This is a genomic window from Micromonospora sp. NPDC002389 (assembly GCF_040296095.1).
GTDB lineage: Bacteria > Actinomycetota > Actinomycetes > Mycobacteriales > Micromonosporaceae > Micromonospora.
Window position 1 is genome coordinate 57,672 of sequence record NZ_JBEOWP010000016.1, and the last position, 57,355, is coordinate 115,026.

49 protein-coding genes and 2 pseudogenes (2 of these 51 only partly in view) are annotated in these 57,355 nt (G+C 71.8%); 29 read left to right on the plus strand and 22 right to left on the minus strand.

Annotation, left to right across the window (positions count from 1 at the left end; genetic code table 11):
• Positions 1–419 carry the 3' portion of an acyltransferase family protein gene (locus ABT008_RS25315; RefSeq protein ID WP_350699063.1) on the plus strand. 787 nt of this gene lie to the left of the window's left edge, so only the last 419 of its 1,206 coding nucleotides appear in the window; its start codon lies beyond the left edge, outside the window; it ends in the stop codon at positions 417–419.
• Between the two features lie 82 nt (positions 420–501).
• On the opposite strand, the gene ABT008_RS25320 is transcribed toward ABT008_RS25315, so the two are convergent.
• Positions 502–1,467, minus strand: coding sequence for an NAD-dependent epimerase/dehydratase family protein (locus ABT008_RS25320; protein WP_350699064.1), 966 nt, complete (start codon positions 1,465–1,467; stop codon positions 502–504).
• 110 nt (positions 1,468–1,577) lie between these two features.
• Here ABT008_RS25320 and ABT008_RS25325 point away from each other — a divergent pair, with 110 nt between their 5' ends.
• Together ABT008_RS25325 and ABT008_RS25330 are read left to right on the plus strand one after the other, a co-directional pair.
• Positions 1,578–2,270 (plus strand): TetR/AcrR family transcriptional regulator, encoded by a 693-nt coding sequence (locus ABT008_RS25325; RefSeq protein ID WP_350699066.1) that lies wholly within the window; start codon positions 1,578–1,580, stop codon positions 2,268–2,270.
• 104 nt (positions 2,271–2,374) lie between these two features.
• Complete coding sequence (locus tag ABT008_RS25330) at positions 2,375–3,997, plus strand: hypothetical protein (RefSeq protein ID WP_350699067.1); 1,623 nt, start codon at positions 2,375–2,377, stop codon at positions 3,995–3,997.
• 95 nt (positions 3,998–4,092) lie between these two features.
• On the opposite strand, the gene ABT008_RS25335 is transcribed toward ABT008_RS25330, so the two are convergent.
• Entirely contained in the window at positions 4,093–5,259 is a 1,167-nt protein-coding gene (locus ABT008_RS25335; RefSeq protein ID WP_350699069.1) for a M14 family zinc carboxypeptidase, read from the minus strand.
• A gap of 362 nt (positions 5,260–5,621) precedes the next feature.
• Here ABT008_RS25335 and ABT008_RS25340 point away from each other — a divergent pair, with 362 nt between their 5' ends.
• Positions 5,622–6,251 carry a nucleotidyltransferase family protein gene (locus ABT008_RS25340; RefSeq protein ID WP_350699071.1) on the plus strand — a complete coding sequence of 210 codons (630 nt, stop codon included), beginning with the start codon at positions 5,622–5,624 and terminating at the stop codon, positions 6,249–6,251.
• A 20-nt stretch (positions 6,252–6,271) separates the two neighbouring features.
• On the opposite strand, the gene map is transcribed toward ABT008_RS25340, so the two are convergent.
• A complete protein-coding gene (gene map, locus ABT008_RS25345; RefSeq protein WP_350699073.1) occupies positions 6,272–7,039 on the minus strand; it encodes a type I methionyl aminopeptidase in 768 nt (255 codons plus the stop codon).
• An 81-nt stretch (positions 7,040–7,120) separates the two neighbouring features.
• Between map and ABT008_RS25350 the strand changes: the two genes are divergently transcribed.
• Together ABT008_RS25350 and ABT008_RS25355 are read left to right on the plus strand one after the other, a co-directional pair.
• Complete coding sequence (locus tag ABT008_RS25350) at positions 7,121–7,393, plus strand: helix-turn-helix domain-containing protein (protein ID WP_350699075.1); 273 nt, start codon at positions 7,121–7,123, stop codon at positions 7,391–7,393.
• A gap of 96 nt (positions 7,394–7,489) precedes the next feature.
• On the plus strand, positions 7,490–8,122 hold the full coding sequence (locus ABT008_RS25355; protein ID WP_350699077.1) for a TOPRIM nucleotidyl transferase/hydrolase domain-containing protein: 633 nt from the start codon (positions 7,490–7,492) through the stop codon (positions 8,120–8,122).
• On the opposite strand, the gene ABT008_RS25360 is transcribed toward ABT008_RS25355, so the two are convergent.
• Positions 8,074–8,598: a hypothetical protein gene (locus ABT008_RS25360; RefSeq protein WP_350699079.1), complete on the minus strand. Its 525-nt coding sequence runs from the start codon at positions 8,596–8,598 to the stop codon at positions 8,074–8,076. The genes ABT008_RS25355 and ABT008_RS25360 overlap by 49 nt on opposite strands.
• Before the next feature lie 225 nt (positions 8,599–8,823).
• Here ABT008_RS25360 and ABT008_RS25365 point away from each other — a divergent pair, with 225 nt between their 5' ends.
• The 6 genes from ABT008_RS25365 to ABT008_RS25390 all read left to right on the plus strand — a co-directional run bounded on the left by ABT008_RS25365 (position 8,824) and on the right by ABT008_RS25390 (position 14,281).
• Complete coding sequence (locus tag ABT008_RS25365) at positions 8,824–10,788, plus strand: purple acid phosphatase family protein (protein ID WP_350699081.1); 1,965 nt, start codon at positions 8,824–8,826, stop codon at positions 10,786–10,788.
• A gap of 110 nt (positions 10,789–10,898) precedes the next feature.
• Complete coding sequence (locus tag ABT008_RS25370) at positions 10,899–11,531, plus strand: hypothetical protein (RefSeq protein WP_350699083.1); 633 nt, start codon at positions 10,899–10,901, stop codon at positions 11,529–11,531.
• Positions 11,532–11,595: 64 nt separating this feature from the next.
• Positions 11,596–12,249, plus strand: a complete 654-nt coding sequence (locus ABT008_RS25375) for a hypothetical protein (protein WP_350699084.1) — start codon at positions 11,596–11,598, stop codon at positions 12,247–12,249.
• Entirely contained in the window at positions 12,246–13,070 is an 825-nt protein-coding gene (locus ABT008_RS25380) for a hypothetical protein (RefSeq protein WP_350699086.1), read from the plus strand. Before ABT008_RS25375 ends, ABT008_RS25380 begins: the two co-directional genes overlap by 4 nt.
• A 54-nt stretch (positions 13,071–13,124) precedes the next feature.
• Complete coding sequence (locus tag ABT008_RS25385) at positions 13,125–13,649, plus strand: RBBP9/YdeN family alpha/beta hydrolase (RefSeq protein WP_350699087.1); 525 nt, start codon at positions 13,125–13,127, stop codon at positions 13,647–13,649.
• Between the two features lie 50 nt (positions 13,650–13,699).
• Positions 13,700–14,281 (plus strand): hypothetical protein, encoded by a 582-nt coding sequence (locus ABT008_RS25390; protein WP_350699089.1) that lies wholly within the window; start codon positions 13,700–13,702, stop codon positions 14,279–14,281.
• Here the strand turns inward: ABT008_RS25390 and ABT008_RS25395 are convergent, their stop codons facing one another.
• Positions 14,282–15,214 (minus strand): SDR family NAD(P)-dependent oxidoreductase, encoded by a 933-nt coding sequence (locus ABT008_RS25395; protein WP_350699091.1) that lies wholly within the window; start codon positions 15,212–15,214, stop codon positions 14,282–14,284.
• 110 nt (positions 15,215–15,324) lie between these two features.
• Between ABT008_RS25395 and ABT008_RS25400 the strand changes: the two genes are divergently transcribed.
• Positions 15,325–15,894, plus strand: a complete 570-nt coding sequence (locus tag ABT008_RS25400; protein ID WP_350699093.1) for a TetR/AcrR family transcriptional regulator — start codon at positions 15,325–15,327, stop codon at positions 15,892–15,894.
• On the opposite strand, the gene ABT008_RS25405 is transcribed toward ABT008_RS25400, so the two are convergent.
• From ABT008_RS25405 to ABT008_RS25415, 3 genes are all read right to left on the minus strand, one after another.
• Complete coding sequence (locus ABT008_RS25405; RefSeq protein WP_350699095.1) at positions 15,883–16,617, minus strand: alpha/beta fold hydrolase; 735 nt, start codon at positions 16,615–16,617, stop codon at positions 15,883–15,885. The two genes, ABT008_RS25400 and ABT008_RS25405, sit on opposite strands and share 12 nt — an antisense overlap.
• A gap of 9 nt (positions 16,618–16,626) precedes the next feature.
• Entirely contained in the window at positions 16,627–16,947 is a 321-nt protein-coding gene (locus tag ABT008_RS25410) for a hypothetical protein (RefSeq protein ID WP_350699097.1), read from the minus strand.
• Between the two features lie 202 nt (positions 16,948–17,149).
• Positions 17,150–17,320 carry a hypothetical protein gene (locus tag ABT008_RS25415; RefSeq protein WP_350699099.1) on the minus strand — a complete coding sequence of 57 codons (171 nt, stop codon included), beginning with the start codon at positions 17,318–17,320 and terminating at the stop codon, positions 17,150–17,152.
• Between the two features lie 111 nt (positions 17,321–17,431).
• Here ABT008_RS25415 and ABT008_RS25420 point away from each other — a divergent pair, with 111 nt between their 5' ends.
• The 4 genes from ABT008_RS25420 (at position 17,432) to ABT008_RS25435 (ending at position 21,073) form a co-directional block, all read left to right on the plus strand.
• Positions 17,432–17,650: a winged helix-turn-helix domain-containing protein gene (locus ABT008_RS25420; RefSeq protein ID WP_350699101.1), complete on the plus strand. Its 219-nt coding sequence runs from the start codon at positions 17,432–17,434 to the stop codon at positions 17,648–17,650.
• Positions 17,651–17,690: 40 nt separating this feature from the next.
• On the plus strand, positions 17,691–17,897 hold the full coding sequence (locus ABT008_RS25425) for a DUF397 domain-containing protein (protein WP_350699103.1): 207 nt from the start codon (positions 17,691–17,693) through the stop codon (positions 17,895–17,897).
• A 66-nt stretch (positions 17,898–17,963) separates the two neighbouring features.
• A complete protein-coding gene (locus ABT008_RS25430; protein WP_350699105.1) occupies positions 17,964–19,622 on the plus strand; it encodes an NAD(P)/FAD-dependent oxidoreductase in 1,659 nt (552 codons plus the stop codon).
• Entirely contained in the window at positions 19,619–21,073 is a 1,455-nt protein-coding gene (locus ABT008_RS25435; RefSeq protein ID WP_350699107.1) for an ATP-binding protein, read from the plus strand. Before ABT008_RS25430 ends, ABT008_RS25435 begins: the two co-directional genes overlap by 4 nt.
• Before the next feature lie 36 nt (positions 21,074–21,109).
• Here the strand turns inward: ABT008_RS25435 and ABT008_RS25440 are convergent, their stop codons facing one another.
• From ABT008_RS25440 to ABT008_RS25465, 6 genes are all read right to left on the minus strand, one after another.
• Positions 21,110–22,153 (minus strand): WxL protein peptidoglycan domain-containing protein, encoded by a 1,044-nt coding sequence (locus ABT008_RS25440; RefSeq protein WP_350699109.1) that lies wholly within the window; start codon positions 22,151–22,153, stop codon positions 21,110–21,112.
• A 68-nt stretch (positions 22,154–22,221) separates the two neighbouring features.
• Positions 22,222–22,854 carry a hypothetical protein gene (locus ABT008_RS25445; protein ID WP_350699110.1) on the minus strand — a complete coding sequence of 211 codons (633 nt, stop codon included), beginning with the start codon at positions 22,852–22,854 and terminating at the stop codon, positions 22,222–22,224.
• An 83-nt stretch (positions 22,855–22,937) separates the two neighbouring features.
• Positions 22,938–27,119: an ExeM/NucH family extracellular endonuclease gene (locus tag ABT008_RS25450; protein ID WP_350699112.1), complete on the minus strand. Its 4,182-nt coding sequence runs from the start codon at positions 27,117–27,119 to the stop codon at positions 22,938–22,940.
• 189 nt (positions 27,120–27,308) lie between these two features.
• Complete coding sequence (locus ABT008_RS25455) at positions 27,309–28,001, minus strand: hypothetical protein (RefSeq protein WP_350699114.1); 693 nt, start codon at positions 27,999–28,001, stop codon at positions 27,309–27,311.
• Positions 27,998–29,485: a type VII secretion protein EccE gene (eccE, locus tag ABT008_RS25460; RefSeq protein WP_350699116.1), complete on the minus strand. Its 1,488-nt coding sequence runs from the start codon at positions 29,483–29,485 to the stop codon at positions 27,998–28,000. The genes ABT008_RS25455 and eccE overlap by 4 nt, the downstream gene beginning before the upstream one ends.
• A 31-nt stretch (positions 29,486–29,516) precedes the next feature.
• Positions 29,517–31,196 (minus strand): right-handed parallel beta-helix repeat-containing protein, encoded by a 1,680-nt coding sequence (locus ABT008_RS25465; protein WP_350699118.1) that lies wholly within the window; start codon positions 31,194–31,196, stop codon positions 29,517–29,519.
• A gap of 212 nt (positions 31,197–31,408) precedes the next feature.
• Here ABT008_RS25465 and ABT008_RS25470 point away from each other — a divergent pair, with 212 nt between their 5' ends.
• The 3 genes from ABT008_RS25470 (at position 31,409) to ABT008_RS25480 (ending at position 33,578) form a co-directional block, all read left to right on the plus strand.
• Positions 31,409–31,792: a YwqJ-related putative deaminase gene (locus tag ABT008_RS25470; protein WP_350699120.1), complete on the plus strand. Its 384-nt coding sequence runs from the start codon at positions 31,409–31,411 to the stop codon at positions 31,790–31,792.
• Positions 31,789–32,274 (plus strand): SUKH-3 domain-containing protein, encoded by a 486-nt coding sequence (locus tag ABT008_RS25475; protein ID WP_350699122.1) that lies wholly within the window; start codon positions 31,789–31,791, stop codon positions 32,272–32,274. Before ABT008_RS25470 ends, ABT008_RS25475 begins: the two co-directional genes overlap by 4 nt.
• An 86-nt stretch (positions 32,275–32,360) precedes the next feature.
• Complete coding sequence (locus tag ABT008_RS25480) at positions 32,361–33,578, plus strand: SseB family protein (protein WP_350699157.1); 1,218 nt, start codon at positions 32,361–32,363, stop codon at positions 33,576–33,578.
• Here the strand turns inward: ABT008_RS25480 and ABT008_RS25485 are convergent, their stop codons facing one another.
• From ABT008_RS25485 to eccCa, 5 genes are all read right to left on the minus strand, one after another.
• Positions 33,579–34,187 (minus strand): hypothetical protein, encoded by a 609-nt coding sequence (locus ABT008_RS25485; protein WP_350699124.1) that lies wholly within the window; start codon positions 34,185–34,187, stop codon positions 33,579–33,581. It lies immediately after the preceding gene.
• Between the two features lie 24 nt (positions 34,188–34,211).
• Positions 34,212–35,474 carry a type VII secretion-associated serine protease mycosin gene (mycP, locus tag ABT008_RS25490; protein WP_350699126.1) on the minus strand — a complete coding sequence of 421 codons (1,263 nt, stop codon included), beginning with the start codon at positions 35,472–35,474 and terminating at the stop codon, positions 34,212–34,214.
• 112 nt (positions 35,475–35,586) lie between these two features.
• Entirely contained in the window at positions 35,587–37,338 is a 1,752-nt protein-coding gene (locus tag ABT008_RS25495; RefSeq protein WP_350699128.1) for a WXG100 family type VII secretion target, read from the minus strand.
• A 34-nt stretch (positions 37,339–37,372) separates the two neighbouring features.
• Positions 37,373–37,996, minus strand: a complete 624-nt coding sequence (locus ABT008_RS25500) for a hypothetical protein (protein WP_350699130.1) — start codon at positions 37,994–37,996, stop codon at positions 37,373–37,375.
• Positions 37,997–38,174: 178 nt separating this feature from the next.
• On the minus strand, positions 38,175–42,137 hold the full coding sequence (gene eccCa / locus ABT008_RS25505; RefSeq protein ID WP_350699132.1) for a type VII secretion protein EccCa: 3,963 nt from the start codon (positions 42,135–42,137) through the stop codon (positions 38,175–38,177).
• Between the two features lie 170 nt (positions 42,138–42,307).
• On the opposite strand from eccCa, the gene eccD reads away from it, so the two are divergent.
• Positions 42,308–43,696, plus strand: coding sequence for a type VII secretion integral membrane protein EccD (gene eccD / locus ABT008_RS25510; protein WP_350699134.1), 1,389 nt, complete (start codon positions 42,308–42,310; stop codon positions 43,694–43,696).
• A 3-nt stretch (positions 43,697–43,699) separates the two neighbouring features.
• Here eccD and ABT008_RS25515 read toward each other — a convergent pair whose 3' ends face one another.
• Together ABT008_RS25515 and ABT008_RS25520 are read right to left on the minus strand one after the other, a co-directional pair.
• Positions 43,700–44,446, minus strand: coding sequence for an SUKH-3 domain-containing protein (locus ABT008_RS25515; protein ID WP_350699135.1), 747 nt, complete (start codon positions 44,444–44,446; stop codon positions 43,700–43,702).
• On the minus strand, positions 44,443–45,228 hold the full coding sequence (locus ABT008_RS25520) for an SUKH-3 domain-containing protein (RefSeq protein WP_350699137.1): 786 nt from the start codon (positions 45,226–45,228) through the stop codon (positions 44,443–44,445). The genes ABT008_RS25515 and ABT008_RS25520 overlap by 4 nt, the downstream gene beginning before the upstream one ends.
• A 144-nt stretch (positions 45,229–45,372) precedes the next feature.
• On the opposite strand from ABT008_RS25520, the gene eccB reads away from it, so the two are divergent.
• From eccB to ABT008_RS25535, 3 genes are all read left to right on the plus strand, one after another.
• Positions 45,373–46,800 (plus strand): type VII secretion protein EccB, encoded by a 1,428-nt coding sequence (gene eccB / locus ABT008_RS25525; protein WP_350699138.1) that lies wholly within the window; start codon positions 45,373–45,375, stop codon positions 46,798–46,800.
• Positions 46,801–46,958: 158 nt separating this feature from the next.
• Positions 46,959–47,288 (plus strand): WXG100 family type VII secretion target, encoded by a 330-nt coding sequence (locus tag ABT008_RS25530; RefSeq protein ID WP_131057127.1) that lies wholly within the window; start codon positions 46,959–46,961, stop codon positions 47,286–47,288.
• A 14-nt stretch (positions 47,289–47,302) separates the two neighbouring features.
• Complete coding sequence (locus ABT008_RS25535; protein WP_350699140.1) at positions 47,303–47,593, plus strand: WXG100 family type VII secretion target; 291 nt, start codon at positions 47,303–47,305, stop codon at positions 47,591–47,593.
• Between the two features lie 80 nt (positions 47,594–47,673).
• Here the strand turns inward: ABT008_RS25535 and mycP (ABT008_RS25540) are convergent, their stop codons facing one another.
• On the minus strand, positions 47,674–48,972 hold the full coding sequence (mycP, locus tag ABT008_RS25540; RefSeq protein WP_350699142.1) for a type VII secretion-associated serine protease mycosin: 1,299 nt from the start codon (positions 48,970–48,972) through the stop codon (positions 47,674–47,676).
• A gap of 189 nt (positions 48,973–49,161) precedes the next feature.
• On the opposite strand from mycP (ABT008_RS25540), the gene ABT008_RS25545 reads away from it, so the two are divergent.
• The 5 genes and pseudogenes from ABT008_RS25545 to ABT008_RS30525 form a co-directional block, all read left to right on the plus strand.
• Positions 49,162–49,554, plus strand: a complete 393-nt coding sequence (locus tag ABT008_RS25545; RefSeq protein WP_350699159.1) for a YbaB/EbfC family nucleoid-associated protein — start codon at positions 49,162–49,164, stop codon at positions 49,552–49,554.
• Positions 49,551–49,892, plus strand: a complete 342-nt coding sequence (locus tag ABT008_RS25550; RefSeq protein ID WP_350699144.1) for a hypothetical protein — start codon at positions 49,551–49,553, stop codon at positions 49,890–49,892. Before ABT008_RS25545 ends, ABT008_RS25550 begins: the two co-directional genes overlap by 4 nt.
• A 45-nt stretch (positions 49,893–49,937) precedes the next feature.
• Positions 49,938–54,620: pseudogene (locus ABT008_RS30515) on the plus strand (toxin glutamine deamidase domain-containing protein); the annotation flags it as partial.
• Positions 54,621–54,750: 130 nt separating this feature from the next.
• On the plus strand, positions 54,751–55,014 hold the full coding sequence (locus ABT008_RS30520) for an SUKH-4 family immunity protein (RefSeq protein WP_502890506.1): 264 nt from the start codon (positions 54,751–54,753) through the stop codon (positions 55,012–55,014).
• 215 nt (positions 55,015–55,229) lie between these two features.
• Positions 55,230–57,355: pseudogene (locus ABT008_RS30525) on the plus strand (C2 family cysteine protease) (its annotated part continues 7,024 nt past the right edge of the window); the annotation flags it as partial.

Below are 57,355 nucleotides of genomic sequence, written 5' to 3' on the forward strand. Positions count from 1 at the left end.
TGTACGCACACCGCATCCCGGTCAACGGTGTGTGGGCGATGGTGGCCGGTGTCGTGCTGACCGGCTCGCTGCTCAAGGGCGGCTTCTTCGCCGTCGGCCTGCCGGCCTTCGGCTACCTGGTGCTGTACGCCGCGGTGGCGCTGCCGAAGCAACTGTCCCGGATCAGCCGCCGGCACGACTACACCTACGGCCTCTACATCTACGGCTTCCCGGTGCAGCAGGTCCTCGCCCTGGTCGGTGGTGCCGAGTTCGGGATGTTCGGCTACATCGTGCTGAGCCTGCTCGGCACCATGCTCTTCGCCGTACCCTCCTGGCACCTGGTGGAACGTCCCGCCCTGCGACTCAAGACCGAGAGCGTACGGGCGCGTAGCCGGGTCGACCGCGACGCGGAGACCCGGCAGACCGTGCCGGTCTCCTGAACCTCGGTAGGGCGTCGGCCACGTAGGCGGCAACGAGAAACGGTGGTCCTCGGACCACCGTTTCTCGCGTGCGGTGTCGTCATCAGGCGGCGGCCGAGGAGGGTGCAGCGGCGTCGGCGCTCGTGCCCGATGCGTTGCGCAGCAGCGCGATCGCCTCGCGCAGCGCCTCGTCGATCGGCTGGGGACGCAGGCCGAACGCGGTGGTGGCGGCCGAGGAGTCCATCACGAACGGTCGCGCGAACTGGTATGCCGTGGTCTGGAACTCACGGAGCATCGGAACGAACAGGCCGGCGGCCCGGAAGACCGGTGCGGGAGCGCTGGTGAGCTTCGGCGCGGGCACGCCGGCCAGCTCGGTGAAGCGGGTGGCGAGCTGCCGGATCGTCATCGGCGCCGCACTCGGCACGTGCCAGGGGCGGTTCCAGGCCCGCTCGTCGGTGGCGGCGGTGACCAGCATGGCCGCCACGTCGTTGATCGAGGTCCAGGTGTGCGGCACGTCGAGCGGGGCGGGGACGACGGCACGACGTCCGGCGAGCAGCGGCTGACCGAGGAAGAAGGTCAGGATCGACTGCGCCTGGAGGTAGTCGCTGGCGCGTACCTCGGTGACGGCGCGGAGGCGACCGGCGCGCTGGGCGGCGAGGGCGTCGCGCCACATGTCGGCGCGCATCCGCAGCTTGGGGTGCGTGGCGGCGAGCGGGGTCTGCTCGGTCATCGGCCCGCTGACCTCGCCGTACCCGTAGAGGCAGCCGGCGATCACGAGTGGCGCGTCGGACCGCTCGGCGGCGGTGAGCAGCGCGGTGGCCATCGGTGGCCAGTCGGTGAGCCAGCGGTGGTAGGCGGGATTGAGGCAGTTGTAGACGGCGGTCGCGCCCTGCGCGAGCTCGCTGAGCCGGTCGGCGTCGGTGGCGTCGGCGGCGATCCGCTCGACGCGGGCGTGGATCGGGCCCCGCCCGGACCGGCTGACGATCCGGACCTGCTCCCCACGCGTGGCGAGCAGTCGCGCGGTGGTCGAGCCGACCATGCCGGCGCCGACGATCAGGTGAACGGCCATCGAAGTCTCCCCTCGGTTGAGAGCAGTGCTCTCTGTTGAGACCAATGCTCATTCATGGGGGCGCCCTTCGTCAAGAGCAGTGCTCTCGAATGTGTGCGACACTCTCCGGTATGCCTGCCGCCGCCATCCGGGCCAGGGCCCGAGCCGAGATGATCAACGAGATCAAGACGATCGCCCGCCGCCACCTCGCCGCAGAGGGGGCGAACCTGTCGCTGCGTGCCGTCGCCCGGGACATGGGGATGGTCTCCTCGGCGATCTACCGCTACTTCCCGAGCCGGGACGAGCTGCTCACCGCGCTGATCCTGGACGGCTACCAGGTCCTCGGTGACGCGGCCGAGGCGGCCGACGCCGAGGTCACCGACCGCACCGACCTGCGCGGCCGGTGGCTCGCCGTGTGTCGCGCGGTACGCCGCTGGGCGCTGGCCCACCCGGCCGAGTACGCCCTGCTGTTCGGCAGCCCGGTCCCCGGATACGCCGCACCGCAGGAGACCACCGTGGCGGCGTCCCGGACCCCGACCACCCTGATCCGGATCCTGCTCGACGGCTTCACCACCGGCGTCCTGGCCGATCCTGGGCCGGACGAGCTGCCCGGTCCGGTGCACGCCGACCTCGCCACCGTGCGGGATCACCTCTTCGCCGGACTGCCCGAGACCCTGCTGGCCCGGGGCTCCATCGGCTGGATCCACTGCTTCGGTGCCGTCAGCTTCGAACTCTTCGGCCAGCTCGACGGCCTGATCACCGCACGGGACGAGTACTTCGACCACCAGATGCGCCGGATGGCCGACCTGATCGGCCTGCCCTGACGCGACTGTGGACGGGACGGTACGGGCGGCGGATGTCATCTAGCATCAGCTTTCCCGCCGTTGTCGTACTGCGGGATCGGCTTCCACTCACGGGAGTTCCTGGATTGTTCTCATCTCGCATCGGGGCCGCCTCCGGCCCCGGATCGTCCTCGCGTGCCCGCGTCCTGGCCCGGGCCGCCGTCGCGTCGGCACTGGTGCCGGCGCTGCTGCTGGGTGCCGGCGCGCCTGCGGTCGCGGCGACCAACACGCTGACCGTCACCACGCTGGACCGCAACGGCAAAAAGGTCACCGTCACCACGACCGTGGTCAACCTCGCCACCAACGAGCGCCGTTCGGTCAAGTCCAACAAGGCCAAGAAGCTGCCGAAGGGCACCTACGCGGTGCTCGCCGCGATCAGCACCGGGGACACCTCGACCCTCGGTGCCCGCACGGTCAAGGTCTCCGGGGCCAGCAAGACCACGGTGGACGCCCGCAAGGGCAAGCGGGTCTCGCTCGGCCTCAGCCCGGCGATCGACACGGCCGGGCGGGAGATCCTGACCAACGGGCAGATCTGCACCCGCTCCGCGTCCGCGACCTACTCGGTCGACGGGTGGGACCCCGGCGGCGGGCTGTACGTCGTCCCGAACTCCTCGAAACGGCTGGCCTTCGCCGCGATGCGGTCCTGGGTCGACCACACCGGAGTGTCCCCTCACTACGCGGTCATGTACACCACGACCAGTGTTCCGAGCACCCCGACGCGGACCTTCAAGCAGTCCTCGCTCGCGACGGTGGACGTGGAGACCCGACGCGGCCCGTCGGCGGCGAACTACAGCAGCCTGGGGGTGCAGCCGATCGACCGTTCCTGCGGCAGCGACATGTACGCCGGCCTGGTCAGCACCGATCAGCCGTACCGGACGAAGGTCCGCCTCTCGGCCGGCAAGTGGGACGTCGGGGTACACGCCTACACCGAAGCCAAGGACGGATCGGCACCGGTCGTCGGGCACTACTTCGCCCCCCGTACGGTCAGCGCGGGCAAGTCGTACACGCTGCGGTTCTTCCGGTCCGCCTGGGGGCCGTCGACCTGGCTGCCGCAGCTCACCAACGGCTGGTTGTCGTACTCGCTGAACGACATGTTCGCCGACCCCGGCTTCCCCCGCCGCAGCGTCGAGGGCGGCGACAAGGCGACCGCGACCCTGAAGTTCGGTGGCAAGACGGTCAAGACCAAGAAGGACAGGGGCTGGGAGCCGTACTTCACCAGCCTTGAGTACAAGGTCAAGAAGAGTGGTTGGTACACGCTCACCAACGACGCGAGCCGCTACTACCCGGAGATCACCTTCCCGGCCGGGATGCTCTCGCCGAAGACCAGCGTCACGTACCGGTTCAAGGCGAAGCCGAACAGCTCGGTGACCGCGCCCGTCTACGCGCTGACCATGCTGCCCAACGGCCTCGACCTGCACAACCGGGCCAAGGCCGGCGGCAGCACGAACGTCCAGTTGAAGCTGAGCCGCCCCAAGGCCGGCCCGGACGCCAAGCTGGGCAAGAACCCGAAGGTCAAGACGGTCACCGCCAAGGCGTCCTTCGACGGCGGCAAGACCTGGCGCTCGGTACCGGTCAAGAAGATCAACGGCGTCTGGACCGCCCAGGTCGGCAACCCGACGTCCGGCGCGGTCTCGTTGCGGGCGCGGGTCACGGACACCGTCGGCGGCTACACCGACGTGACGATCATCCGGGCGTACGCGATCGGCTGATCCGGCCACCGTCACGACGACGACGGGCCCCCTTCCCGCCCGGGGAAGGGGGCCCGCTCGGTGACCGGATGCGCCCGGTCACCTGGTGGTGCTGCCTACCAGTACTTCGGCAGCTCGTAGAAGTCGTCGCCGTTCAGGTTGTCGACCGACCGGTCCGCCATCCGCTCGGCGATGCCGACGATGCCGGCCTCGACGGCCTTGGTCAGCTGACCCTTCTGCTTCTGACCCCAGGCGTGGGACTGGCCGCGTACCTCGAACAGGACGCTCGCGCTGCCGTTGAGGGCGAACGCCGACCGGGCCTGCCCGGCGTAGTCACGGTCGAAGCTGTAGCCGTCCGAGACCTGGTAGTGGACGTACTGGCTGACCCCACCGAAGAACGGCGAGCCGGTGCCGGAGCCGTTGCCCGCGTGCTGCATCATGCCGAGCGCGGCGGCCAGCGTGTGCCGGCGGGAGGCGTCCTGGTCGAGCAGCGGCCAGTCGGCGTACCTCGGGTTGCCGGCGGCCTCCGAGCCGAGCGGCGGGAAGTCCAGCGCCACCGTGACGTACTGGTCGGTCCCGATGTTCTCGTTGCACGGGCCCATGTGGTGCAGGTCCACGTAGGCGTGGACCTTGCCGAACTCGTCGCGCAGGTTGACGTAGAGGTCACGCAGTGCCCGGGACTCGTTGGTCAGGTACATGCCGGGCAGCGTCTCGTTGGACGGCCGCGTCGCGGGCGAGGGCTCGGCGGTCAGGTCCGCGCTGAAGTCCCGGTTGACGTCGAAGCCTCGCGCGCCGTTGCTGTAGTAGTACGGCGCGTTGGTGCCGGCCAACTGCGGGAACTTCTCGACCACCTCGTTCCACGGGAAGTCGTTCTGCCGACGGTTCAGCTCCGCACCGTCGGGGTTGAACTTCGGAACGGCGACGATGGTCAGGTTGTCCCGGATCAACTTGGCCTGCGGGCTCCCGCTGGAGCCGAGGGTCTTGAGCATCTGCAGCAGCGCCTCGGTGCCGGTCTTCTCGTTGCCGTGGATCTCGCTCGTGATCAGCAGTACGCGGTCACCGGTGCCGACGCGGGCGGTGTAGATGTCCCGACCCCGGTGGGACTGGCCGATGACGTCCACGGCGACCCGGCCGTTGCTGGTCGCCTCGATCTGGGCGAGCTGCTTGCCGAGCTGTGCGTAGTCGGTCCACCCGGAGGCGGATCGGTTGCCGGGCAGATTGCCGCAGTTCGCGTTCACGTTCTCCGCCGACGAGGACGGCGCGAACAGGGTTACGGCACACATTGTTGCGACAGTTGTCGACACCAAAAGGCGACGGTGCATCAGACCTCCTACATCTGTATGAATTCGGCTGCGCGGTGCGTCGATCCGAGCGTTTTCCGGCCGGCTTCCACCTCGATTTCGCTGTCCTCTGCGGCCACGTATCGCCTGCTGGCAGGCGTTCGGTGGCGTGAATCCGTCGATCGGCTGAGGCAAAACTAAAGGCGTTGGTTAATGTGCATCGGTGTCGACCAGCGTGTTTGAGGAAACTTTGAGGTTCGCGGTGGCCGATCGATCTGCGGCGGTTGTCGCCGGCACTATTCAAAATCGGTCCACCGCGCAATGGTGGCGCTGAGATCCCGGCTGCCCGGTGTTAACGTCCAGGGGTGGATTCGACACGTGCCGGGTCCGGCCCGCCGGTCGCCGGGCTGGTGCTCGCGGCCGGTGCGGGCCGCCGGTACGGGCGACCCAAGGCGCTGGTGGAGGTGCACGGCCGGCTGCTCGTGGAACGTGCGGCGGCCACCCTGGCGGCCGGTGGCTGCGACTCGGTGACCGTGGTGCTCGGTGCCGACGCGGAGCTGGTCGCCGCCCGCGCCGATCTGGCCGGAGCGGCGGTGGTGGTCAATCTGGAGTGGGCCGGCGGGATGGGATCGTCCCTGCGTACCGGTCTCGCCGCGCTGACGCCGACCCCGGCGGTGGCCGCGCTGGTGCTCCTGGTCGACATGCCGGGCATCACCCCCGAGGCGGTACGCCGGCTCGTCGGTCTCGCCGCGCCGCAGGTGCTCGCGATGGCGGGCTACCACACCGGGCGCGGTCACCCGGTCCTGCTCGGCCGGGCGCACTGGGCGGGTGTCGCCGCGTCGGCCGTCGGTGACGTGGGTGCCCGTCCCTATCTGCGCGAACGTGCCGAGCAGATCCGGGTCGTACCGGTCGCCGACGTGGCCGACGGCGGTGACATCGACACCGAGGCCGACCGGGCCAGGTTTCTCGCCGCCGGGGAGGCGGCGAGCGCCTGACGTGTCTGTGGGGGCCGGTCTCAGCGAGCGGTGAGGATCATCGGCCCGTCCTCGGTGACCGCGATGGTGTGCTCCCAGTGCGCGGCCCGGCTGCCGTCGGCGGACCGGAGCGTCCAGCCGTCCCGGTCCACCCGGTATCTGTCGTTCCCACCGGCGATGAACATCGGTTCGAGTGCGAGGACCAGCCCCGGCCTGAGCCGCAGGCCCCGGCCGGGCTTGCCCTCGTTGGGCACGAACGGGTCCTCGTGCATGGCGCGGCCGATCCCGTGGCCGCCGTGGTTCTCCATCAGGCCGAATCCCTGCGACCGCCCGACGGTGCTGATCGCGTGGGCGATGTCGCCCATCCGGGCGCCGGGCGTGGCGGCGGCGATGCCGGCGTGCAGGGCGCGGCGGGTCTCGTCGACGAGCCTCTGGTCGTCCGGGTCGGCGGTGCCGACGATGAAGGTCACCGCCGAGTCGCCGTGCAGCCCGTCGATGTACGCGCCGCAGTCGACGCTCAGCACGTCCCCCTCGGCGAGCCGGTACGACGTGGGGATGCCGTGCACCACCGCGTCGTTGACCGAGGTGCAGATGACCGCCGGGTAGGGGCTGGGGGCCGACCGGGGGTGGTAGTGCAGGAACGAGGGCTTCGCGCCGGCCTCGCTGATCACCGTGGCGGCGATCTCGTCCAACTCCCGCAGGGACGTGCCGACCGTGGCCGCCGTCTGGGTCGCGGCGAGCGCCGTCGCCACCACCCGCCCGGCCTCGCGCATCACGGCGATCTCGCCCGGCGTCTTCAACTCGACCATCTCTACCTCTTCGTCGTTCGTGCCGGCGGGGCGGTGTGCTCCCCGGCCCTGGTATTTTAATACCAGGATTACTATAGGCCCATGGTGCGTACCCCGATGACCGAGGACGAGCGGGCGCGCGGCCTGGCGTTGGGGCGCCTGCTCCAGCAGGCGCGTGGCGGTCGGAGTGCCGCCGCCGTCGCCCTCCAGGCCGGCATCTCGCTGGACACGCTGCGCAAGATCGAGCGCGGGGCCATCGCCTCGCCCGCCTACTTCACCGTCGCCGCCCTGGCCCGGGTGCTCGGGCTCTCGCTGGACGACCTGGCGACCCGGCTCGCCGAGCCGACCCCGTCCACCGGGCGACTCGCCTCCTGACCGGAGAACGGGCGGCCACCGCTCGGCCCACGCGGTAACTCGCTGGGCCGCCCGGGGGCAGGTCGGCATGATGGTGCGGACGGTCAGGAGGTGCGGGTGCAGATCCCGATCGACGCCCTGGGTGACGCCCGCGCCGTGCTCCTGGTCGAGGGTGCCAGCGACCAGGCGGCGGTGCAGGCGCTCGCCCTCCGGCGCGGCCGGGACCTGGCCGCCGAGGGCGTACGGGTGCTGCCGATGGGTGGCATCACCAACATCGGGCACCACCTGGTCCTACTCGGCCCGCAGGGGCGCGGCCTACCGCTGGCCGGGCTCTACGACGTGGCCGAGGAGGGATTCGTCCGGCGCGGACTCGACCGGGCCGGGATCGCCACCGCCGCCTCCACCGCCCGGATCGCCGAACTCGGGTTCCACGTCTGCGTACGGGATCTGGAGGACGAGTTGATCCGGGCCGTCGGCACCGACGGGGTGCAGGAGTTCCTGGACGCGGTCGGGGACCTGCGGTCCTTCCGGCTGTTCCAGCGACAGCCGGCGCAGCAGGGACGGGAGTTGACCGCCCAACTGCACCGGTTCGTCGGCACCCGGTCCGGCCGCAAGGAGGCGTACGCCCGGCTCATGGTGCAGGCGCTCGACCTGGACCGGATGCCACGCCCGCTGGACGCGGTGCTCGACTCGGTCTCCGCTCACCACCTGGGCAGCATCGAGCCGGGCAACCTGCCGCCGGGCCGGTAGGCCACGCACATCACGTCTCGATCACCGGCCGCCCAGGTCTCCTCGGTCGGCAGGACCGGATAGAAGCGCAGGTCCCGGTCCTGCCCGTCGGGCCAGGTGCGGGTGAACAGGTCCCGGCAGGCACCCCAGGCGAATTCGCCCAACGCGGCCGGCGCCCAGTCCGCGTCGTCGTCGGCGTGCACGAACCCGTACGTCTGGTTGTCCGCTGTCAGCGCGCACGGCCGGTAGCGGACGACCGCCCCGCCGGCCTCCGGCAGGTGCACCGGGTCGTCGAAGCACTCGCCGCCCTCGATGTCGAGGACGCCCGGCGTCTGCGCGCTGATGAAGTGTTCGTCCTTGACCACCACGGCGGCCGGTGCGGAACTGCCGACCAGGGCCCCGAGCAGGACCGCAGTGCAGAGCAGGGCACCGCCGGCACGCAGCCGACGGCCGGTGCGGTCGGGGTGGGGTGGCGGGGCGGTGTGCTGATCGGTCATAACGCCGCCGAGCGTACGAAGAAGACCTGAACGCAGGCGGTACGTCGGTGTCGGGCGGATGACCGGCAGGCCAACAGTTGCTGGTCAGGGCGGGATCGCGGGCGACTGTTCACTCGCTCGAAAGGATCTTGTTGCCGTCCGGTCGGGCACGACTGCGCGAATGACGACGGCGCGTGCCGGCAGGTGATCGACCACCGGTGCCGCCGTCCGCCTCCTCATTGAAGGGTGACCAGAGTCTTGACCGACCAGAAGGCTCCCTGGCGCATCGGTGCGCGCCGGACCAAGATCGTGGCGATCGGTGCCGCAGCCCTGATCGTCGGCGGTGTGGCGATCAGCCCCGCCGCCTTCGGCGACGCCCCGCCGGCCAAGCATCCCGCCGCCGAGATCCATAAGCCCTCCCCCGTACCGGACCGCATCATCCTGACCCCGACCACCACACCGTCCACCTCACAGCGCGTCACCTGGCGGGCCGAGGCACCGGCAGAGTGGGCTCGCGCCGAGATCCTCGAAGCGCCCCGGGCACTGGGCGACGTCGTACCGCCCACCGGCGCGGTGACCCGCCTCTCCGCGCTGTCCAGCACGGCGGTCAACACCTCGCTCGGGTACGCCTCGACCTACCACACGGTCGAGTTCACCGGCCTTACGCCGAACACCCGGTACACCTACCGGGTCGGCGACGGCAGCAACTGGAGCGAGTGGATCGACTTCACCACCGCCGCCGCCGACTTCGCGCCGTTCTCGTTCATCTACTACGGCGACGCCCAGAACTACATCGACTCGGCCGTGCCCCGGGTCTTCCGGCAGGCGTTCGCCGACCGGCCGAAGGCCAAGGCGATCGTCAACGCCGGTGACCTCATCGACCACGCCAACAGCGAGGAGCAGTGGGGCCAGTGGTACAAGGCCAGCGGCTTCATCGACGGCCAGATCAACAACATCTCGGTCCCGGGTAACCACGAGTACAGCGGCGGCCTGTCGCAGTTCTGGCGGCCGCAGTTCCCGTACCCGGACAACGGGCCGGGCAACCCGGAACTCAAGCAGACCGTCTACTCCCTCGACTACCAGGGCGTGCGCTTCATCGCCCTGGACTCCAACCACCAGAGCAACGCCACCCTGATGGCCGCGCAGACCGCCTGGCTGGAGGGGGTCCTCAAGGACAACCCGAACAAGTGGACGGTGGTGACCTTCCACCACCCCGTCTACTCGACCACCGGCAGCCGCAACAACGCCCAGGTCCGTAACCAGTGGGGCCCGCTGTTCGAGAAGTACGGCGTCGACCTGGTGCTCCAGGGCCACGACCACTCGTACGGCCGGGGCAACGTGGCCACCAACCGTCGCTCGGCCGCCGTGCACGACGGCACGGTCTACGCGGTGTCCGTCTCCGGCGGCAAGATGTACCAGCTCAACAACGGGCAGAACTGGACCGGCAACGGTGCCGAGGTGACCAGCACCAGCCAGAACACCCAGCTCTACCAGCTCATCGACGTCGAGCAGGGCACGCTGCGCTACGAGTCCCGCTACGCCAACGGGCAGCACCACGACGGGTTCCTGATCCGCAAGAACGACGAGGGCGAGCGGACCGTCAACGAGCTGCGTACCCCGCAGAACACGGCCGGTCAGCAGGTCACGGTCGACAAGACCACGGTCGACGTGAAGGGCACGGTCGCCGTCTCCGCGTACGGCTACGACCCGGCCGAGAAGGTCGCCGTCCACCTGCGCGAGGCCGGTAGCACCGGTGACACCGGTCGGGACGAGGACCGCATCGCCACCGTGACCGCCGACGAACTGGGCCGGATCAGCTACACGTTGACCGTGCCGGCCAGTACCAACGCGGGCAGCGCGTACGAGGTGTTCCTCACCAGCAAGAACCAGAAGATCACCAGCCCGGCCATCACGGTGACCGGCTGGAAGGTCGACGTGCAGGCCCGCGCCCACTGCGTCGGCACCACCGCGCACGTCTCGGTCACCGCCCGCAACACCGACGCCGGTCCGCTGGACGTCGAGCTGGTGACGCCGTACGGCTCGCGGAAGGTCTCCGACGTCGCTCCCGGCAAGTCCGCCAGCCAGGCGTTCACCAGCCGGGCCAGGTCCGTGCCGGCGGGTACCGCCACGGTCAAGGTCACCGGAACGGTCGACGGCGACCCGGTGACGATGCGGGTCGAGGTGCCGTTCGACGCGGCGAGCTGCGACTAGCCCACCTGCGGTGGCGGCGTCCTCCCCGGCGCCGCCACCGTCTCCCGCCCGGACGAAACCGTCCGGCGAAGCCCTCAGTTCCGCAACAGCGAAGATCGACGGAGTAACGGATGAACACATGGAATCGTGAGCGGCTGCTCGCGGCGGTCGCCGCCGGTGCGCTGCTGGCCGGGTCGGTGGCGCTGGCGTCACCGGCGCTGGCCGAGCCCGGCACCGGCGGCGACGTGTCGGTGACGGTCGACATCGAGGAGATCACGGAGCCGGGAGTGCTCGCGATGTCGATCGCGGGCGACTCGGTGGCGTTGACCGAGGACGGGTCGACGCTGCTGGTCCGTCAGTTCGTCGGCGGTCTGCCGACGGTGACGGTCACCGACACCCGTGCCGCCGACGAGGTGCCGTCGGGTGCCGCGTGGGCGGTGCTGGGCAGCGCCACCGACTTCACGGGTGCGGCTGGTCAGGAGCCGATCGGTGCCGGGCACCTGGGCTGGAAGCCGCGTCTGGTCGACGGCGGCGACAGCGGTCTGGTCAGCGAGGGCGAAGAGGTCGTCACCGTGCTGGACGAGCCGACGCAGCCGGGCAACAACGTGGGTCTGGTCGACCAGGAGCTGCTGGTCTCCACGTTCGACTCCGGTGCCGTCGCCGGTGGGGCGTACTCGGTCGACGCGGACCTGTTCCTGCGTACCCCGGCCGACGTGGCCGCCGGTGCGTACACGTCGACGTTGACCCTGTCCCTGTTCGAATGACCGCCGTGGGTCGTGGGGGCCGCGCGGTCGGACCCCCACGGCCCGGCGCGTTCCGGAGAGAACCATGAATCACCGCAGCATCGCGGGTGCGCTGCTCGCCGGCACGGCGGCCCTGGCCGTCACCACCGGTGGCGGCGTGCCCGCCGCCGCCCATCCCTTCGGGCCGCCCACGACGGCCCAGGTCGCCGTGGACGGTTCCCGGGTCGACCTGTCCTGGCAGCCCGCCGAGGACGACTGGGTCGCGCTCGGCCAGTCGCTCGGCGCGTTCGAGGACCCCACCACCGGCCCGGTCGCCACCCAGGTGACCGGCGAGCAGAAGCTCCGCGACTCCACCGCCGTCCAGGACTACCTGCGCGAGCGGATCACCGTCAGCCAGCAGGGTCGACCCTGCCATGGGCAACTCCAGCCGCTGGACGCCCTGCTCGCCCAGGGCGCCCGGTTGCGCTTCGACTGTCCGGCCCCGGTCACCGCGCTCGACATCACGGTGACCGCGCTGACCGACCTCAACCAGGCGTACCGCACGGTGCTGCGCGCCGAGTCGGCGACACCGGCCGAGGCGCTGTTCACCGCCACCGACGGCACCCACCGGGTGGACTTCACCCGCTCGGGCGGCCGATCCGCCCCGGCCGCCGCGCTGGCCGTCGGCGTGGTCGCCGCCGGTGGGCTCGGTGCGCTGCTCGTTGCCCTGACCCGACGACGTAACCGGAGTACGGCATGAACGACCTCAACGGGCTCGACGAGCGCCTGATCGCCCTGTTCGACAACGCGGCCCTGTTCTGGGTCGCACTCGTCGTGGCGGTCGGTGTCGGCGCCGCGCACGCGGTGGCACCCGGGCACGGCAAGAGCATCACCGCCGCGTACCTGGTCGGTACGCACGGCCGCTACCGGGACGCGCTCCGGCTCGGCGTCATCGTCGCGGTGATGCACACCTTCTCCGTCCTGGTGCTGGCGCTGGTCTGGACGGGATTGAGCGGCGTGGCCGACCTCGGCACCAGGACGATCACCGCCGTGCTCCAGGTGGTGGCCGGGATCGTGGTGATCGGTGTCGGCGCGTACCTGATCCGACGTCATCTCACCAAGCGGGGCCACCACCACCATCACCACCACGGCGGCGACGGCCACCACCATCACCACCACGGCGACGACGGCCACCACCATCACCACCACGGCGACGACGGCCACCACCATCACCACGACGTCCCGGTCGACCCGTGGTCCCGGCGCGGGCTGATCGCGCTCGGGCTCTCCGGTGGGCTGCTGCCCTCGCCGTCGGCGTTCCTGATCCTGGTCAGCGGTCTGCTGACCGGCCGCTCCCTGGGCGCGGTGGTGATCGTGCTCGGGTTCGGCGTCGGGATGGCGCTGACGCTGACCGGCGTCGGCGTGCTCACCATCCGGGGGCAGGCGCTGCTCGCCGGGCGAGCCGGCCGAGGTGCGCTGGTGGCCGGTCTGGCGGCCTGGATGCCGGCGATCGCCGGTGCGGCGGTCTGCCTCGGGGGATGCCTCTACGTGGCCGCGGCCGTCTCGGCTCTAGCCGCCTGACCGTCCGTCGAAAAAGGACTGACGGGGCGGGTACGTGCGATTACCGTCGGCCGGGTGACCCGACACCTGCTCGTGCCCGGACGAGGAACGCCGCGCCCCGAGCACTGGATGAACTGGCTCGCCGGCCGGCACCCGGACTACCGATGGGCACCCGAGCCGCCCGGCCCGCCGCTCGTCCTGCGGGACCGGGTGGCGGCGCTGCACGAGGCCGTACACGCCTCGACCGAGCCGGCCGTGCTCGTCGCGCACAGCGCCGGATGCGTCAGCACCGTCGTGTGGGCGGCCGCGCACACCGGTCCGGTCGTCGGCGCCCTGCTGGTCACCCCGCCGGTCATCGACGGGTACGAGCCGGACGAGCCGGGGGACCTGCCCTGGATCGTGCCCCGCACCCCGTTGCCGTTCCCGACGGTCCTGGTCGCCAGCCGGACCGACCCGTACACCACCTTCGCCCAGTTCACCGAGTACGCCGAGGACTGGGGAGCGGAGCTGGTGGACGCGGGCGAGGTCGGACACCTCGACAGCGCGGCCGGGTTCGGCCCCTGGCCCGAGGGGGAGCGGCTGATCGCCCGCCTCAGCTGAGCGGGGCTGCGCATCCATCGCGCCCGGTCGATAATGCGATGGTGGTGAGAGTGGGATGGGTACTGGTCGCCGTCCTCCTGTCTGTGGTGGCCTGCGACGGCACGCCCGCGCCGAACCCGTCGGGCTCCCCGCCCGGGCAGTCCGGCAGTGCGGCGACGGCGACGGACTTCGCCGCTCCGCCGCTCCGGCTACCCACCGTGGCACCCGGGGACGCCTGCCCGGTCACCGAGCCGCAGCCCTGGCCCCACCCCGGCCAGGCGAGCCGGGTGCTCGGCCCCGGGCCGCTCTATCCGGTCGCCGACTACTTCCGGGACGGGGTGCTGGAGTTGCGGGCCATGGACCGGCAACAGGACGGCACGTACACGAAGAAGGTCCGGTGGATCGGCTCCGGCTATGCCGGGCCGGTGATGGTGCGGGCGGCCCGGATCGACGGGCCCGGCCCGGCCGGTGCGGAGTTCGCCTACCTCGGGGAGCCGCGCGACGGCGGGCACCACGCCCTGCTGGTCCGTCCGGAGAACGACCTGCCCGCGACCACCACTGTCGGCGGGCCGGGGTGCTACGCGTACCAGGTCGACGGCACCACGTTCAGCGTCACGGTGGTGTTCCGCGCCGCCCTGGAGACGACTGGCTGATCAGTTCGGCGCGGTGGCGACCTCCGACACGTCGAGGTAGCGCACGCCGGTCGCCTCCTCGGAGACCTGCCAGAGCCGTACGGCCAGGGCCCGGTCGTCGGCGGGTGCGACGACCTGGCGGCTGTGCACCCGGTTGCCCCACCGCAACAGCGGCGGGCCGTGGAAGACGCCGGTCTCGGCGGTCGAGGCGGTGGCGGCGTAGAGCAGCGGGACGGTGCCGCTCTCGGAGCTGCGGGCGAGCAGCAGACCGCCGATCCGGGTCACCGCCCATTCCCCGGCGTTGTCGTACCGGCGATTCAGCGGGGTGCGGGCCATGCCGGGGTGGGCGAGGAGGCTGCGGACCGGGCTGCCGGCACGGCGCAGTCGGCGGTCCAGTTCGACGCCGAACAGGGCGTTGGCCTGCTTCGACCGGATGTACGGGACGGGCTCGGTGGCCGCCGGATCACCGGCCAGGTTGTCCAGGTCGGGTGCGCCGCGCAGCAGTCGATAGAAGCCGGAGCCGACGGTGACCACCCTCGGGTCCCGATCGGGTCGGAAGAGGTCCAGCAGCAGGCCGGTCAGGGCGAAGTGGCCGAGGTGGTTGGTGGCGAACACGCTCTCGTACCCCTGGGCGGACCGCTCGTGTCCCGACTTGGCGATCCCGGCGTTGTTGAGCAGCAGGTCGACCTGTCGGCCCTCGGCACGTAACTCGGCGGCGAACTCGCGGACCGAGTCGAGGTCGGCCAGGTCGAGTCGGCGTACCACCAGGTCACCGGCGATGCCGGCGCGGGCCTGCTCGGCCTTGACCGGGTCGCGTACGGCCATGACGACCGTCGCGCCCCGGGCGGCGAGCTGCCCGGCGGCGACCAGGCCGAGACCACTGCTGGCCCCGGTGACGACTGCCGTACGGCCGCGCTGGTCGGGGATGTCGTCGAACGTCCAGGAAACGGGCATGAGGCACCTCCGGTCGGCCGCAGCGGATGAACTATCCGCTGCGGTGGTGTCGACCGTAGCACGGAGCGGATAAGTAATCCGCTGGTGTGCGGATGGATTATCCTCGTGCTGTGTCCACCGACCCGCCGACGAACGCCGAGCCCCTGCGTGCGGACTCGGCCCGGGTGCGCGCCCGGATGCTGCGCGCAGCCCGGGAACGGCTGGCCGCCGGTGACGTCGAGTTGCCGATGAACGCCATCGCCAAGGCGGCCGGGGTCGGTGTCGGCACCGTCTATCGGCACTTCCCCAGTCGGCAGGCCCTGCTGGAGGCGCTGGCCGCCGACCGGTTCACCCAACTCGTCGACGCGGCCGAACAGGCCGCCGCCGGGCCGGACGTCACCGCCGAGATGGCCCGGCTGCTCCGGGTCGCACTCGATCATCAGCTCGGTGACCCGGCGCTCGCCGCCGTCCTGGCCGAGCCCGAGGCCGCCCGCCCGGAGACCAGGGAACTGGGCCGGGCGCTGACCGCAGCGGTGGACCGGCTGCTGCACCGCGCCCGCGCCGTCGGTGCCATCCGCCCGGAGATCACCGCCGACGACCTGCGGGCGCTGTTCTGCGGCCTCCAGCACGCGGTCACGGTGAGCGGCGACACCGACCGGGACCGGTACGTCGAGATCCTGCTCCGGGGACTACGCGCCTGACGGGACGGCGGCGCGGGCCGTCGGCGGGTCGGCGAGGAAGGACTCGACGGCGGCGACGAAGACATCGGGTGCCTGCGCGTGGACGTGGTGGCCGGTCGGGACGGTCACCAGACGCCCGGCGGGGAAGCTGTCGGCCATCCGGGCCATCGGCTCCTGGGGCAGATAGCTGCTCGGCCCACCGGCCACCACCAGCGTGGGCACCGAGAGGCTGGCCAACGCCGACCAGCGGGCCGGGTCGGGAGCGTTCAACTCCGCCAGCACCGAGGGGCGTACCTCCCGGTCGTAGTACGGCGCGCTGTCCGGCAGGTCGGTGGGAACGATGATCCCGAGTGGCACCGGCGGCGGGCACTCCTCAAGCACCAGGGCGGTCACCCGCTCCGGATCCCGCTCGGCGGCCAGCAGTGCCACGGCGGCACCCAGCGAATGCCCGACCAGGACCACCCGTTCCAGGGCCAGCCGGTCGAGCAGTGCTAGCAGGCCGTCGCGCAGCACCGTGAGGGAATACGGTCCGACCCGGTCGCTGCGACCCATCCCCCGCAGATCCGGCAGGTGGACGGTGCGGTGCCGTGCGAACGTCGGTGCCAGCGCGTCCCAGGTGGTTCCGTCGCCCCCGCCGCCGTGCACCAGCACCATCGGCGGCGCGGCCTCCGTGCCCGGCCCGCCCTCGATGCTGCGGTACGCCAGCCGACCCCACCCCATGTTCACCGACCGGTACGCCAGCATGGCGGAAGCCTACGGCGGCGTCCCCGGGTCCGCTGTCCCTGCGGAGGCCGTGCCGCAGCGCTTGGAGGAAACCCTCTTCCGCCCCGATCGCCGGACCGCCACGGGTGCCGGTGCGGTCCGCAGTCCGGCTGGTTGGACGAAGATGGCCCGGCGGTCGACCGCATCTCCTCGCCCGTTGAGCTGGTAGCCCTCCAACCAGATCCACCCGTCGTACGTGGTCCAGTCCAGGACCCGGATCACGCGGAACAGGATCGGCTGTCGGAACTGCACGCTGGCCTCACGCCCCACGCGGAGCAGATCACCGGGGCAGGGTGTGGTCAGGTCAGCCATCCGAGGAACCTCCGGCGGAGGCTTTCCGTGGGCACCCAGCTCAGATCCTCGGCGGCTGACAGCATGTACGAACCCAGGTAAAGGGTCAGGCAGGTGCGTGCTGCGCCGTACTCGTCGACCAGCTCCGTTCGGCTGATAGCGCACGGCCAGGGTGCATCGCAGCGGAGACAGACCCAGGTCGGCCGAACCGGTAGGTGCTCCGTCATCGCACACCCCAGTGGCCCCGGTTGATCGGCACCCGGTGCCGGGCTCGACACGGCAGGCTCGATCCGCAGCGGCACACCATTCGCCACTTCCGCCACGACCACACCGGCCGATGCCGCTGCGCCAGCGTCAGCGCGGTGAGCAGCACGTACTTCTCGTAACTGACCATCGGACACCCCTTCGCCAACCTACGTTACTGGGTGCGCTGGGTGTACCGACGATACCCCGTGTCGCCTGATGAATCTCCCTGCGTGTTCTCTTGACGCAGGGAGGGCAACGCATGGCTGTGCCGCTGTATCAACAGATCGCCGACGACATCACGCGGCAGATCGAGTCCGGCGTGCTGAAGCCGGGGGACAAGCTGCCCAGCACGAAGAAGCTCTGCGATCAGTACGAGGTCAGCGAGACGGTCATCCGGTTCACGATGATCCAGCTCAAGGCGCGCGGCCTGGTGTACGGCCAGCCCGGCCGAGGCGTGTACGTAACCCGGCGAGATTGATCTGCGGATAGCAGGCGAGATTGAGTAGAGGGTGACCATGATGACCCCGGACCTCACTAACGCGGTGTGGCGGAAGTCCACACGGAGCGACAACAACGGCGGCGCGTGCGTCGAGGTGGCGGACAACCTCCCGGCCGTGGTCGCTGTCCGCGACAGCAAGGACCGGCAGGGCCCGGTGCTGTCCTTCACGACCAGGCAGTGGATCGGCTTCGTCCAGGGCGTCAAGGACGGGACGCTCGACGCCTGAGCGTCCACCGTCAGCGGTCGTTTCGCGGGCAACCGGGGCGGCACATTGGCGTGCTTTCATTGGCCCATGGCGAACCCGGTGATTCTCTCCGTCGACGACGACCCGGCGGTCTCGCGGGCCGTCGCCCGGGACCTGCGGCGTCGCTACGGCGACCGGTACCGGGTGGTGCGTGCCAGTTCCGGCCCCGAGGCGCTGGAGGCGCTGCGGGAGATCAAACTGCGCGGTGAGCAGGTGGCCCTGCTGCTGGCCGACTACCGGATGCCGGAGATGACCGGGATCGAGTTCCTGGAAGCCGCGATGGACCTGTTCCCGGCGGCCCGCCGGGTGCTGCTGACCGCGTACGCGGACACCGGCGCGGCGATCGACGCGATCAACCTGGTCGACCTCGACCACTACCTGCTCAAGCCCTGGCACCCGCCGGAGGAGAAGCTCTATCCGGTGGTCGACTCGCTCCTGGACGCCTGGTCGGCCAGCCCGATCGCGGCGGCCACCGAGATCCGGGTGGTCGGGCACCGGTGGTCCGCCGAGTCCTTCGCGATCCGTGACTTCCTCGCCCGCAACCTGGTGCCGTACCGCTGGCTGCTGGTCGACGACCCCGAGGGGGCGCGGCTGCTCGCGGCGGCGGGGGTGACCGAGGCGGACGTCCCGCTGGTGGTCACCGGCGACGGCAAGACGCTGGTGGCTCCGGCGGAGGCGGAGTTGGCCGGGCTGATCGGCCTGAACGTCACCCCGACGGCGGACTTCTACGACCTGATCGTGGTCGGTGGCGGCCCGGCCGGGCTGGGTGCGGCGGTGTACGGCGCCTCCGAGGGGCTGCGGACGGTGTTGGTGGAGCGGCTGGCCACCGGTGGGCAGGCCGGGCAGAGCAGCCGGATCGAGAACTACCTCGGCTTCCCCGACGGCGTCTCCGGCGCGCAGCTCACCGACCGGGCCCGCCGGCAGGCGCTGAAGTTCGGCGCCGAGCTGCTCAGCACCCGCGAGGTGGTCGGCCTGGACGAGGCCGGCTCGGCCCGGGTACTGCGGTTCAGCGACGGCCAGAGCCTGGCCGCGCACTCGGTGGTGCTGGCCACCGGAGTGTCGTACCGGATGCTGGCGGCACCCGGCCTGGACGACTTCACCGGCCGGGGGGTCTTCTACGGCTCGGCCGCCAGCGAGGCGCCGAGCTGCGTCGGCGCGGACGTCTACATCGTCGGCGGGGCCAACTCCGCGGGCCAGGCGGCGGTCTACTTCTCCCGGTACGCGCAGCGGGTGCACCTGCTGATCCGGGGTGCCGACCTGACCGCCTCGATGTCGCAGTACCTGATCGAGCAACTCGGCCGCATCGAGCAGGTGATCGTGCACCCGCACACCGAGGTGGCCGCCGCCGCCGGAGACGAACACCTGCAACGACTGACGCTGCGCGACACCCGCACCGGCGAGCAGCGGGACGTGGACACCTCCTGGCTGTTCGTGTTCATCGGCGCGGAACCGCGTACCGGTTGGCTGGACGGCACGGTGGTCCGCGACCAGCGGGGCTTCGTGGTCACCGGGCCGGACCTGGTCACCGGCGGACGCCGGCCGCCCGGCTGGTCGCTGCCGCGCGACCCGTACCACCTGGAGGCGAGCCTGCCGGGCGTCTTCGCCGCCGGTGACGTCCGCGCCGCGTCGGTGAAGCGGGTGGCCTCGGCGGTCGGCGAGGGCGCGATGGCGGTATCCCTGGTGCACCGTTACCTGGAGGCGCAATGACCACCGACGGACCGACAGCCGGAGCGGAGCCGCAGCGGTTGACCGAGGACGAGCTGCGGACGCTGTTCCTGTTCGAGTCGCTGGACGCCGAGCAGTTGGCGTTCCTGGCCAGTCAGGGGCGGGTCGAGCGGCGGGCCGGCGGTGAGCTGGTCTATGGGGAGAGCGACCCGGCGGAGTGCTTCTTCGTCCTGCTCGACGGCACGGTACGCCTCTGCCGCACCGTGCACGGCGACGAGGTGGAGATCAGCCGCACCTCGCAGCGCGGCGCGTACGGCGGTGCCACCCAGGCGTACGTGGGCGACGCCCGGCAGTATCGCAACAGCATGTGGGCGCTGACCGACGCGGAGTTCTTCGTGCTCCCGGCGGAGCAGTTCGCGCACGCGGTGCGGTCCTGGTTCCCGATGGCGATGCACCTGTTGGATGGCATGTTCATCGGCATGCGGGACACCCAGACGCTGGTCGGCGAGCGGGAACGGCTGCTCGCCCTGGGCTCGCTGTCGGCCGGGCTGACCCACGAGCTGAACAATCCGGCGAGCGCGGCGGTGCGCGCCACCTCAAGCCTGCGCGAGCGGATCGCCGCGATGCGGCACAAACTGGCGTTGATCGCCGACGGTCGGATCGACGGCCGACGGCTGCACGCCCTCGTCGGCCTCCAGGAGGAGGCGGTCGAACGGGTGGCGAAGGCCGCGCCGCTCTCCGCCCTGGCCGCCAGCGACGCCGAGGACGCGCTGACCGACTGGTTCGACGAGCAGGGCTTCACCTCCGGCTGGCAGCTGGCGGAGACGCTGGTCAGTGCCGGGCTGGACGTCGACTGGCTGGAGCGGGTCCGGGTGGCGGTCGGGCCGGAGGACGTCGAGGCGGCGGTGCGCTGGCTGACCTACGCCGTGGAGACCGAGCTGCTGATGGCGGAGATCGCCGACGCGGCCATCCGGATCTCCACGCTGGTCGGGGCCGCCAAGCAGTACTCGCAGCTCGACCGGGCGCCGTACCAGGTGGTGGACGTGCACGAACTGCTCGACGCCACGCTGGTGATGTTCAAGGCGAAGGTCCCGACCGGGGTGCGGGTGGTCCGGGAGTACGACCGGAGCCTGCCGGCCATTCCCGCGTACGCGGCCGAGCTGAACCAGGTGTGGAGCAACCTGATCGACAACGCCCTCGGCGCGATGCGCGACAGCGGCACCCTGACCGTCCGCACCGGCCTGGTCAACGACCAGTTGGCCGTCGACATCGTGGACACCGGACCGGGTATCGCGGCGGAGATCCGGCCGCGCATCTTCGAGCCGTTCTTCACCACGAAGCCGGTCGGCGAGGGCACCGGGCTGGGGCTGGACATCTCGTACCGGATCGTGGTCAACAAGCACCACGGCGACATCCGGGTGACGAGCACGCCGGGGAACACGCAGTTCCGGGTACTTCTGCCGACCGACCTGGAGGCATCGCCGACCGGCTGACCCGGCGTCGCGCCGAGGCGGACGCCGGGTGGCCGGTCAGCCGACGGTGGCCTTGCGGCCCTCGGCCCGGCCCTCTTCGCGGGCGCTGGCGAGCATCTGCGCGAGTCGCTGTCGGCGGCGCCGACGGACGATGACCACGACGACCACGAGCGCGACGACCACCAGCAGGAGCACGAGCTGCGCCCAGGGGACGCTCCACGTGGTGACGCTGGTCGAGGCGGGACGGATCACCGCGTCGGTCGCGTCGCCGCCGAGCACGGCGGGGGTGAGGTCGACGGTGGTCCGCATCCGGCCCAACCCCCACACGCCGTCGACGCGGGCCTCGAACGTCTTCTGGCCGCCCGGCAGGATCTCGTCGACCTCGGTCGGGGTCTGCCGCCCGGTCAGGCCGAACAGTTCGCGGACGGTCACGTCGCCGCCGCCGGTCACCGCGACGTTGCCGTTGTTGGTGGCGGTGTAGCTGACCTGGACCGTGCCGCCGGAGAACGGGTTCCACGAGGGCGTGTAGGTGGCGGTGAGCCCGCCGACCGCCAGGCTGGCGGTGATCGTGCCGCTGGCGCGCATCATCACCCGGAAGCCGACCCGGCTCTCCACGGCGACCGTGCCGCCGGTGCTGGTGACGGTCGCCGCGATGCCCGCCGGGTGGTCGCCCGGGGTGGCGTTCTCCGGCACGGTGATGGTGAACGGCACCACCTTCGTCTGCTTGGCGCCGACGGTGACCTGCTCCTGCACCTCGATCCAGGTGCCGCCGTCCACCGACGTCTCGTTCGAGGGCAGCATGTTGAAGCGGCCCTTGTCGGTGAGGTAGCCGTCGGCTGCCTTGAGGGAGAAGACCACGGAGGAGTCGCTGAAGTTGCGGACCGCCAGGTGTTCGGTCATGACCTGACCGGGGTCGAGGGTGTGCTCGATCCACCGCCGCCCGTCCGGGCCGTTGCGGTCGGCCGGCTGCACCGCCCAGGTGACGGTCGGGGTGGTCGGCTCCGCCATCGCACCGGCCGGCGCGATCGGCGTGGCGACGAGCACCACGGCCAGCACGGCGAGCAGCCGCGACAGCGCTCGCGGCGGCGAGGTTCGGAACATGGCGGGATCCTTCGGCGGTAGGGGTGCGGCCGGGGGAGCCGCCCGAGACGGCTCCCCCGGCCAGGGCACTACTCGAACAGGGAGAGGGTCAGCGTCGAGGTGTACGACCCGGCGGCGACGTCGGCCGGGGTACGCAGGAACAGTCCGGCGTTGACGGAGTACGCGTCACCGGCGACCGCGCCCGAGTCGAACGTGGAGACCAGCAGCTCCTGGTCGGTGAGACCGACGTTGTTGCCCGGCTGGGTCGGCTCGTCCAGCACGGTGACGACCTCTTCACCCTCGCTGACCAGGCCGCTGTCGCCGCCGTCGATCAGGCGCGGCTTCCAGCCCAGGTGCCCTGCGCTGATCGGGTCCTGGCCGCTGCTGCCGACGAAGTTGGTCGCGCTGCCCAGTACCGCCCAGGCGGAGCCCTCGGGCACCTCGTCGGCGGTCCGGGTGTCGGTGACGGTGACCGTCGGCAGGGTGCCGGTGAACTGACGGACCAGCAGGGTCGAGCCGTCCTCGGACAGCGCCACCGAGTTGCCGGCGACGGAGAGGGCGAGCACGCCCGGTTCCTTGACCTCTTCGATGTCGACGGTGACGCGGACGTCGGTGCTGTCCACCGGCTCGGCCAGCGCCGGCGACGCCAGCGCCACCGACCCGGCCAGCAGCGCACCGGCGGCAGCCGCCGCGATCAGGCGCTTGTGGTTCCTTGTGTGCATTCGATGCTCCGTTTGGCGCTTATGTCTTTCGAACGGGGGATGGTGCGGTGGCGGCACCCGTGGGCACCGCCACCGCGAGTGAACTAACCGCAGGTGAGAGCGGGGAACGGCGCCTCGACCTGGGTGGTGACGGGCTGGCCGTTGACGGTACCGGTGACCTTGACCGTCGACGTACCGGCCGCCACCGTCTTGGCCCGGGTGTTGAACGCCTGGAAGGCGGTCTTGCCCGGAGCCACATCGGTGACCTTGCGCGAGCCGTACGGGGTGACCAGCTCGATGGTGAGCGCGACGTCGTCGGCGTTCTGGGCGCTGACCGAGACGTACGCGTTGGTGCCGACGCACTGGCTGCGGGCCTGCACCGTGACGTCCCACTCCGGGTCGCCCTGCCCGACGGTCGAACGCGGCGTGGTGTCCGCGGTGACCGGCGAGTTGGCGGCGAGGTAGTTCGTCAGCATGGTGAGGTCGTTGTCGCCGGTGGTGACCCGGTCGGTGCCCCCACCGAGGGTGGTGAAGTTGTCCCCACCGGAGGCGAGGAACGAGTTCACCGTGACCCGGTAGGTGCCGGCCGGGTCGATCGGCGCGCCGTCGAGCTGCATCGAGGTGATCCGCGAGCCCTGCGCGGCGGTCGGGTCGTAGGTGTAGCTGAAGCCCTTCGACACGCCCAGCCAGAGCACCGGACGGGACGCGCCCGCCGGCTGCCACTGCTGCTCCAGCACCTGCTTGATCTCGGCACCGGTGTAGGACTTGGTGACCACGTCGTTGGAGAACGGCTGGACCGAGAAGGCGTCGGCGTAGCTCACCGTGCCGTCGGTCCGGTACAGCAGGTCGGCCCGCAGACCACCCGGGTTCATGAACGCGATCTGCGCCCCGCCCCGGCCGGCGTCGGCGGTGCCGGCGAGCTGCACGTCGGCGATGAAGTTGCCCAGCGCCGACTCCTTGCCCCGGTCCTCGTTGCCGTCGGTGTAGGCCCGCCGAATGTCGGCGGTGATCTCACCGAGCTTGCGCTGACCCAGCTCCTGGGCCTTCACCTTGGCGGCGGCCACGATGTCGGCCACCGCCGGGTCCTGCGGCGCACCGACCACGTCGACGAGCGAGGCGTCGGCGGCGGTGACCGACTTCGACTGCGGGTCGAAGGTCAGCGTGACCTTGCCCAGTCGCTTGCCGTAGTCCTCGGCCTGGACCACCGGACGCAGCTTGTCGGTGCCCGGGACCGGGACCTCGAAGGCGTACGGCTGGTGGGTGTGGCCGCTGAAGATGGCGTCGATGGTGGCGTCGACCCGGGTGAACTTGCCGAAGACCGGGTCGTTCGCCAGGGCCTCGGGGGAGTCGATGTTCTCCGTGGCGGCACCCTCGTGCGCGAGTAGCACCACCACGTCGGCCTCGCCGTTGTCCGGGTTGCCGTCCTTGAGCTGGGCGGCGACCAGGTTGGCCTCGGCCACCGGGTCACGGAAGGTCAGGCCGGCGATGCCGTCCGGGCTGACCAGCGACGCGGTCTGCTCGGTGACCACGCCGACGAAGCCGACCTTGACCCCGCCGATGGTGCTGACCGAGTACGCCGGCAGCGCCCGGGTGTCGCCCCGGTACACGTTGGCGCCCAGGATCGGGAAGTCGGCCCGCTCCATCACCCGGTCGGTCAGGTCGGCCATGCCCTGGTCGAACTCGTGGTTACCCACCGCCGACACGGTCAGACCGGCCTGGTTGAGGAAGTCGATCGTCGGGTTGTCGTCGTCGATCGCCGAGATGAAGGTCGACGCGCCGATGTTGTCACCGGCGGAGACGAACGCGGTGTTCGGGTTCTGCGCCCGGAGCTGGTTGACCAGACCGGCGAGCTGGGCGGCACCGCCGACCGGCTGACCGTTCACGGTGGCCGGGGACTCCAGCCGACCGTGGAAGTCGTTGATGGTCAGCAGTTGCAGGTCCACCGGGCTGGCCCCGGTGTTGAGCCCGACGATCAGCGGGTTGTGGTCGCTGGCCCGGTACGGGTCCGGCGCGAAGAACGAGGCCAGGCCGTCGTACTGGAAGGCGTACGACTCGACCGCGTTGGTCTGCCAGACGTCCACGCCGGTCACCCGGTCCGCCAGCGACGGCGAGGCCAGGGCGTGGTCCAGCGAGCCGGACTCGCCACCGAAGACGTAGCTCGTCTTACCGGTGTCGTTCAGGTTGGCGTACTGCTTGTCGTAGAGGACCTGCATCGGGTCCTCGTGGGTGTACGCGTTGAAGTCGCCGAGCAGCAGCACGCTGTCGGTGCCGCTGTCGGTCTTCACCCGGTCGACGAAGGTGGCCAGTGCCGTGGCCTGCCGGATCCGGTCGCCGTTCCAGCCGCCCTGACCGTCCCCGGAGTCGGCGTTGTCACCGCTGCCGGCGCCGCTCTTGGACTTGAAGTGGTTGACGACCACGGTGAAGTCGAGCGGACCGGCGGTGAAGGTCTGCGCCAGCGGCTCGCGGGCGTTGAACCAGACCGACTCGTCGTTCACCGAACGCGACGGCCCCTTGGGCTGGGTCTTGGCCGGCTTGAAGATGATCGCGGTGGTGATGACGTCCTGCTGGGCGGCGCCCGGCAGCTCGGTCGGGGTGCGGACGTAGTCCCAGGTGCCCGCGCCGTCCTCGGTGTTCAGGGCGGCGACCAGGCGCTTGAGCGCCTGCTGCGGGTCGTTGGCGTTGAACCGGACCGAGTTCTCGATCTCCTGCAACGCGACCACGTCGGCGTCCAGCGCGCTGATCGCCGAGACGATCTTCGCCTCCTGCTTGACCAGTGCCGCCTCGTTCGCGGCACCGCGTGCGTCTCCGCCGAAGTGGACGAAGTAGTTCAGCACGTTGAAGCTGGCCACCCGCAGGTCACCGCCGACGTTGACCGGAGCGGCGGTACGCGGGTTGGTGGACTTGAAGGTGGTCCGGGCGGCCGGCGGGGTGTCGGCGTCGACCGGACGGGTCGGCTGGAGACGCCACTCGTTGAAGGCGTACGACAGCACCGACGGACCGAACGCCTCGACCGAGTCACCGACCCGCAGCGGGGCGGCCGGGGAGACGTACGGCGGGAGCAGCCCGGCGTTGGCCAGGTTGGTGGTCTTGCCGTCGTCGACCAGCAGTCGGCGCGCCTTGTTGTCGGCGGCGAGCTGGCGGGCCGCCTCCGAGCCGGGGCGGGCCTTGTCGGTGGGGGTGGCGGCGGGCTTGTCACCGGCGGTGAGGACGACCTCGCCGAACCGGTTGGTGTTGTAGACCTCCGAGACGGCGTACGAGCCGACCGGGGCGACCAGCATCGACTCGACCGACTCGCGGGCGTCGTCGCTCAGCGGCAGCTCGACCGGGACCGGGGCGGGCAGCGGTGCGCCCTGCTCGCAGACCTGGACGTCGCTCTTGGCGCCGATGGTGAGCTGGGTGAGGCCGTTGAACTCGCTCGCAGTGCCGCTGACCCGGACCCGGTCGCCGATCGCGACCGACGGGTGGTTGGCGGTGTTCGTGGTCAGGTAGACGAAGACCGCGTCCGAGGCGGTCCCGGCGGCGACGGTGCGCTCCCCGCCGCTGCCCGCCGTCTGCACGTACACGCCGTTGTAGCCACCGGTGCGGTGGTCGGCGGTGACGATGCCCTCGACGGTGACCCGGGTGCCGGCCAACGGCGTGGCGTTGCCGGTGCCCTGGACCTCGGCGATGGTGCGGTCGACCGTGATGGTGCAGCCCAGCGGCGGATCCGGGTCCGGATCGGGGCCCGGGCCGGAGTCGCTGTTGCGCACCCCGAAGCTGTTCGGCGCCGGGGGCCGCCAGGTGCCGTCGATCTTCTGGAGGGAGTGGCCGACCGGGGTGGACCCGGTCTCCTCCACCCCGATGTCGACGCCGGTCCGGCCGTTCGCCGGGCCGCCGACCGCGGTGAAGGTGCCCTCGTAGGTGATGAACTCGGCCACCCCGCCGTCGGGCTTGACCAGCGCGACGCCGTCGGGCGCGCCGTTCTGGATGCCGTCGGCCGGGTACGACGCGACGACGACACCCGCCGCCGGGACCGCACCACTGAGCGTCCTGGTGTTGTACGGCGCCCCGTTGGCGCCGTTGTAGAGGACGATCTGCCAACCGCTCAGGTCGAAGCCGACCGGCGCCTCGATCTCGATCGCCTCGCCGACGTCCGCGCCGACGTTGTCGTAGTGGATCTCACTGATGAACGGCGTCGTGGGCACCGGGTCGGCGAACGCGGCGGTGCCACTGGAGAGGGTGAGCGCGGCGGCGGTGACCAGTACGCCCGGGATTGTGAGTAGTCGTGTACTTCTTTTTCGCTGCATGTGCGCGGCCTCCGAGGGTTAGACCTCGGGAGGATAAGCGCCGTCGGTGTCCGTGCGGGAGCCACCAGATGTACTAAAGCAGGGGAAAGTCGGTGGCGTGGACCACCGTCCTGGCCTGCCGGATCGCCGGTTCCGCGCCGTCGCGAGCCGTCCGGGGCCCGGCGAGGGCGCGTCTCGTTGAGTCGTCGCTCAGCCGCCCCGGGCCACCGGCCCGATGAGCTGCCCCTCGGTGCCGGTCATGCTGAGCATCACCCACTGCACCTTGCCCTTGGTGATCAGGCCGACCATCTCCGGGTGCAGTTGGGTGAACCAGCCCTGCACGCTGACCAGACCGAGGGCGGTGGCGGCGGTCGCGGCCTCGGCCTCGGTGAGCCGCTGGAGCACCACGATGTCGCTGCGGACCAGCACCTCGACGTCCCAACCGGCCAGCTCGTCGCGGACCACGAGGGTGGCCCGCCAGGGTGCGCTGAGGTTGGTGTCCGGGCCGGTGACCGGACCGGTGTCGATCACCACGAGTTGCGGTTCGGTGGGGGTGGCGGGCACCGGCGGGGCCACTCCCGGTGGAAGGAACGAGGCGATCTCCCGGCCGATCACACAGCGCCGCAGGAAGGCGTCCCACTCCTGCTCGCGAGCGGTCTGGATGAACAGCCGGGCACCGAGCGCGAGGGAGCGGAAGGCGAGTAGTTCGGCGGCGCGTACCCCGCCGGTCAGCATCAGCCGGGTCGGTTCGGCCCGGAACACCCGCAACCCCACCGGCTCCTGCTGCCGGTTGCGCCCGACCACCAGCCCGCCGCCCCCGGCGACCAGGTGCAGGCCGGCGACGGCGGCCTCGTCGGTGACGTGCAGCCCCATCCGGCTGCCGGGGAACGCGACGCCGTTCACCTGAGGAAGCCTCCCAACGGCAGGGTGGCGGCCACGCCGTACGCGTGCTCGCCGTCGAGTCGTTGCAGGCGGCCACCGTGACCACGGACCGCCTCCTCCAGGGCCCGGTCGGCGGCGGCGAGCGCGTCGGCGTCCGCGCCGATCAGCCGGAACGCCACCTCCACCACGGCGTCGGCGGCACCGGTGCGACCGGTCTCCCGGGCCACCGCGATGGACACCACGCCGGCCGCCGCGGGCAACCCGCGCAGCAGCGGATCGACCTCCCACGACCGACGCGGCCAGTCGAGCAGCCGGTGGCAGCTCTGCGGGACGCCCTGCGCCGACCAGTGCCGCCAGCCCTCCCGGGCCAGCGGCCGGTCACCACCGGCCGGCCCGTCGGTGAGATGGGTGAGGCCGGCGACGGCGGCCAGCACCTCGTCCCGGTTGAGGAGCCGGGCGGACACCCGGTCCTGGCGCAACTGCCGCCGGGTGCGGCGGATCGCCGCGGTCAGCGCCGGGCGCAGGTCGCGGTCGGCATGGAAGTCGGGGGTACGCGGCGCCTGGAGCACCACCCACGCCTGCCGGCTCGCCGGCACCTCCCCGCCGGTCAGTTCGCGGTACGCCCGGTCCACCGCTGCGGAGCGGGCCCGAGGTGCCGGGGTGACCTGGATCAACACCTGCACCGCCACGGCCGGAGTGTCCGGGTCGGCGGCCGGCAACAGCGACACCGGCGACGGCAGGGCCTGCGGCGCGCCCATCAGCAGGGCGCCCTCGGTCGGGTCCACCTCCAGCACGGCACTCAGACCGCCCCGGTGGGTCAGCAGCACGGCCGGCTGGTCGTCGATCTCGACCTGGTCGAGCTCGACGCTGCCCTCCAGATTGGTCAGCAGTTGCCAGGCCGCGTCCGTGCCGGTGGCGGTGAGCTGCCGACGTCGACCCCGGTAGCCCCACCAGACGGCCAGCCACTGATAGAGCCACCGGCCCCGGTGCCGCAGCAGGGTCGGCGAGAGCAGCAGCACCACACCGGTGGCCACCGCGATGGTCAACGGCAGTCCGTGCGCGCTCGCGGCCAGCACCCCGGCAGCACCCGCCTGCCAGGCCACGAGTTGGGCGACGTGGATCCCGCCGACCCGCAGCGGACGCCGGTGCGGGCGTACCACCGGGATCGACGCCGCGTCGGGCGAGGTCGCCGCCGTGTCGACGCCCTCCGGTCGGGCCGCCACGTCGGGCTGGGCCGGAGGCGCCGGTCTCTGCTCCACCGCCGGCTCGGCGGCCGGAACGGCTGCGGCCAGCGCGGCGGCCTGGCTGGTGTACGCGGTCCCGACGGTCGCCCGTCCCTGCGTACGCTGAGCGGCCCACGCCTGCCCCGGCCCGGCCCCGCCGAGCGTCGGTGCCGGCGTGGCGGCCTGCTGCGGCGGTGCCGTGCGCTGCTGCGGCGGTGCCGTGGCCCCCGGGTGTTGCTGCCAACCCGGTTCGCCCGGCCGCGCCGCACCCGGATGCGTCACCGCACGTCCCTCCCTGACCGGCCCGGCATGGTCAGCGTCCGATCGCGGCCTGGACGTCGGCGACCGTCACGGTACGCAGCTCGTCGAGGCTGGGTCGCTGGCCGGACTGGCGCAGTCGCTGTGCCTGTGCCTTGCGTACGCCCTCGAACAGCTTGCGTGCCTCCCGGGCGTTGCCGAAGTTCTCGTCGCGCTCGATCGTGCCGAAGTGCTGCCGGAGCACCTCGGACGCCCCGTCGTCCAGAAGGTATTCGTCGCCGGAGGCCATCCGCTCCACGATGACGACCAACTGCTCCGGCGAGTAGTTGCCGAACTCGATCGTCCTCGCGAAACGGGAGGCCAGACCGGCGTTGGCGTCGAGGAACGTCACCATGTCACCGGTGTAGCCGGCGGCGATCACCGCGATCTCGTCCCGGTGGTCCTCCATCAGCTTGACCAGCGTGTCGATGGCCTCCTGGCCGAAGTCGCCGCCACTGCCGAAGGACCGGGAGAGGGTGTACGCCTCGTCGATGAAGAGCACGCCGCCGCGCGCCTGTTCGAACGCTGCGGCGGTCTTCTCGGCGGTGTGGCCGAGATACTGCCCGACCAGGTCACGGCGGGACACCTCGCGGAACGAGCCGCCGGGCAGCGCACCCAGCGCGGCGAGCAGCTCGCCGTAGATGCGCGCCACCGTGGTCTTACCGGTGCCCGGCGCACCCGCGAAGATCAGGTGATGGCTCACCGCACCGACCGGCAGCCCGGCGCTGCGTCGCCACTCGTTGACCTGGATCTCGTCGATCAGGGCGCGGACCTCTTCCTTGACCGACTCCAGGCCGACCATCGCCTCCAGGTCGGCGAGCAGCTTCTCCACCCGCGCGGTGTCCTGCGGAGTGGCGGCGCGGGCCGCCGCCGCACCGAAGGCCGCCTGCCGGTTCACCCGGCCCTCCACGATGGTCGGTGAGGCGCCCTCGGCGATCTCGATCGCCGGTTCGGCGGTGTTCTCGGTGGTGCACTCGGTGACCGAGCCCTGGCAGCCCCGGCCGAAGGAGACCGCCGGGCCACGGGTGTCCCGGATCCGGCAGCGGCGCAGCACCGGTGCGCTCTGGTGCACGACGGCGATCCCGGCCTGGCCGGTCTGCGAGATCTCGCACGCCTCGATGGTGGGCTTGCCGTACTGGTAGATGTAGATGCCCCGGTTGCCGCAGCGGGTGACGGTGGTGGTGCGGATCGTCGGGGCGGCGCCGATCCGCACGATGATGCCGTCCTCGGCGAGATCGGTGAACTCGCAGCCCTCGACGCTGCCCTCGGAGTCCTCCACCACCAGGCCGTAGCGTCCCCCGGTGACCCGGCAGCGGGCCAGGTTGAACTCCGACCGACCGGCGACCTGGACGGCAGCGCCGAAGCCGGCGCTCAGCTCGCAACCGGTCAGCGTCAGCTTCGCCCGGTCCGCCACCACGACCGGCGCGTCACCGGCCTTGAGCACGAGGTCACGCAGCTCCAGACGACCGGAGTTGCAGGAGACCGTCGGGTACGTCCCGGAGGAGGCGTCGATGGTGACCGTGCCCGGCCCCTCGGCGGCGACCACGGTGGCGCCACGGTCGTTGACGAACAGCGCCTCGTAGTAGGTGCCGGGGCTGACCGCGACGACGGTGTCGTCGCCCGCTGCCGCCAGCGCCTCACCGATGGACGGGTAGGCGCCGGCTTGGTCGGTCGAGACGAGAAGGGTGCGCGTCATGGCTCCGGGGCTTCGTGCGGCGAGCAGGCGGGGGGTCGGACCGACGATATCCCAGCCGCTCCACCGAATGTGAGCCCCGCACGCTCTTGCGACATGCAGCGCGCCTGGCCGGGATGACGCAGACCGGGCCGCGCCGCAGCGCCGTCGCTGGTTAGGCTCGGCGAGCGGTCCCGGCCGGTCGGCCCGGGAGACGACGACCTCCGGGAGGACGGATGACGCAGCCGCGGATGCTGCCGCTGGCGGCGGGTGCGCTGCTGGCCGACGGCACCGTCTACACCCACACCTCGGTACGCGGGGACACACCGCCGGACCTGCACCCGGTGGTCCGGCGCTTCCTGCACGGGTTGCCGGTCGACCAGCGCGAACGCTTCGCGGGCTGGTGCGCCGAGGCGGTGCTGGTCTCCGACCGCCTGTACGCCGCCGAGCAGGGTGGGCCGCCGATCGAGGCGGCGCGGGCCCGGGCGCTGCTCTGGGGCGCGAAGGTGCGGGTGACCCGGGTACGCGAGGAGGGCGACCCGCGCCACGGCGAGGTCCAGCCGCCCTGCCGATCCTGCGCCGCGCTGCTCGACTGGTTCGGTATGGAGGCGTTGACGTGACCGGACGATTCCCCGCCCTGGTGGCCGAGGCTCTGGCCGAGGCGGGCTGGTCACCCGACGGCCGCGACGACGACCGGGGCCGCGAGTGGGGGCTGCGCATCGCCGCCCAGGCCAGCCCCGGCGGCCGTCAGCACGTGATGACGGCTGCGGCCATCGCCGCGTACGCCGAGTTCGGCGGGTTGCGGATCAGCCCACGGGGCGACGGCGAGCAGATCGCGCCGAGCGAGTTCCACCTGGACCCGTTCCTGGTGCGGCAGTCGGTGGAGACGCTCGCCGAACTGGCCGAGGCGATCGGCGTGCCGCTGAGCCCGCTCGGCGAGGAGGGCGACGGCACCGGCATCCTCGCCGTCGACGAGCAGGGCCGGGTGTTCGTGCTGGACCACACCGGGGACTGGTTCCTCGGTGCGGACCTGGACGAGGCGATCACCGGTCTGGTGCTCGGTCGGCAGCCGCAGCGGGTGAACCGGGACGGCGGCTGGTGACCGACCGCCAGCCCACCGCCGACCGGCAACTCACCGACCGGCAGCCCACCATCGACTGGCAGCCCAGCACCGCCACCGAGCGGGCGATGCTGGCCGCCGCCGAGGCCGACGACCGGGCGGCCTTCCTCGCCGCACTCGCCGACGGTCCGCTGCTGCTGCCGGTGTCACCGTCGGCGGCGGCCGGTCTGGAGCCGGTGGCCTGGCCCACCGGCACCCACGACGGGATCACCCACGTGCTGGCCTACACCTCGGCGGCAGCCGTCGCCGCCGGTCTACCCGGCCGGTCGGTCAGCTACCACGTGTTCGGGCTCGCCGACCTCGCCGTCGACTGGCCCGACGACGCGTGGATGCTGGCCGTCGACGCCGGGTTGCCGATCGGGCTGCGGCTGACCGCCGAGGAACTGCGGTCGGTCGCCGCGCCGGTGGTCGAGGCGGAACGACCGCTGCGCGAGGCGATCCGCCGACAGGACCCGAACGCGCTGATGTCAGCACTGTTCCGGGCCGAGTTGGTGCTGCCGCTGCGCCCGGACGGCCCGGTCACCCGGGACCTCTCCGACCCGGAGTTCCCCTGGTGGAGCCTGCCCGACGAGCAGGGCCGGACGAGCCTGCCGGTGTTCACCTCGGAGGCGCGGATGCGGCAGGCGTTCGGTGAGCACGACCTGGTGGTGATCAACAGCCTCCAGCTCACCGACCACTGGCCGGACCTCTCCTGGCAGTTGCTGCTCAACCCGGACACCGCGCTGGCGGCGGCGTTGCCCGGCGAGGCGTTGCTGAAGCTGCGTGAGTGGGTCGGTGAGCTGCGGCAGGTGATCACCGAAGCGACCGAGGAGGAGCAGCGTCGCCGCGAGACGGCCGCGTACGCCGAGCCGTCGCGCCGGGGCGTGCCGGTGCCGCGTACGCCCTCGGAACCCGAGGTCGACGAGGGGCCGGACCCGGACGTACCGCTGCTGCTGCAACTGGTCATCCCGCACCGCTACCTGCCGTCCTACCTCGACGACGGGTACGACCGGGCAGCCGGGCTGGTGCACGCCTGGCACGGCCCGGGACGCGACACCCCGGCACGGCTCTACCGCCGCCTCGGACTTCTCGGCGAGGGCTCGCCCTTCGAGGAGGGCGACGAGTGGGTGGCGGTGCTGCGCTGGCCGCCGGGCGAGACCACGCCGCCGGAGTGGGGCGAGGGCGGGCCACGGATGGAGTCGCTTGTCGTACCGGACGGCACCGCGCTGCACTGCCTGCACCAGGACGGCCGTGACGAGCTGCTGGCCCGCTTCGACGCGACCGCCCGACGCTGGTCCCCGGCCTGATCAGGCGCGGCGACGGGCGAACCAGGCGCGGGCCGGCGGGCTGCACACCAGGGCGAGCGAGACGCCCGCGAGGCCGCCCACCACCAGCGGGGTGACCATCGTCGGCTGGAAGGTCAGCTTGCCCTGCGCCAGCAGCGTCACGATGACGACGACGAAGATCCCGAAGGTGAAGCCGGCCGGCACGGTCAATCCGGCCGCGCCGTCGCCCTGCCAGGCCATCATCATCCCGAGCGAGGCGAGGAACACCACCAGCAGCGCGAGCGCGAGGACTGCGCCGCCGATGCCCACCACCAGCAGCCGACCGATCCCGGTGCCCTCCGTGCGCAGCATGGCCAGGAAGAAGGCGACCCCGGCGACCAGCCAGACGACGACCGCAGGCACCATCAGCAACACCGCGAGCGTGACCACGGGCGGGCGCGGCGCGGCCGTCCGTTCGGGGCCGGGCATGACGGTCGGCTCACCCTGGGCACCCGGGGACGGAGCCGCCGCTGCCGACCCGGCCACCGCCGGGCCGAGGATCGGGGAAGGGGCCGGCGCCGGGTACGGGCCGGAGACCGGCGGGGGGCCGGGAGGCGGGTACGGAGATCCACCGGTGGGCGGCGACGTCACGGGTTCCTCCTCGGGGCACATCGGTCAGCCCGGCGGCCGACGCCAGACCGAGTCGTCGGCGGGCTCGTCGGAGTCCGGTGCACCGGATGGGACGTGCCTCCCGGGTGCCGGTCCGACGGGTGCGGGTCGGTCGTCGTCCGGGACGGCCCTGCCCCGACGGGCGCGACGCAGCAGCACGACGGCCGTCACGACCCCGACGAGGAGCACCAGGATCCCCACCCAGACCAGGACCACGACCATGGTCTCCGCCGGGCCGGGCCCCTCGACGGCACGGGCCGCCGCCAGATCCGCGTCGAGGTCCGGCTCGGTGGGGGCCGGTACGTTGCGGCCCCGGCCGTCCGGCTCACCGGTCAGGGCGGCCCGCAGGTCCAGAGCACCCCATCCGTAGTACAGGTCCTTGCCCGGGTCACCGGCGTCCCGCGTGGTCTCGAGCAGCCGTTCGAAGAGCTGGAACGCGGTCAGGTTCGGGTACTTCGCCTTGACCAGGGCCAACGCCCCGGACACGATCGCCGCCGATCCGCTGTTGCCGACGGCGGTGACGTACCGGCCGCCGGGAGCGGCCTGGACGATGTCCTCGCCCGGCGCGGCGACGTCGACCTCCTCGGCCGGCAGCGCCGCCTCCTTGCTGATCACGCCGGCCCGGTCGGTGCCGTTGACGGCGATCGCGCCGGGGTGCCGGGCCGGGTTACCGATGATCGCGTCCTTGCGGTTGCCGACCGCGGCGACCACGACGACGTTCCGCTGGTACGCCCGGTCCACCGCCCGGTTCAGCTCCTCGCTGTGGCTCGCGCCCAGCGAGACGTTGACGATGTCCGCGCCGTTGTCGACCGCCCAGTTGATGCCGGCGGCGATCGCGGTCGGCGCGATCACGGCGGCACGTGGACTCTTGATCGTGACCGGCAGGATGCGGGCCTTCGGCGCGACGCCGAGTACGCCGTCGCGGTTACCCGGTCCGTGTCCGTGCCCGGCGATCAGCGAGGCCATCCCGGTGCCGTGCCGCTCCCGGTCGACGCGCCCCTTGGCCTCGTCGTCATAGAGGTCGACGCCGGGCACGACGTTGTCCTTGAGATCCGGGTGTGTCGCGTCCACCCCGGTGTCGATCACCGCGACGGTGACGCCCTCGCCTCGGCTGATCTGGTGCATCTCGGCCAGTTCCAGGGCCTGGACGTGCCAGGAGTCGTCCCGGGTGGAGTCGGCCAGCGCGGGTGCGGCGGGCACGACCAGAGCGGCCAGGACGCCCACAGCGGTCATCGCCACGGTGGTCACCGGTCGGGTGAGGACTCGCATACCCGTCAGCCTTCCGCTGTGGGCCGCCGGGTTGTCCGACGGCGAGGAACGTGGACGGTCACCGCATGGTACGGGCCGGTCACCGGAATTCCGGTGACCGGCCCGCCGCTGCTCAGGCCTGCCCGAGCGCCCGTCCCTGCTCGCGAGGGCGCTGCTCGGCCGGCGCCTCGACCACACCGACCGCTGACGACTCGGTGACCCAGAGTTCGTCGTCGCCCTCGCCGTACTCCCAGGTCTCCTGCTCCCCGTCGCGCGCCTGACCGGTACGCGGCTTGGGCGCCGAGCCTCCGACGCGGCGTCCGCCGAGGGAAGGTGCCGGGCCGGTGGTCGGAGCCGGGCGGGCGGCGCCGGTGCGACCGGTCAGGCAGGGCCGGGCACCGGTGCCCGGAGTGGGCTTGCCGGAGGACGGGGCCGGGGGCGTGGTGCCCCGGCCACCCGGAGCGGCACCCGCCTTGGGCGGCGTGCCCGGTGCGGTGCCGCGCTGGCCGCCGAGGCTCGGCGGCGGCGAGGTGGCCGGACGGCCGGGGGCGGCACCCCGCTGGCCCGGACGGGCCGTGGAGCCCGGCAGTTGCGGGCTGGACGCCGGCGGGGTGGGTGCACCGGTCGGCCGCAGCCCGCCCGGTCGGCCCGGACGTGCACCCGGCGCGCCCGGTGCACCGGTGTTGCCCGGCAGGGTCGGACGGTTCGGCGCGGGACCGCGCTTGCCGCCCGGAGGCGCTCCGGCGCCGTTACCCGGTCCACCGGCTCCAGGAAGCGTGGGACGGTTCGGTGCCGGCCCTCGGCTGCCCGGCGTGGTGGGTCCACCGGCGCCCGGCAGCGAGGTGCGGGGTGCGTTCGGTCGACCGCCCGAGCCCGGTTGGTTCAGGCCCGGGTTGGCCGGACGAAGTCCGGGACCCGTCACCGGCGGCGGGGCCGGGCCGGGTGCGACGGGCGTGTTCGGCGTGTTCACCGGCGGTGGTGCGGCCGGCGGAGGACCGGCCGGGGCGACCGGAGCCGTGGTGCCGGCGAGGCTGACGCCGTCCGGCGTACCCGGCGGCGGAGCGGCGGGTTCGGTGGGCCGGTCGCCCGTGTTCGGCCGGTTCGGCATGTCCGGCCGGTTCGGGCGGGCGCCGTTGAGCGAGGGCGCGCCGGGGCGACCGCCCGGTGGTCCGCCCGGCCCGGTGGGCCGGGGAACACTCGACTGGTCGAAGAGCACGGCGTCGGTCGGGCCCTTGAACTTTCCGCCCCGGGAGATGTTCGTGATGTACGTGTCGATGTAGAAGTCGGCCAGCGGCTTGACGATGTTCTTGGCGCGCTGGTGGTAGTCCTTCTGGACGTCCTCGTACGACCTGCCGTTGTTGCCGGTGACGCCGGGGATCCAGTCCACCAGGTCGGAGGCTTGGAAACCCTGGTCGTTGGAGCGCCGTTCGCCCTGCCGGACCTGCTCGGCCCGGTACTCCTCCCAGAGGGTCTTCATCTCGGTCTGGGTGGTCTTGATCTTGCTGGCGAGCTGCTCCAGACCGGTGGCGTTGTTGCTCGCCACGGTCTTCCACTCGTCCAGCGAGTGCAGCGTCGCGCCGACCCGGCCCATGAAGACGCGGGCGGCCGGCGACTGCCACTTGGCGTCGAGCGAGTCCGCGTGGCGCTTGAGGTTGTCCCGGGTCGACTGGAGCAGACTGGCGGCGCGTCGCCACATCTCGGCGAGCGCGGTCGTGCGTTCGTCGCTCTCCTTGCGGACGTACTCCCACATCTGCTCGATGTTCACCGAGTCCCACGAGGTGGGTTCGTACGGCGTGGACTGGGCGGCCCGCTCGGCCGCGTAGTCGTCCGACACCCCGGAGTACATGTGGTAGCTCGGCGGCTGCCAGCCGTAGTAGTCGCTCATCCCCGCTCCTCAGGTCCCACGTTCCGCCCCGCCGTCACTGCAGACTCGACTGGTCCAGTCGGAGATCCTCACCGTGCATACGCTCGCTGTCGCCCGGGATCACGTACGCGCCGGGACCCTCGCCGACGACCTCCCGCTGTGCCCACTCCGGCGTCTGTTCCCGCTGGTCACCCGTGGGGCAGGAGTCCATGCCGTAGTAGGGGTTCATCGGCGCGGGGTTGGCGGCCTCCTGAGGAACGGTCCCGGCCGGATCGTCGGCGTTGCCCTCCTGCCAGGCGCCGCTGAGCGTCTCCTGACCGTCGACCCCGTGGAACGCATTGAGGACGTCGTCGTTGGTGGCCTGGGCGAGCGCGTCACCGGTCAGGTACTCCGCCGAGATGGAGATGGCGGCGGTGCTGAGCGCGACGAGTCCCTTCATCGCGTCGCCCATCAAGTGGGACACCGCCATCCGGCTCTCGTCGTGCCGGCCGCGGAAAAATGCGGCCTCCTTCATCCCGCCGCCGCCGAACGGCGCCTGCACGGTGAGCATGGGTTGCAGGCCGCCCTCGAAACTGGGCCGGAAGTTCTCGTCCAGCTCCTTCTGGATTGCCTGCGCAAAGTCCTTGAGCTGCAGGATGTCGACGTTGATCTCCTCGTCGACGAGCCACTCGTCGCCCATGTCCCTCCCCCGTTCACTCACCTGGCACCGGCGCGGCCGGCCGCTGCCTCCCAGTGAGGGCCGGGCCCTGCGCCGGAGTCAGCGCCTGCGGCTTCGCACCCGGGGCGACGGTCCCGCAGCCGCGCACGGTAATCCACTCTGGCCGACGGTAGCCCGTCCGGGCAACCCCGTACCGCGCTCAGGAACGCGGTGGGAGGTGCACCAACTGCACCAGCCGGGTCCCGCCGCGCCGGGACACCAGCCAGCCCCGGCCGGGCGGTAGCGGCCCGGGACGGACGGTGCCGAGCAGCACCCCCTCGTCCCGGTTGCCGGACATCACGATGCCCGGCGTGCTGATCTCCCGCAGCCGCATCAGCACCGGCTCGTACAACGCCCGGCTCGCGCCACCGGTGCGTCGGGCGATGACCAGGTGTAGGCCGATGTCCCGGGCCTGGGGCAGGAACTCCAACAACGGGGTCAGCGGGTTGCTGCCCGCGCCCGCCACCAGGTCGTAGTCGTCGACCAGCACGTACAGGTCGGGGCCCTTCCACCAGTCGCGGGCCCGCAGCCGTTCCGCGCTGATGTCCGGCGGTGGCAGCCGGTCCCGCATCACCGCAGCGACCTCGGTCACGATGCCCTCGGTGACCTGTGCCGTCGAGCCGTACCCGATCAGGTGCGGCGAGTCGATGTCACCGAGCAGGCTGCGTCGGTAGTCGACGAGGACCAGCCGTGCCTGGGTCAGCTCGTTGCGGTCGACGATCGTCTGCGCCAGCGACCGCAGGAACGTGCTCTTACCCGACTCGCCGTCGCCGAACAGGATGAAGTGCGGGTCGGCGGCGAAGTCCAGGTGCACCGGTTGCAGGTCCACCTCGGCGATGCCGATCGGCACCCCCGGCCGGCCGGTGTCCGGCAGGCTGCCGTACGGGACCACCGGCGGAAGCAGCCGGATCGGCGGGGCACCCGGGCCCTGCCACGCGGCGGCCAGGTCGGTGACCAGCTTGCGTGCCCCCTCGGGCAGGGTCTCCGCCTCCTGCGAACTGTCGGCCCGGGGCAGCGCCGCGAGGAACTGCTGGCCGTCCGGCGTGATGCCGCGTCCCGGCGACTTGTCCGGCACGTTCATCGCCGCCCGGCGGTCCAGGTTGGAGTCACTCGCGTCGGCTAGCCACAGCTCCAGCCGGGTGCCGAAGACGTCCCGGACGGCCGGACGCAGGTCCATCCAGCGTCCGGCGGTGACGATCAGGTGGATGCCGAAGGAGAGCCCACGGTTGGCGATGTCGTTGATGGTGGGTTCGAGGTCCTCGAACTCCGACCGCAGCGTGGCCCAGCCGTCGATGACCAGGAAGACGTCGCCGAACGGGTCGTCGTCGTGCTGCCCGTGGCGACGTGCCCGCCGGTACTCGGACATCGAGTCGACGCCGCGCTCGGCGAACCGGCGCTCCCGTTCGCCCATCAGCAACTGCAACTCGGCCACCGTACGCCGCACCAGACCGGCGTCGAGTCGGGTCGCCACCGAACCGACGTGCGGCAGCTCGCGCAGCGAGGAGAGCGCGCTGCTGCCAAGGTCGAGGCAGTAGACCTGGGCTTCCCGAGGGGTGTGCGTCAGGGCCAGCGAGGTGACCACCGTACGCAGCAACGTGCTCTTGCCGCTCTGCGGACCACCGACGATCACCGCGTGACCGGCCGCCCCGCCCAGGTCGAACCAGAGCACGTCCCGACGCTGCTCGAACGGCTTGTCGACGATGCCCACCGCCACCTGCAACTCGCCCAGCAGGCCGGCGTGCGCCACGGTCACCCCGCGCGCCGGGTCGGCGGTCAACGGCGGCAGCAACTGGTCCAACGTCGGCGGCTCGGCCAGCGGCGGCAGCCACACCTGGTGGGCGGGCTTGCCCCGACCGGCGAGCCGGCCGACCAGGATGTCCAGCACGCTCTCGCCGACCCCGTCTAGCGGCTCCGGCTCCTCCTCCGGCTTCGGCGTCCGGGTCACCGGCGGGGCGACGTAGGCGGTGGTGTACTCGCGTACCCGGTCCCCGCCGTCACCGGCCGCGACCGCAGCGGCGGTCTTGCTCCGGTACGCGCCGGAGACGTACGCGGCCTTGAACCGCACCAGCGGCTCGGTGCCGAACCGCAGGTAGCCGTGACCCGGCGACCGAGGCAGCTCGTACGCGTCGGTGGCGCCGAGCACCACCCGCGACTCCATCGCGGAGAAGGTCCGCAGACCGATCCGGTACGACAGGTGGGTGTCGAGCCCCCGCAACCGCCCCTCCTCCAGCCGTTGGCTGGCCAGCAGCAGGTGCACGCCGAGCGAGCGGCCGACCCGGCCGATCTGCACGAACATGTCGATGAAGTCGGGCTTCGCGGTGAGCAGCTCGGAGAACTCGTCACAGATGATGAGCAGGCTCGGCAACGGCGACAGCGGCGCACCCGCCGCCCGGGCCTTCTCGTAGTCCCGCTGCGAGGCGTAGTTGCCGGCGGCCCGCAGCAGCTCCTGCCGGCGGACCAGCTCGCCGTTGATGGAGTCGGTCATCCGGTCCACCAGCGGCAGCTCGTCGGCCAGGTTGGTGATCACCGCGCTGGTGTGCGGCAACCCGTCCAGCCGGGTGAAGGTGGCACCACCCTTGAAGTCGACCAGGACGAAGTTGAGGCTCTCCGACGAGTGGGTCGCCGCCAGCGCCAGCACCAGCGTGCGGAGCAGCTCGGACTTGCCGGACCCGGTCGCGCCGATGAGCAGCCCGTGCGGACCCATGCCGTCCTGCGCGGACTCCTTCAGGTCCAGCTCCACCGGCCCGCCGTCGGTGCCGATCCCGATCGGCACCCGCAACTTGTCGCGGTTGGGTCGCGGCTGCCAGGCCCGGTCGACGTCGAACTCGTACGGGTCGCCGATGTCGAGCAGGTCGGCCAGGCCCAACTCGCTGGTCAGCGGGGTGTCGCCGCCGCCCCGCGAGGCAGCCGACAGGCGCAGCGGAGCCAACTGCATGGCCAACGCCTCGACCTCGGCCGGTCGGCAGTCGTCGGCCCGCCCGATCTCCGCCGGCCCGTCCACCGTGACGCTGTCCAGCTTGCGGTCGGCCGACACCTCCAGCACCAGCCGCGCCCGGTCGAGCAGACGCGGCGCCGGGGTGGAGAGGTCGAGCAGGGTCACGCCCTCCACCCCGCCCTCGGTCATCAGGTGGTCCGAACCGGCGGTGTCACCGCCGTCGACGACCACCAGCACGTGCGGCCCGGAGACCTGCGGGCCACCGCCGCTGGCGTTGAACCGGGGCCGGCTGGCGAGTACGTCGTCGAGCATCGCCTCCAGGCCGGTCACCGAGGGGGACACCAGCCGCAGTTGACCCAACGCGTCGGTACGCGACGGGTGCAGGGCGTGCGGCAACCACTTCGTCCACTCCCACTCGGCCCGCCGATCCGGCGCCACACAGATGGCGATCAGCATGTCGTCCGGTGCGTGGAACGCGGCGGCCTGGGCCAGCACCGCCCGGACCATGCCCCGCGCGGCCTCGACATCGCCGCGCAGGTGCACCCGGGCGAACCCGTTCAGGGCCATGGTCACCGGCAGGTCGGGCACCTCACCGTAGGTGGTGAGGAAACGACGCAGCGCCAACGCGCACATCGGCTCCAACTTCTCCAGCGACGTGGCCGGCGGCGGCACCAGGGGCGTGGCCAGCTCCTGCGGGCCCAGGCCGATCCGGACCGTGCCGAAGTCCACGTCGCCGCGCCGACGCTCCCACAACCGCTGCCCCAACGGCAGTGACCAGAGGATGTCCGGGTCCGGATGCCGATAGAAGGCCGCCTCGCGCTGCTTGCGGATCGTCTTCAGCACCCGGCGACGCTGCCGTGAGAGGTGCGTCATGTACTCCCGGCGTCGCTGGAGCATCTCCTGCTTACCCGGCCCGCCCGCGTTGTTGCTCAACTGCGAACCGAGCATGCCGATGGCGGAGAGCCCGAACAGGCCACCCGTGACGTACCCGAGCGTCGACCCGCCCCGCCCGGCGAACATCAGGGCCATCGCGAACGAACCGGCGAGCATCGGCAGCAGCATCATCATCTGCCCCCACGCCTTACCGGTCGGCGCCGGCACCTCGGGCGGCGCCTCCAGGAGCACCTCGCCGGAGGGGTACTCCGGTTCCGGCTGTCGGGCGGGTCGTTTGACGACCACGGTGCTCACGTGACAGACCTCCGTTGCCTCTCGCGGGCGTGGTGCGTACGCCCGACACCCCCGTGCGCTCGGCCGTCGCGGAGAACCGGCACCCGCGTCACCGGCACATGGTAGGTAGCCTTCTCCCGTCAGGACAGCCGCGGGCCCATCGGCCCGCTCCTCGTACCGAGGGGTCGTCAGTGGTCACCCAGGCCGGAACCGGACTCGCGCGCATCGCCGTCGTCGCCCCGCACCGACGGCTGGACCTCGCCCTGCCCGAGCATCTGCCGCTCGTCGGACTGATGCCCGCGGTGCTGCGCCAGGCCGACGAGGAACCGTCGGACGGCACCGGACACGGCGGGTGGATGCTGCGCCGCAGCGACGGCAGCGCCGTCGACCTGACCCGTACGCTCGCCGCCCAGAGCATCCGCGACGGCGAGACGCTGCACCTGGTGCCGCGCCGCACCGAGTGGCCGGAGCTGGCGTACGACGACCTGATGGAGGCCGTCGCCGACGGCGCCCGGCGGCGCGGTGTCGCCTGGACCCCGTTCGCGACCCGACTGACCGGCCTGATCGTGGCGGGCGTGCTGCTCCTGCTCGGCCTGGTCGTGATCGTGACCTCCACCGAACCCGGATGGCTCGGAGGCGCGGTCGCGCTCGGCACGGCCGCAGTGCTGCTGGCCGGCGGGATCGTGCTGTCCCGGGCGATGGCCGACTCCCTGGCCGGAGCGGTCGTCGCCGCCGCCGGGCTGCCCTACGCCTTCGTCGGCGGTGTGCTGGTGATCGGCTCCGGCGAGTCGGTCTGGGCGCTTGGTGCACCGCACGTGCTGCTCGGCTCCGCCGTACTGCTGCTCTCCGGACTGCTCGGACTGCTCGGCGTCGGTGACGCGACCAGGGTCTTCGTCGCCGCCGTCTTCGTCGGGTTCTGGGGCATGGTCGGCGGGCTGCTCGCCTTCGGCTCGATGGACGCCGCCCAGGGCACCGCCGTCGTGGTCGGCGCGGTGGCCCTCCTGCTGCCGGCGATGCCACTGCTCTCCGTACGCCTCGGCAAGATGCCGATGCCGGCACTGCCGCGTACCGCCGAGGACCTGCTGCGGGACGAGCCGCAGCCGAAGCGGGAGATCGTCTACCAGGCCACCGCCCGGGCCGACGAGGTGCTCACCGGCATGATCTTCGGGGCCTTCGTCATCACCGTGAGCTGCCTGGTCGTACTCACCTCCACCGGCACCGTCTCCGCGCTGCTGCTGGCCGGGGTGATCTCGCTCGGCTACCTGCTCCGGGCCCGGCTGGTGTCGACGGTCCGGCACCGGGTGCCGATGCTCGCCGCTGGCCTGGTCGGTCTGGGCCTGCTGCCCCTGGTCGGTGCGGCCGACGCGTCGACCGCCACCCGGGTGCTGGCGGTGCTGCCGGTGGCCCTGGTCGCGGCCGGGCTCGCCGCCGCCGCCGGGCTCGCCTACAGCCGACGTCCCCCCTCACCCCGGCTGGCCCGCCTCGGCGACGTGTGCGACATCCTGCTCCAACTCGCCATCGTGCCGGTGGCGTGCAGCGTGCTGGGCCTGTACGCCTTCATGCGCGCCATCAACGGCTGACCCTCACTTCGGCCAGTCGAGGTCGCTGGCCTCGGTCATCGGGCCGCCTCGGATGAGTTTGACGATGGCGGAGTCGATGTCGGGTCCGACGAAGAAGTCGTCGGCCCAGTGGAGCATGAAGACGCGTCCCTGGGCGTCCACGACGAGTTCGGAGGGTCCGTCCTCGTTGTTCCCGATCGGGTACACCGGGTTGTCGAACTCCTCGATGAACTCACGGGCGCCCACTGTGGTGACACCACCCCGGGTCGGGTGGATGTAACTGGTGAAACCGCCGCCGAGCCGACCGCTACGGCCGAACTGAGGTAGCTGGAGACCACCGAACTCGACCATCGCGGCGCGGGCGGCGGGGAAGCATTCCAGCCCGACGACTTCCATGGCGAAACGCCGCATCCAGTGGTCCACCGCCGCGCTCAGGTCACGGCCCGGGAACCATCCCGCCTGCTCCAGTACGGCCCGCACGTCCGGCGGGAACCGCCCCTCGGCGCCGCGTCGCTGCGCGTACCGTTCGGCGACCACCTGCCAGGGCAGCGAGGGCCACTGCGACACCTCACCGGTCTCCCGGTCCACGACAGCGCGTGGGTAGCCCGTGGACGGCGGCGGTGCGGGTGGCTCGTCGGTCGTGGACGCCACCGGTTCGACCAGGCACGCCACATAGCCCAGATCGAACTCGAAGAGGGTCACATCGAGTACCGGCTGGTGCCTGCCGGCCCACTGGCGCGCGATGGCCAGGGCCTGTTCGCGACTGATCATCGGATCACTTCTCCGGTGCCGTCGTCGGTGGCGGTCTTCCAGTCGAGGTCGCTGGCCTCGGTCATCGGGCCGCCTCGGATGAGTTTGATGATGGCGGAGTCGATGTCGGGTCCGACGAAGAAGTCGTCGGCCCAGTGGAGCATGAAGACGCGTCCTCTGGCGTCGATGACGAGTTCGGAGGGCCCGTCCTCGTTGTTTCCGAAGGGGAAGACCGGGTTGTCGAATTCCTCCGAGAAGCCGCGCGCCTTGTCGGTGACGATGCCACCCGTGGTGGGAAAGATGAAGCTCATGTAGCCGCCGCCGGGCTCGCCATGACCGCCGAATTGAGGTAGTTGAAGTCCGCCGAACTCGATCAGTGCGGCGCGGGCGGTGGGGGAGCATTCCAGTCCGTTGAGTTCGTCGGCGAAGCGTCGCATCCAGTGGTTCACGGCGGATGTGGCGTCGCGGCCGGGGCGCCAGCCGGCCTTGTCCAGCACGTGTCGTACGTCCGGCGGGAAGCGTCCCTCGGCGGCTCGGTGCTGGGTGTATTCCTCGGCGACCAGGTCCGGAGGTACCGAACGCCAGCGTGACACCTCGCCGGTCTCGCGGTCGATGACCGCGCTGGGGAAGCCGGTGGACGCCGGTGGAACCGGTGGTCCGTCGGTGGGTGGTGGCGGCGGGATCACTTCCCAGGCGACGTAGCCGAGGTCGAATTCGTGCAGTTCGATCTCGGGTTCGGGGCCGGGTCGGCTGGCGGAGGCCCACTGGCGTGCGATGGCCAGGGCCTGTTCGCGACTGATCATCGAACGACTCCTCGGACTGCCGAGTTCGGTTTCGCCGGGCGGGGCCGGGTGCGGGCATCGGCTGCCCCGGCGCCCTGCATATGGTAGGCACCGCGCGGCGCGGCCCACGTGACCGTGCCGGTGTACGCCAGGGGGAGGGGTGCCATGCCGTCGCGGCGGGACCAGGTCCAGTCGTACCAGTTCTTCGTGCAACGGATGACCTCCGCGCTGGTGGCGCGTGAGCCCGATCCGGAGTCCGCGCCGTTCCGTCGGCTCGGCGGCGCCGGCTTCGCCAGCGTGATGGTGGCCGTGCTGTTCCTGGGCGCGGTCGGCGTCTACGGCCTGCTGCGTCCCGGCGGCGCCACGAAGTGGAAGGAAGGTGGCGCGGTCATCCTGGAGAAGGAGACCGGCACCCGCTACCTCTACCGGGAGGGCCGCCTGCACCCGGTGCTCAACTACGCCTCGGCCCTGCTGGCCATGGAGTCCGCAGCACCGACCGTGTCGGTCTCCCGCAACTCGTTGGTCGGTACTCCCCGTGGTCCCCGCATCGGCATCCCGTTCGCACCGGATGCGCTGCCGGCCGCCAACCGGATCCTGGACGGACCGTGGACGCTGTGCACGCAGCCCGCCCGTAACCCGGCCGGCGGGATCGTCGCCACCACCGTGCTCACCGTGGGCCGGGCACCCGAGGGCGGGCGCGAGCCCGGCGACGCGGCGCTGCTGGTACGCGACCGCAAGACCGAGCGACTGCACCTGGTCTGGCGCGACCACCGGTACGAGATCCGTAACGAGAAGATCGTGCTGGAGGGGCTCACCATGAGCGCCGAGCCGGTGGTGGAGGTCGGTGGTGCCTGGCTGAACGCGCTGCCCGCCGGCGAACCGATCGCGCCTCGCCGGGTCTCCGACCGGGGTGCGACCTCGACCGCATTGTCGAACGCCCGGATCGGCCAGGTCTTCGTGGTGGAGAGCCAGAACGCCACGCGCCAGCACTACCTGGCCGAGCGGAACCGGCTCGTACCGCTGACCCCGGTGCAGGCGGACGTGGTGCTGGCCGACCCGGAGACCCGCGCGGCGTACCCGGACTCCTCGGAGCCACGGGCACTGGAACTCGCCGCCGGCACCGCCGCCGCCGCACCGAAGGGAGAGGCGCCGGCCCAGGGTCGGCACCGTGCCCCGGAGCAGCGCCCCGAGATCGCCCGACTGACCGGTGACCAGCCCGCCGTCTGTGCCGCGTACCAGCCGGACCAGGACGAGCCGACGCTGCTGCTCGACGCCCAGGTGCAACCGGTACGCGAGCCGGTGCGGACCGGTGAGCAGACCGGCGACGGCATCCCGCTGGCCGACCGGGTGGTGATCGCGCCCGGCTTCGGTGTCCTGGTCGACGCCGTGCCCTCGCCGGACCAGCGGACCGGCACCCTCAACCTGGTCACCGACATCGGCTACCGCTACCCGCTGGCATCCCAGGGGGTGGCGGCGATGCTCGGCTACTCCGGTGTGCAGCCGGTCCGCCTGCCGGCCAGCCTGGTGGTCCGGCTGCCCGCCGGTCCCGCCCTCGACCCGGCGATCGCCAAGCGAGCACTCGACCCGGAGTGACCCGACCAGCCACAATGGAAGGCTGGGCCGGGCGCCTGGTCTAGCGTCGACTGGACACGACCCGTTACCGTTCGTACGACGATGGTGCGTGAGCGCCGACTGACACGCCGCCCCCGGTGACGCGGGGCGATCGAACGAGGACGGGGGTGACTTCCGCCATGTCGATGAATACCGACACCGGCTTGATGCTGAAGACCGAGGGTGACGTCGATGCCGTCGCCGACCGGCTCACCGGCAACCTCAACTCGCTGATGGACCAGCTCGCTCCGCTGTACGACCAGTGGAAGGGTGCTGGCGCGGGTTCCTTCCACCAGGTTCGTGAGCGGTTCGACCAGGACATGGCCCGGCTCAACGTCGCGCTGCGCGCGATCGCCGAGGCGGTGGGATCGGCCGGTAAGGACTACGACGTCAGCGACGAGGAGATCCGGTCGGACATGGAGGGCGCGGGCGCGACCGCCGGCCAGATCACCGCGGCGCTGAAGCTCTGACGGGGAGATAAGTCATGACGGAGATTCGGTACAACTTCGCCGGCCTGAACGCGGCGGCGGACAGCTGTGGTGGTGCGGTCCGGAACATGACCAGCGAGCTGGACGGGCTCAAGTCCGGCATCGCCCCGCTGCTCGCCACCTGGGACGGCGACGCCCGCGAGGCGTACTTCCAGCGGCAGGGCGAGTGGGAGTCGGCCGCCAACGACCTGCGTGACCTGCTCACCCGCATCGAGCGCGCGCTGCGCGAGTCGGCGGGCAAGATGCAGGCCCGCGAGGCGGCCAACCGCCAGAAGTTCGGCGGCTGACCCGCCACCGAGAGACACCTCGACGGCCCGGCCCTGTGCCGGGCCGTCGGCGTCTCACCCTCTCTTGAGAGCCGCGCTGCTCAGCCGCGTGGCGTCGACGTCGGCACCCGGAAGAACGCCTCCTCGGGCTCGTCGATCTCGGGCATCGGGGCGGGTGGCGCGGACGGCCGGGTGGGCTGCCACCGGGTGCGTCGCCCGCGCGGTAGCAACGCCGCCAGCACCGCCACGCCGACCGCGAGCACGGCCAGCGGCAGGCCGATCCAGAGCGCCCACCGGCCGAAGACCGCCCACCGTTGTTCACGGGCCGCCGCTGCGGCGTCATAGGGCACATCGGGCAGCGGAGGCTGGGCCACCGGTGCCGCGCTGGTCAGCCGCTCGGTGACCGCGCGGTACGGATTGACGACTCCACTGCCGTACCCGGCTTCGGCGTCGCCACGGGCCGGGTCGGCGGTGGCCAGGATCCGCCGGGTGACCTCCTTGGCCGACAGGTTCGGCTCCGCCGCGCGGATCAGCGCGGCGGTGGCGCTCACCATCGGGGCGGCGAAGCTGGTGCCGTCCCAGACGCTGTGGCCGAACACGCGGGTGGCAGCCACCACCGCCCCGCCCGGCGCGACGACGTCCACGTACGGCCCGATCTGGGACTGCCTGATCCGGGCCCCGTTCTGGTCGACGGCGCCCACGCCGATCACCCCGTCGAAGTCGGCCGGGTACGGCACCGGGTCGGGACGGGCGCCGTCCTGGTGCTGGTTGCCGGCGGCGGCCACCAGCACGACGTCCCGATCCACCGCGTACTTGACGGCCTGCTCGACGTCCTTGTCCCAGTAGTAGAGCGTCACCGACATGTTCACGACCTTGGCGCCGTCGTCGACCGCCCGCCGGATCGCCCGGGCGAAGACCTCGCCGGTGACGGTTTCGCCACCGGTCCCCGGCTGCTCGTTGGCGTTGCGCTCGCTGACCCGGATCGGCACGATCGTGGCGTCCGGAGCCAGGCCGTAGAACCCGACCCCCTCCATCCGTCCGGCCGCGATGATGCTGGCCACTGCGGTGCCGTGGGAGACGCAGTCCACATCGCCCCCCGGTGCGCCGCGCAACGCGTCGAATCCGGTGGCCACCCGTCCGGCCATCTGCGGGTGGGTGCTGTCCGTGCCGGAGTCGATCACGGCGACCTTCACCCGTGCGCCGGTGCTGAACGGCCAGACCCGCTGCGGTGCCAACCACCGCTGGTGCCACGGGGTCTCGATGTTCATCTCTCCCGGATCGCTGGGATTCCGGCAAATCGTCGGATCGGCCCGGGCCGGGGTCGGAGCGGGTGCGGTCACCATCGTGGCCAGGACGGCTCCCACGAGGGCAAACGCCGCCATCGGACGGTCACGGAACATTGCCTGCCCACCTCCCCGTCGACCGGTGCGGGTGCATCCTAACGACGCTCGGCCGCAGACCGACCACCCCGATGTCGCGCCCATTCAGTATGGTCGAGTCGCCACGCCCAAGGCGCGGGCGAGACGTGGACGTTCGCGGGAAGGGACGTGCGCGGGAAGGGGCTGGACGTGCGCGGGGAGGGACACGCCATGGACGTACAGGCGCTGCGCGCGCGTGCCGACGAACTGATGGCTCAGTTCGAGCGGATGCGTTCCGGTGTGGGTGATCTCCAGCAGAAGATCAAGGCGGTGAAGGCCACGGTCACCTCCGACGACGGCCTGGTCACCGTGACCGCCGGGCCCCGTGGGCAGGTGACGAAGGTCGAGTTCGATCCGCGCATCTATCGCCGGCCGGATTCCAAGGAGCTGTCCGCCACCGTCACCGAGACGATCCGCCGGGCGAGCGAGAAGGCCATGGCCGAGGTCGAGCAGCTTCTCCAGCCGTACGTGCCGGACAGCCAGTTCCAGGCCTACATCGACCACGATCTCGACGGGATCTTCCGACAGTTGGACAGTGACCTGCCCGGGGAGGAGAAGCGGTGAGCGAACTGCGCGAGACCTTCGTCAAGCCCGACGCGGCTCTGGACGGTGCCAACCAACTGGGCTCCGCCGGTGCCCTGCTGGCCATGCGCTTCCGGAGTGCGGCCGCGACGATCGAGACGCTCAACGGCGGTCGGCCGTGGGGCGACGACGAGCCGGGCAACGAGTTCAACAAGAACTACCTCGGCGGTGACAACCAGCCGGCGCAGAAGGTCCTCGAGATGGGCCACGGTCTGGTGCCGGTGGTGGAGCTGCTGGGCCCGACCGTCAAGGGTGCGGTCGAGGGCACCGTCGACGTCGACGACATGACCCGGACGCTGTTCGGCGGCGAAGAGAAGTAGCCGGCGGCCGTACACCGGTCGACATCGGACGGAAGGGCACGCGGGGTGGCGGTACCCAATCCCAGGAACTCGCTGGGCGAGTACGCGTGGGTCTGGGACGCCATCTGCTGGGTGAGCGCGGGCGAGGCGTGGCCCAGCGGCGACGAAGACAAGATGCGGGAGCTCGCCGACGCCTGGCAGGTGATGGCGGACGCGATCACCGAGGCGTTGGGCGAGGCCGACCCGGCGGTCATGAAGATCCTGCAGGCCTGGGGTGGCGGTGCCGGCGAGGCGTTCGGCGGACTGTGGAACCAGATCGCCGTCGACCCGAACACCGGCCTGCCGCTGATGCAGGAGGTCGCCGCGGCGTACGCCGCCGGCTGCGACCAGGCCGCCCTGGAGATCGAGTACGCCAAGCTGACCGTACTCATCGCGGTCTTCATCACCGTCATCGCGGTCTTCGTCGCGCTGCTGATGGCCTGGCTGGGCGGTGTGTCGGCCGGCGCGATCCCGGGCATCCTGGCGGCCGGACGGCAGGCCGTGACGGTCGCCTTCCGCCGGTTGATCGCCCAGATGGGACGGCAACTGCTCACCCGCGCCGGCATGCAGACAGCCCTGCGCGCCGCCGGCACCCGGCTCGGGCAGATCGTCAGCAGTCAGGGATTCCGTCAGGGAATGACCCGGCTCGGCCTGGAACTGGTCGAGGAGATCGGCGAAGAGCTGATCATCGACGTGGGCGCCCAGGCGTACCAGATGCACACCGGCGAGCGGCGGCAGTGGGACGGCAACCGCACGCTAACCGCCGGGGTGGGTGGCGCGATCGGCGGCGTGCTCGGCACCGGCATGCACTTCGCCGGCCGGCGGCTGGCACCGCACATGCCCTTCTCGTTCAGCCCTTCGCAGCTTTCCTTCCGTGGCAGCGGAATGGTCCGCTGGGGCACCACGAGTCTCGCCTCCGGCCTGCAGAACGCCGTCGTCTCCCCGGCCGCGAGCGTGCTCGCCAACGGCACGGTCAACGGGCAGTGGGCGATGCCGGGCGCGGACGCCTTCCTCGGTGGATTCACCAGCGGTGCCGGCCGCACCGGGTTGACCATGATCGGCAGCGGCATGGGCAACGTGGGTGCGAACGTCACCAACTGGGGCCTCGGCCGAATGGGCGTCGACTTCAACCCTGGCGCCGGTCTCCCGGCGGGCGGGATCGACCCAGGGCTGAACGTGGGCAACACCAACGGCCTCGGCAACGTCGGCGGCGTCAACGGCGGCGCGGGCACCGGCTCTGCCGGAGCCGGTGCCACGAGCGGTGGTGCCACGGGCGGCGCCAACGGCGGCAGTTCCACTGGTGCGACGTCGGGAAACAGCACCGGCGCGACGAACACCGACACCAGTGGTACGGGGTCCAGCGCGACCGGCAGCACCAGTGCCGATTCCGGCGCGACGGTCACCGGTGGCGCCGACGGTGCGCTCAACGTCCCCGGTGATGGGAACATCGACACCACTCCCGTAGACACCGTGCCGGACAGTGGCTCGGGCTCGATCAGCCTCGCGCCGCCTACCGCCGACACGGCGGTCACCTCGCCGGCCGACACCTCGGCGGTCCCGTCGGCCGACGCGGCTACGACGGGTGCTCCGACCACGACGGACAGCGTGACCGGAACTCCGGCCGGTGTCGTCGCGGAAGGCCCGGCCACGGCGCCTGCCGGCGACACCGCCGCTACGAGCCAACCCACCAGCGACACCACTACGCAGCGTGTCCCGGACGGGCAGGTCGCCCCGACCCCCGATTCGGTCGGTGCCGACCGGCTCGGCAGCGGCTCCACCGATCAGGCCAGCGGTGGACCGGTGACGGCTCCGGGGCCGGAAGCGGGTACCACCACACCCGGAGACAGCACGGCCGGACCCGCCCGCAGCGTGACCGAGACACCCACCACGGACGGCTTCGCCGATACCAGGTCTGTCGATGTTCGCGCCGATCCCACCGTCGCGGACACGCCACCAGCCGTGCTTCCCGGCAACTCGGTCACCGCGCCGCCGGCCGCTCAGACGCCGGGCAACGTCGCTCCGACGGTCCCGCCCGCCGCGAACTCGGCTCCCCCGGCCGGATCTACGGTGTCCACCGGTCCCCAGGTGGTGGCGGGCCCCAACGCCGCACTGCCGGCCAACACCGCACCGCCGACCACCGCAGGCCCGCCGACGACCGGCACGAACAATGCGGCCACCACCACTCAGCCCAGCACCACCAACCCCACCGCGCAGCCGGCGGCGAACCGTACGCCCCCGGTCGGGCCGACCGTCAATCCGGCGGCGGCGAACTCGGCCGGCTCGGTATCGCTGTCCCCGTCCACCGGCCCGACCTCCACCAGCCCCACCCAGCCCGGCACCGGCCCCCAGCAGAGCGCCCCCAACCCGCAGGCCACTCCGGCCCAGGGCGTGCCGGCCCAGCAGGACACCACGAGCCGCCCGGACAACCGACCCGCTCCGGGCCGGACGGACGCGGGTGTGCCGACCGCACCCACGGTGCCGGCCCAGACGGCGGGCAGCGATCCGGCAGCCACCACCGTCGACACCAGCGGGCCGACCGCTCCCGATACTGCCAGCGACCCTGCAGCGGGGCGGGCCGACCAGCTCTCGCACACCGACGGGCCGGTCGTGGTCCCGGTGCCGGCCAGCACCGGAAGCACCGTCAACAGCGGGCCGGTCGGGCCGGTGGGACCGGGGACGGACACCGGGCAGGTGGACCCGGACACCCTCAGGCGGTCGGACTCACCGACCGGCCGGGGTACCTACGGATGGCATCTGGACCCGACGTCGGTCAGTGATCCCACCAGTCCGGACGCGGAACAGACCCTGGTCGAAGCCTCGCGGACTTTGGCCGAGGCAGTGCGGTTGGAAGTCAAGCGCGGCACGATCTCCAAAGCCAAGCAGCCCGGCATGGCTGGCGCCTTGCTGATGCCTAACGGTGAAATCACCACGCACACCAGCATGACCCCTGACAAGAGCACCAAACCGCCTACCCAGCCTGCCGTGCACCCGCTGGCCCAGGCTGCACTGGACCAAACGGCACAGGTGTTGGGTAGGGGCATCGGTGGTGGGCATGGCAAATGTGCCGAAGTCGCCTTGGTGTCTGATCAGCTCTACCGGCTTGAGCAACAGTGGCGTGACGCGGGACAGCCGGGCCAGTTCGAAACGTACGCGCTCAACGCCTTCCAGAACGCCAAGATCGTCACGCATCAGATAGCCATCGCGACGTCGGGTGGTGTCACCTATGACCTCGGGCACTACCGCCCGCCGTGCCGAAGCTGCGCCCACTTCCTGCCGCAGTTCAACATCGATCCGATCACCGACCCGGACCGTGACGTCTCCGTCTACCAGCCGCCCGTACCCGGAGTGGTGGGTAACGGCCTGCCGCTCAGCGACAACCGTCCGTACGGGCGGCCGGAGGGGCTGGTCGCTCCGGACCGGGCCGACCAACAGGCGCTTGATGCGGCGGTTCCCCGGGACTCCGCGACCGGCCGCCCGGTGGTTCATCCGGATCCCCGCGACGGTTCATGGGCCGGGCTGGTCAACGACGGCGGACCAACCACACCTGGACGAGACACCAACTGCGCCGACGTCGGTCTCTCCGTCCTGTCGACCTGGTACGGCCGGCCGGAGGTGTCGGCCGTCGCTGCCGGCCAGGTGGAGCAGGGCAGCACGGCCCGGCAGGAACAGGCTCTTCGAGCCACCTTCGGCCACCAGGGCAGCGGCGTACCCGGTCTGGAGGCCATCGCCGAGGCGCTTCGCGCCGCTGGTCCGGGCTCTGCCGCACTCGTCGTCGGGAGTTGGCCGGGTGACAGCGGCCGGGCGCACACCTGGAACGCCGTCAACCACGAGGGCACGATCATCTGGATCGACGGCCAGCACGCGACCGTGTCCGACACGAACCCGTTGCACGCCGACAGGGTGGGCGACGTCTGGGTCATCGTCCTCGACGCCGAGGGCGACCCGATCCGGCCGGTTCAGACCGAAGGCACCACGAGCCCGGTCCGGCCACCGGATTCGACCGCGTCCGACGACGGGTCGAGGATCGAGCAGAACACCGACCCGTCGTCGGTCGGTGACCCGAACGCCGCTGACCCGAACGCCGCAGTCTGGCCCGACATGCAGGGCTGGCCGATGCCGGACACCCGGCAGTACGGGCCGGAGCAGTTGGCACCGCTGGAGGATCCGCGCTATCAGGACGACGTCGCGGACAGCCTGTGGACCCCCGAGGGGTACGCGGTCTTCGCCGACCCGTCCACGCACCCGTACGGGCGGCTGATCAACGGTGGTGGACCGGACCAGCCGGGGCGGAGCAACAACAGTGTCGACTCCACGCTCGCCGCGTTGGCCAGCTTCTACGGTGATCCGCAGGTGTCCCACCCGCGCTGGCCGGATCGGCTCGACGACGGCTTTATCGAGACCGAGTTGGGCGAGCGGGAAGGCGTCAACCGGATCGCGAGCTGGATCGGTGGCGACTGGGTCGGCGACGGTGCCAACGATGCGATGCCGGGTACGCCCGCCGAGCGGGCCGAGGCGATGGCCGACCGGTACGCGGAGCTGTACCAGCGCGTTCGCGACGCGGGGCCGGGCGCGGCGGCGGTGGTCGTGGTGGACTGGATCCAGTTCAACGAGCACGCGGCTCCGCTGCTCGACGCCGACGGCCGTACTCAGGCGGCGGCCCAGCATGCTTTCCTGCTGGTGCACCCGGACGGCGCGGACGGGCCGGTGTGGTGGGACCCGCTGTACGCCACTACCAGCACCGACCCGCTGCCCGGGGACTATGTTGGACTGTCGCACAACCTGTGGTCGATGGAGGTGCACCCCGACTATGCCGATGAGCAGGGAGGAAGCCCAGCAGCTGATGACTCGGCTGCTCGGGACGGACAACCCGGTGGCGATCTTCCCGTTCGAGTTCGGCTGGGCAGCCCAGGAGACGCTCTCCCCGCAGCAGCGGGCCCATGGCCGACAGATTGGCCAGGGGGTCTTCATCATCGACCGGACGGGAGTGGTGACAGCGCATCCGAGCCTGCCGCCACCGTTGGTCATGAAGCGGTACACGACGGCCCGCCTGGAGGGTCGGATCACCGGCCGCCAAGTCTGGCCGACGGAGGACCCGACGGCCTGACCGACGTCGGTCCCGCGTCGTCGCTGCCGGAGAGCCGGCGGTACGGGCCGGGCGAGCTGGCGCCCCTGGAGGATCCGCAGTACCAGGACGACCTGGCCGCGAGCCTGGCCACGCCGGAGGGGTACGCGGTCTTCGCCGACCCGTCCACGCACCCGTACGGACAGTTGGTCAACGACGGTGGGCCGGAGCAAGCGGGCCGGGCCAACAACTGTCTCGACGCGTCGCTGGCAGCCCTGGCCAGCTTCCGGGGCGACCCGCAGGTGTCGGTGCCCCGCTGGGCGGACCGCACCGACGACGGGACGATCGATCTGGTCTCCGGTGAGCGGGGCGGCCTGCAGCGCGCCGAGGCGTGGATCGGCGGGGAGTGGATCGGTGGGCAGGACAACCTGCCCACCGACCTGTCGGCCCGGATCGAGGCGGTCGCCGATCAGTACGCCGACCTCTACCGGCAGGTGGCGGAGGCCGGGCCCGGCGCGTCGGCGCTGGTGGTCGCCGACTGGCTGTACGTCGACTCCGCCGGGCAGCCCGTCCTGGACGCCAGCGGTCAGTTGGACATCGACGGTGCCCATGCGTTCGTGATCGTCTTCCCGGTCGGTGCCGATGCGCCGGTGTGGTGGGATCCGCAGAGCGGGACGGCGTCGACGGACATGTCAGCCTCGGACATCCGGGAAACCCATGGCCTCTGGGCGATGATGATGCCTGACGGAGAGGGGCGAGTTGACCGAGGACGAGGCACTGACACTGATCAGCCGCCTGCTGGCGACCCGGAATCCGATCGTGCTCCGGGAGTTCGAGTTCGGCTGGCTGGCCCGGGAGAGACTCTCGGAGCAGGAACGGGCCTCGGGGACGCACGTGGGTCAGGCGAGCTACATCATCGACCGCTCGGGAGCGATCACCGTTCACCCCAGCCTGCCGCCCCGGCGGGTCATGCAGGAGTACGCCCAGGCGCGACGCGAGGGACGGACCAGGGGCCGGCAGGTGTGGCCCGAGGCGGAACCGACAGCCTGACCGGACCGGCCGACCGGACCGAGGTCGGCGACGTCCGGGCGAACGGTGACCGCGCCGGCACGGTGATCACCGCCAGCGCGCTGCCCGGTACCGACTTCCACGGTCAGGGCCGGGCGGACCCGGACCCGGACGCGGTGCTGGACCGGGCCCGAACGGTCGCCGGCCAGGTGGCGACCCACGCCAGGGTCACCGAGGTGTCGATCCGCCCGGACGGTACGTACCAGGTGACCCGGGCCGACGGCAGCACGTTCACGCTCCGCCTGACCAGTGGGCCGGTGGCGGACGGCGCGGTGGCGACCGGTCGGTTCGGCAGCGACGGCGTCGCCGTGGTGACGCTCTCGGACCAGGCCGCCGACCAGGTGGTCGAGCGGGCGCTGGCGCACGAGGTGGCCGAGCTGTCGGCCCTCGGGCGACCGATGGACCCGGGGGCACCGACGGTCGCCCCGCTCTCGCCCGCCGATCTCGCCGAGCTGCGGACCGCCGCACACCAGGTCGCCGTCGCCGACCGCTGGTCGTTGGGCGCGGCCCGACGCGAACTGGCCGCGGTGGTCGACCGCCTGGGCCTGCGGGACGGCATGCTCGGCGCGGAGCAGCGCCTCGCCGGCGTGCCGGATGCGACGCGGACCGCCCTGACCGAGGTGTACCCGGACTGGTACACCGACCGCAGGGGCAAAGCGCTGGACCGTCTGCCCGCCGCGCCGACCAGTGACCCCCGTCCGACCGGTCTGCCCCGGCTGCGTACGTATGTGATCACCCATTTCGCCACCAACTCGCTGCTCGCCGGGTTGGCGGTGAAGCTGACCGTGGACGCCGGTCGACCGGAGCTGGCGCTGATGCTCGGCGTCGGAGGGGCGATCGGCGCGGTCGCCACCGGCCCGGCGAAATGGCTGGCGAAGCGGGTCGGTCTGGCCGCCGAGGACCGTCGGGCCCGGCACGACGCACGTCAGGACGCCCGCTCCGCCGCCGACTCCGATCTCACCACGGGCCGCGAGGTCGCCGGCCGGGCCGACGACGTGGGTGCCTCGACCCGGGCGGCCGATTCGGCGACTGTCAGCCTGGAGAGCCACGTCGAGGCGCTCGGACAGCGGCTCGACGCCGGGGAGCGCCGCCGTCGACTGATCGGCCGGCCGCGACGTTTCGCCCCGCCGGATCCCGGCCCGTCGGCGGGCACCGCCCCCGCACCGACCACCAACCGGCCCGGCGATCCGGCCACGACGACGGCCTCCCCCGACCCGGTCGGCCTCACCCCGCACGAACAGGGGCGGCTCGCCGAGTTGCGGGCCCTCGCCGCGCAACGCGACGCCGTATCGACGTTCGCCCGTCCCCGGGTGAC

Bases quoted from the DNA above. Each gene is read 5' to 3' on its own strand.
- ABT008_RS25320 (WP_350699064.1), bottom strand. From the start codon at position 1,467: ATGGCCGTTCACCTGATCGTCGGCGCCGGCATGGTCGGCTCGACCACC.
- ABT008_RS25325 (WP_350699066.1), top strand. From the start codon at position 1,578: ATGCCTGCCGCCGCCATCCGGGCCAGGGCCCGAGCCGAGATGATCAAC.
- ABT008_RS25335 (WP_350699069.1), bottom strand. From the start codon at position 5,259: ATGTGTGCCGTAACCCTGTTCGCGCCGTCCTCGTCGGCGGAGAACGTG.
- map (WP_350699073.1), bottom strand. From the start codon at position 7,039: ATGGTCGAGTTGAAGACGCCGGGCGAGATCGCCGTGATGCGCGAGGCC.
- ABT008_RS25350 (WP_350699075.1), top strand. From the start codon at position 7,121: ATGGTGCGTACCCCGATGACCGAGGACGAGCGGGCGCGCGGCCTGGCG.
- ABT008_RS25360 (WP_350699079.1), bottom strand. From the start codon at position 8,598: ATGACCGATCAGCACACCGCCCCGCCACCCCACCCCGACCGCACCGGC.
- ABT008_RS25370 (WP_350699083.1), top strand. From the start codon at position 10,899: ATGAACACATGGAATCGTGAGCGGCTGCTCGCGGCGGTCGCCGCCGGT.
- ABT008_RS25375 (WP_350699084.1), top strand. From the start codon at position 11,596: ATGAATCACCGCAGCATCGCGGGTGCGCTGCTCGCCGGCACGGCGGCC.
- ABT008_RS25380 (WP_350699086.1), top strand. From the start codon at position 12,246: ATGAACGACCTCAACGGGCTCGACGAGCGCCTGATCGCCCTGTTCGAC.
- ABT008_RS25395 (WP_350699091.1), bottom strand. From the start codon at position 15,214: ATGCCCGTTTCCTGGACGTTCGACGACATCCCCGACCAGCGCGGCCGT.
- ABT008_RS25405 (WP_350699095.1), bottom strand. From the start codon at position 16,617: ATGCTGGCGTACCGGTCGGTGAACATGGGGTGGGGTCGGCTGGCGTAC.
- ABT008_RS25410 (WP_350699097.1), bottom strand. From the start codon at position 16,947: ATGGCTGACCTGACCACACCCTGCCCCGGTGATCTGCTCCGCGTGGGG.
- ABT008_RS25415 (WP_350699099.1), bottom strand. From the start codon at position 17,320: ATGGTCAGTTACGAGAAGTACGTGCTGCTCACCGCGCTGACGCTGGCG.
- ABT008_RS25420 (WP_350699101.1), top strand. From the start codon at position 17,432: ATGGCTGTGCCGCTGTATCAACAGATCGCCGACGACATCACGCGGCAG.
- ABT008_RS25425 (WP_350699103.1), top strand. From the start codon at position 17,691: ATGACCCCGGACCTCACTAACGCGGTGTGGCGGAAGTCCACACGGAGC.
- ABT008_RS25430 (WP_350699105.1), top strand. From the start codon at position 17,964: ATGGCGAACCCGGTGATTCTCTCCGTCGACGACGACCCGGCGGTCTCG.
- ABT008_RS25435 (WP_350699107.1), top strand. From the start codon at position 19,619: ATGACCACCGACGGACCGACAGCCGGAGCGGAGCCGCAGCGGTTGACC.
- ABT008_RS25440 (WP_350699109.1), bottom strand. From the start codon at position 22,153: ATGTTCCGAACCTCGCCGCCGCGAGCGCTGTCGCGGCTGCTCGCCGTG.
- ABT008_RS25445 (WP_350699110.1), bottom strand. From the start codon at position 22,854: ATGCACACAAGGAACCACAAGCGCCTGATCGCGGCGGCTGCCGCCGGT.
- ABT008_RS25450 (WP_350699112.1), bottom strand. From the start codon at position 27,119: ATGCAGCGAAAAAGAAGTACACGACTACTCACAATCCCGGGCGTACTG.
- ABT008_RS25465 (WP_350699118.1), bottom strand. From the start codon at position 31,196: ATGACGCGCACCCTTCTCGTCTCGACCGACCAAGCCGGCGCCTACCCG.
- ABT008_RS25470 (WP_350699120.1), top strand. From the start codon at position 31,409: ATGACGCAGCCGCGGATGCTGCCGCTGGCGGCGGGTGCGCTGCTGGCC.
- ABT008_RS25480 (WP_350699157.1), top strand. From the start codon at position 32,361: ATGCTGGCCGCCGCCGAGGCCGACGACCGGGCGGCCTTCCTCGCCGCA.
- mycP (WP_350699126.1), bottom strand. From the start codon at position 35,474: ATGCGAGTCCTCACCCGACCGGTGACCACCGTGGCGATGACCGCTGTG.
- ABT008_RS25495 (WP_350699128.1), bottom strand. From the start codon at position 37,338: ATGAGCGACTACTACGGCTGGCAGCCGCCGAGCTACCACATGTACTCC.
- ABT008_RS25500 (WP_350699130.1), bottom strand. From the start codon at position 37,996: ATGGGCGACGAGTGGCTCGTCGACGAGGAGATCAACGTCGACATCCTG.
- ABT008_RS25515 (WP_350699135.1), bottom strand. From the start codon at position 44,446: ATGATCAGTCGCGAACAGGCCCTGGCCATCGCGCGCCAGTGGGCCGGC.
- ABT008_RS25520 (WP_350699137.1), bottom strand. From the start codon at position 45,228: ATGATCAGTCGCGAACAGGCCCTGGCCATCGCACGCCAGTGGGCCTCC.
- eccB (WP_350699138.1), top strand. From the start codon at position 45,373: ATGCCGTCGCGGCGGGACCAGGTCCAGTCGTACCAGTTCTTCGTGCAA.
- ABT008_RS25530 (WP_131057127.1), top strand. From the start codon at position 46,959: ATGTCGATGAATACCGACACCGGCTTGATGCTGAAGACCGAGGGTGAC.
- ABT008_RS25535 (WP_350699140.1), top strand. From the start codon at position 47,303: ATGACGGAGATTCGGTACAACTTCGCCGGCCTGAACGCGGCGGCGGAC.
- mycP (WP_350699142.1), bottom strand. From the start codon at position 48,972: ATGTTCCGTGACCGTCCGATGGCGGCGTTTGCCCTCGTGGGAGCCGTC.
- ABT008_RS25545 (WP_350699159.1), top strand. From the start codon at position 49,162: ATGGACGTACAGGCGCTGCGCGCGCGTGCCGACGAACTGATGGCTCAG.
- ABT008_RS30520 (WP_502890506.1), top strand. From the start codon at position 54,751: ATGACTCGGCTGCTCGGGACGGACAACCCGGTGGCGATCTTCCCGTTC.